Genomic DNA, 57671 nt, shown 5'->3' with positions numbered 1-57671 from the left:
AAAATCTACCTTTTTAAAATTATCCTGCAAGGTTTTTAAAACCTTGTAGGTATAAAAAATAGAAGTTTAATTAAAAGTCACCCACTTTCGTGGGAACAAGGATGAACATAGGAATCATAGGAGGAGGAACCATGGGAAGTGGCATCGCACAAGTTGCTGCAACTTCTGGTTGCAAAGTAAAGTTATACGATACTAATCAAGCTGCATTAGATAAAGCTAAAGCAAGTCTTGAAAAAATATTATTACGTTTAATTGAAAAAGGAAGAATTGATACATCTGAAAAAGATAGAATTCAAGCAAACATCTCTTACGTAAACAACCTAAAAGATTTAGCAGATTCAAATCTGACTATTGAAGCAATTATTGAAAACTTGGATATCAAGAAAAAAGTGTTTTCCGAATTGGAAAGCTATGTTGCAGACGATTGTATTATTGCATCAAACACTTCTAGTTTATCCATCGCATCTATTGCTGCATCACTTAACAAACCAGAACGTTGTGTAGGGATTCACTTTTTTAATCCAGCACCTTTAATGAAATTGGTTGAGGTTATTCCAGCCATTCAAACATCAAATGAGGTTCTTGAAAAAGCCATACAAACCATTAAAGATTGGAAGAAAGTTGTAGCAGTCGCTAAAGACACACCAGGATTTATAGTAAACAGAGTGGCAAGACCATTTTACGGTGAAGCACTAAGAATTTACGAAGAAGGATTAGCAGATTTTGCAACCATAGATCATAGCTTAAAGTCTTTAGGTGATTTCAGAATGGGACCATTTGAATTGATGGATTTCATAGGAAACGACGTTAATTACACAGTAACCGAAACCGTTTTTACAGCATTCTATTTTGATCCAAGATATAAGCCATCATTAACCCAAAAACGATTTTCAGAAGCAGGTTATTTAGGACGGAAATCAGGAAAAGGTTATTATAATTACGATCAAAATGGAAAAATAATTAACACTAATCACACTAATTCAAGAACTTTTGAAACTTACGAGGAGGAAATGGAGCTTAAAAATCAAATTTTCGATCGTGTATTAGTAATGCTCATCAACGAAGCAGCAGATGCCTTATTTTTAAACATTGCATCAGCTGAGGATATCGACAATGCCATGACTAAAGGTGTCAATTATCCAAATGGATTATTGGCTTGGGCAGACGAAAAAGGAATCGATTGGTGCGTAAGTAAAATGGATGAATTATATAACGAATATCATGAAGATAGATACAGATGTAGTCCGTTGTTACGTAAAATGAATAGAGAAGATAAATCGTTTTTTTAATCGCGTCAATTGTCCCCTTGAGAGGACTTTAGGAGTGTTTTTTTTAAATATAATAATAATTAATAAGATTCCCACTGTCGTAGGAAATAAATATGAAAGGCGAGCAAATTCCATATAAAATGCTATCTCAAGATGCTTACAGCACTTGGTTAGGAATAGAAATTCTAGAATGCGAAATCGGACGATGCAAAGTCGGAATGATCATTAGAGGCGACATGCTAAACAGCATGAATAAAGCACATGGTGGAATAAGTTATTCATTAGCAGATACAGCTTTCGGATTTGCAGCAAACACACATGGTAAATATGCAGTTTCTATAGAAACAAGTATAAACCATATCGAAGCATTAAGTGAAGGCGATTATATAGTTGCAGAATCTGTAATAGAAACGGTAAAGAATAAATTAGGCTTCAATATTATTGAAGTAAAAAGAGGAGATGAAATAGTTGCACTTTTTAAAGGTGTGGTTTACAGAACTCAAAAAGATTGGGAATAAAAAAAATATTAATTTGAAATATGAAGTTTCAATTTTCGACTTCAATTTCAATTTCAATTTCAAATATGGAAGCATACATAATAGACGGAATTAGAACGCCAATAGGAAACTACAAAGGCACTTTATCTGCTGTTCGAACAGACGATTTAGGAGCCTTAGTAATTTCAGAAATCGTAAAACGAAACCCAAGCATCCCAAAAGAAGCTTACGACGATGTTATTATGGGTTGCGCAAACCAAGCGGGAGAAGATAATCGTAATGTTGCGAGAATGTCATCCTTGTTAGCCGGTTTGCCATTTACCGTTCCCGGGGAAACTGTAAACCGTTTATGTAGTTCGGGATTATCGGCAATCATTCACGCAAATCGAGCTATAAAAGCAGGAGATGGAGACGTCTTTATTTCTGGAGGAGTCGAGAACATGACGCGTGGACCATACGTTATGGCAAAACCATCATCAGCATTTGGAGGCGATTCAAAACTATACGATTCAACTTTTGGATGGCGTTTTATCAATCCTAAAATGCAGCAAATGTATGGAACAGATGGCATGGGAAACACTGCAGAAAATCTTGTAGAGAAATATAATTTATCAAGAGAAGACCAAGATAAGTTCGCACTTTGGAGTCAGCAAAAAGCAACCAAGGCACAAGAGAACGGAAGACTAGCAAAAGAAATTGTTACTGTAGAAATTCCACAACGTAAAAAAGATCCAATACAATTTTCAAAAGACGAGTTTATAAAACCAACATCATCTTTAGAAGTTTTAGGAAAACTAAGACCTGCCTTTAAAAAAGAAGGTGGAAGTGTAACTGCTGGAAACTCTTCAGGATTAAACGACGGAGCAGCAGCAACAATTATAGCATCAGCAGATGCCGTAAAAAAATACAACCTAAAACCATTAGCAAGAATAGTAAGTTCTGCAGTGGTTGGTGTAGAGCCAAGAATTATGGGTATTGGTCCAGTTCAAGCCTCAAATAAAGCATTAGCAAAAGCAGGTTTAACCTTGGAAGATATGGATATTATCGAGCTTAACGAAGCCTTTGCTGCACAAGCATTAGCATGTATTCGTGCTTGGGGATTGGAAGATAATGACCCAAGAATAAATCCAAATGGAGGCGCAATTGCAATTGGTCATCCGCTTGGCGTTACAGGTGCAAGAGTTGCTTTTTCAGCGGCTTTAGAGTTGCAAGAAACCAACAAACGTTACGCGTTAATCACCATGTGCATTGGCGTTGGTCAAGGTTATGCAGCGATTATTGAAAATGTAAGTAAGTAAAATAATTTGGGCGTTACCTAAAGGTCAGGCTTTCGGCAGTCGCTTTTTTTGAGAAAAACAAAAAAGAGCTTCAACAAATACCTCAATCCTTAACGCACTTAGCCGCTAAGGTTAATGATAATTCTTAGTTGTAGTAAACAATAAAGTTTTGTCATTCCTGCGCAGGCAGGAATCCACTATAAAGTAAAAATGATGAATAAAATAGAGCATTACGTTCAAGGACAATGGACAACAGGTAAAGAAGAAGGAACACCAATCTTAGACGCTGTAACTGGCGAAGCCTTTACGAGCATTGCTATCGAAGGTTTAGACGTTCCAGAAATTCTTAACTACGGAAGAACAAAAGGAGGAGAGGTTCTTCGAAAAATGACTTTCCAAGAACGTGGAAACATGCTTAAAAGTTTAGCGTTATATCTTACTAAAAGGAAAAATTCGTTTTACGAATTAAGTTATAGAACAGGAGCAACCAAAGTAGATAGTTGGATAGACATCGAAGGTGGTTTTGGGAATTTATTCGCAAATGCTTCATTACGTAAACTGTTCCCAAATCAACCGTATCATGTAGAAGGGGATGCTATCGATTTATCTCGTGGCGGACGTTTTATGGCGCATCATATCATGGTGCCTAAAAAAGGAGTAGCAGTTCATATTAATGCCTTTAATTTTCCAGTTTGGGGAATGTTAGAAAAATGTGCAGTAAACTGGATGGCTGGAGTGCCTGCTGTAGTTTTACCAGCACCTTCCACTTCTTATTTAGCTGAAGCTGTAGCAAAAGAAATAATCGCTTCCGGTATTTTACCAGAAGGTGCACTACAAATTATAAACGGAACCGTAAAAACAATTCTTGACACATTAGAGTCTCAAGATGTTGTAACATTTACGGGTTCTGCAAAAGTAGGACGCTTACTAAAAGCGCATCCACAATTAATACAAGAATCTGTGCCATTTACCATGGAAGCCGATTCTTTAAACGCATCCATCTTAGGAGAAGATGCCGTTCCTGGAACACCAGAATTCGACTTGTTCATCAAAGAAGTCAGAAAAGAAATGACGGTTAAAGCAGGACAAAAATGTACTGCAATACGTAGAATTATTGTTCCGCAAAATTTAGTGGAAGATGTACAATCTGCCTTGTCAAAAGCATTAGATAAAGTAACTATTGGAGATCCAAGACTTAAAGAAGTTAGAATGGGATCTTTAGTAAGTCATCAACAAGTGCAAGCAGTTAGAGACTCAGTAAATGATTTATCTAAAGAAGCACAAATTGTTTATGGCAGTTTAGATCAAATAAACACCATTGGAGCAGATGCTAAAAAAGGCGCTTTTATTAGCCCAATTTTATTACGTTCTGATCATCCCTTTGAAAATACAATAATTCACGAACGTGAAGCCTTTGGTCCAGTAAGTACCATTATGCCTTATAAAAACTTAGATGAAGCTATTCTATTAGCTCAAATGGGTAAAGGGTCGTTAGTATCTTCAATTGCCACAAATGACGATAAGATTGCTAAAGAGTATGTAGTTAATGCAGCATCTCATCACGGTCGTATTATGGTTGTTAATCGAGATATGGCAAAGGAAAGTACAGGTCATGGTTCGCCATTACCATATTTAGTTCATGGAGGTCCTGGACGTGCTGGAGGAGGAGAAGAAATGGGAGGAATGCGTGGAATAAAACATTATTTACAACGTACAGCCATCCAAGGTTCGCCAACAACAATTACAGAAATTACTGGTATTTACCAGCAAAATGCAAAGTATAAGGAAGCTCTACAACATCCATTTAAATACCATTGGGAAGACATCCAACCAGGAATGTCTATGAAAACGCACAGACGTACATTTACAGATACAGACATTATTAATTTTGCAAATGTCACTTGGGATCATTTCTATGCGCATACAGATATTACTTCTTTAGACGGAAGTATTTTCGAACAAAGAACTGCACATGGTTATTTTATTATTTCAGCTGCAGCAGGATTATTTGTGTATCCAAATAAAGGACCAGTTTCAGCAAATTACGGACTAGAAGAATGCAGGTTTTTAAGACCGTTATATCACAACGATACTATTTATGTGCGCTTAACGTGTAAGCAAAAAGTAGATAGAGACGTCGCTTCAGCAGAACATCCTAGCGGAATTGTAAAATGGTATGCCGAAATTTTTGATGCAAATACCGATGAGAAAGTAGCATTCGCAACAGTCTTAACTATGGTTCAGAAAAAGCAAGAAGTTTTAACTGAAATGACTGAAGATAAAATCAACGAATGTCTTTATGCATTAAAAGAAGATGCAAAACCTAAATGGGGAATTATGACACCTCAACACATGATTGAACATTTAGAATATACCTATAAAATTGCATCTGGTGAAATTCAAGATTTTGAAATTGCTACACCAGAAAAAATTCTAGAGAAAGTACATAATAGCTTATGGAACTATGATAAGTTTCCTAAGAATAGTCAATTTCCACAATTAGAAAAAGATACTTTAGAACCTTTAAAACATGCCGATTTAGCAACAGCAATAGATAAGTTTAAAGCACAACGTGAAAAGTATTTAGAGTTTTTTAAAGAAAACCCAGAAGCTAAATTAAAGAATTTAGTTTTCGGAGAATTGAATAAATACGAATCGTATTTACTAGAAAGAAAACACCTTAACCATCATTTTGAACAATTTGGATTAATATAATTATGTCAGAAAAGCAACCATACGTAACATTAGATATACAAAACGAAGTAGGATACATCGAGTTTTTCCATCCTGCACACAATTCCTTACCAGGAGATGTTTTAGCAAAACTAGCGCAAACCATTACAGACGCTGGAACTAACGACGCTATTAAAGTTGTGGTTCTTAAAAGTGGTGGAGACAGAACTTTTTGCGCAGGAGCAAGCTTCGAAGAACTAATAAACATTAACGATGCAGCAACAGGGAAAGTGTTCTTTTCCGGATTCGCAAACGTGATTAATGCGATGCGTAAATGTCCGAAATTTATTATCGGTCGCATTCAAGGGAAAACCGTTGGTGGTGGCGTAGGACTAGCAGCTGCAACCGATTATTGTATGGCATCCAAATTCGCAGCTATTAAGTTAAGCGAATTAAATATTGGTATTGGACCATTTGTAGTTGGACCAGCAATAGAGCGTAAAATGGGATTAAGTGCTATGTCACAAATCGCTATAGACGCCAACACCTTTTATCCTGCAGAATGGGCAAAACAAAAAGGCTTATTCACGCAAGTGTATGAAAGCACAGTAGAACTAGATGAAGCTGTAAAAACAACAGCAGAACACTTATGTACTTATAATACAGAAGCGATGCTAGAAATGAAAAAAGTATTCTGGCAAGGAACAGATCATTGGGATGCATTATTAGCAGAACGTGCAGCAACTAGCGGAAAACTAGTGTTAAGCGATTTTACAAAAGAGAAATTAAAGACTTATAAATAATCTGTCCTGCAAGGTTTTAGGAACCTTGTAGATGTAATTCAAATTGATGAAAATATGGCAATTTATTCTTTCAAAAATTACACACCTGTCGTTCACGAATCAAGTTTCGTACATCCATTAGCAGCAGTAACAGGAAACGTTATTATTGGCAAAAACTGTTACATTGGTCCAGGAGCAGCAATACGTGGTGATTGGGGACAAATCATTTTAGAAGATGGTGTAAACGTCCAAGAAAACTGTACTGTACACATGTTTCCAGGCAAGTCCATCACGTTAAAAGAAAGTGCACACGTTGGTCATGGAGCTATTATTCATGGAGCTAATTTGGGTAAAAATTGCCTTATCGGAATGAATACAGTAATTATGGATGATGCCGAAATTGGGGACGAGTGTATAATCGGAGCCATGTCTTTTGTAAAAGCCGAAACTAAAATTCCATATAGAAGTTTAGTGGTTGGTAATCCTGCTAAAATAATCAGAGGTATCACGGACGAAATGATTGCTTGGAAAACAAAAGGTACGCAATTGTATCAGCAATTACCTGCAGATTGCCACGAGAGTTTAAAAGTCGTTGAGCCATTACGAGAAGTGCCTGAGAATATGAAAATGCAAGAGGATAGTTATAAAACACTTCGAGAAACATTCAAAAAGTAAACTGATGTCACTTCGAGTGATTCTGATTTTTATAGGAATTGTATCGAGAAGTCCTATTTTTAATCCTCAATATTAAATACCTGTCAGGTTTTCAAAACCTTACAGGTCTACAACACCCGACTCAAATCAATCTCATTCGTTTCTTTACTTGTCGATAGCGCAATCAAACTTTGTACATTTCCTAAATAAGGAAGTAGCGTCAATTTTGAAATGATAAAGGTTTCATAAGCCTCAATATCTTCAACGACGAGTTTCAATAAATAGTCAAAGTTTCCGCTGACGCGATGGCATTCTACAACTTCAGGGAAGTTGTTAATTTCCTTTACAAACTTTTCCAAATAACTTCGTGTATGGCCTTGCAAGGTAATACCTATGAAAACAGTCAGTTTTAAGCCGATTTTCTTATTGTTTAAAACAGCCACATATTTTTCAATATAACCTTCCTTTTCTAATTTTTTAATACGCTCAAATATTGGTGAAGTACTCATGCCGAGTTCTTCAGCAATACTTTTTGTCGTTCGATTGCTATTTTTTTGAAGTATAGCTAGCAGTTGTGTGTCTATTTTATCGAGTGTGTGTGGCATGAGAAAATTATTTGTTTTAAAGCAGTAAATCTAAGGATTAAAAGTTAAATAATCTGTAATATCAAATAATTATAGAATGATATCCTTTTTAATATTAAATTAAAAGATTTTAACAATTGTGTAATTCGATATGCATTATCTTTAATTCTTATAATCCTAAACTATACTAGCTTGATTACTTTTGAATTAAAGATGCCCAAAATGGGTGAAAGCATAACTGAAGGGACTATTATCAATTGGTTAATAGCTGAAGGCGATGCATTTGAAGAAGGAGATATTATTCTTGAAGTCGCCACAGATAAAGTAGATAACGAAGTACCTGCACCAGCATCTGGAACATTAGTAAAAACGATGTTTCAAGCTAAAGATGTCGTTCCAGTAGGAGAAGTTCTTGCAATTTTAGAAGTTTCAGAAGAAGTTAAGAAATCCAAAACACTAAATGAATCTAAAGCTGTCCCTTCGAGCGCAGTCGAGAACAAGGCTAAGACTATAAGACCAAAGCCAGTTCAGCAGCCTGCCAATTCGAATTCAACTTCATTTTCGGTAAATAATACTAACACTTTCTTTTCGCCATTAATCATAAAAATAGCGAAAGAACATCACATCAGTTTTGAAGAATTAGCACGAATTCCCGCTACAGGAAATGAAGGCAGATTACGCAAAAGCGATGTGTTTCAGTATATAGAAGACGGACGACCTTATAAATTTGCACAAGCTGTAACGCAAGATCCAACGGCTTATAGAATTCCGCAATTAAATTTCGATAAAGGCAAAGGAAAAGTCATCGAAATGGATCGCATGCGCCAAATGATTGCAGATCACATGGTGTACTCAAAACATACATCACCTCACGTTACTGCTTATGTAGAGGCAGATATGACAAATATGGTCAACTGGCGTAATGCTAACAAAGTTGCCTTTCAAGAAAAACATGGAGAACGTTTAACCTTCACGCCATTATTTGTAGAAGCCGTAGCCAAAGCTGTTAAAGATTTTCCGAATATTAATGCTTCTGTCGATGGTAATAATATCATTGTAAAAGAAGACATTAATATTGGTATGGCAACAGCATTACCAAGCGGTAATTTAATAGTTCCTGTAGTAAAAAATGCAGATACTAAAAATTTAAAAGAGATTGCTGGTAACGTAAACGAACTCGCAGGAAAAGCTAGAGAAAACAAACTAGCAGGAGACGATATAAATGGCAGCACTTTCACCATTTCTAATGTAGGAACCTTTGGAAGCGTTATGGGAACACCAATAATCAATCAGCCAGAAGTTGCCATTTTAGCATTGGGAATAATTAAGAAAAGACCAGAAGTCATCGCCACTGAAAAAGGAGATGAAATAGCTATTCGTAGCATGATGTATTTATCATTATCATTCGACCACAGAGTTGTAGATGGCTTTTTAGGCGGAAGCTTTGTACGACGCGTAGCCGATTATTTTGAACAATTTGATAGTAATAGAGAAATATAAATTTAGAATTGTCCCCTTGAGGGGACTTTAGGGGTGTTTTAAACACTCTAAAAAAACATACATATATGAAATCTAACATTTCAATCACTAAAGTAGAAACATCAAAAGTTGATGCCTTAGACTTCAATAATATTCCATTAGGCATCACATTCACCGATCACATGTTTATTTGCGACTACGAAAACGGTGAATGGGTTAATCCAAGAATTATTCCTATGGGATTAATTCCAACGCATCCAGCAGCAATGGCTCTACATTACGGACAAGCTATTTTTGAAGGGATGAAAGCCTATAAAGACACCAAAGGTACACCAATGTTATTTAGACCAGAAGAAAATGCTAAGCGTTTAAACAAAAGTGCGGATCGAATGGGAATGCCTCATATTCCTGAAGATTTATTTGTAGAAGGACTCAAAGAATTAGTTGGTTTAGAGCACAATTGGATTCCGCCAACCGATGGAAGCGCACTCTATTTAAGACCATTCATGTATGCCGATGAGCCTTTTATTGGTATGCGAGCAGCAACACATTATAAGTTCATAATTATGGCATCACCAGCAGGTCCATTTTTCAGTAAACGTATCAAATTATGGGCAGAAAAGCAATTCATTAGAGCAGCACAAGGTGGAACTGGAGAGGCAAAAGCAGCAGGTAATTATGCAGCGGCCATTCGCCCAACAGAATTAGCAAAAGCCAAAGGTTACGACCAAGTATTATGGTTAGATGCCGCAGAACATAAGTATATTCAAGAAGTTGGGACCATGAATATTTTCTTCAAAATTAATGGAGAATTTATCACACCAGAGCTCGACGGTTCTGTGTTGCATGGCATCACAAGAGCTAGTGTTATAGAGATGTTACGTGCTATGAATTTCACGGTAACAGAACGAAAAATCACTATCGATGAAATTAAAACAGCATCAGAAAACGGGACTTTAGAAGAAGCCTTCGGAACAGGAACAGCCGTTGGTATAGCATACATTCAAGAGATTGGATTGGAAGGCGAGACGATTCATGTTTCTGATGAAAGCCCAATTGGATTAGAAGTTAATGACACCTTGAATGCTATTAAAACGGGTAAGCTAGACGACCAATTTAATTGGATGACTAAAGTAGAAAAAGAATTAGCTTAGAGTTATTTGGGCGTTACCACAAGGGGCGCGCTTTCGGTAGTCGCTTTTTTTGAGAAAAACAAAAAAGAGCTTCAACAAATGCCTCAACTGCGAAGCAATCACGAGTTCTTATTTATTAAATAAGAATAAACGAGTAATCCCTAACGCAAACCAACTCGAACGGAAAAGGTTTTTCAGGCTAATAAAAGATGATTGATCTTGATATTTTAATAAAATAGATACCTGCTTTCGCAGGCATTGATATGAAAAAAGAAACACTAAAAAAAGGATTTTCAAAACTCTGCACAGCAAAAGCTATGGCAGAACTATACGAAGCTAATTTTAAACAAGTTTCAAAATATGTACATGCAACATCTCGTGGACACGAAGCTATTCAAATAGCTCTAGGATTACAATTATTACCTCAAGATTATGCCTTTCCGTATTACAGAGACGATGCCATGTTGTTATCGTTTGGTTTAGAGCCTTACGATTTAATGTTGCAATTGTTGGCTAAAAAAGACGATCCATTTTCAGGCGGAAGAACTTACTATTCGCATCCTAGTTTAAAGGATGACGATAAACCTAAAATTCCACACCAATCTTCTGCAACAGGAATGCAAACCATTCCAGCAACAGGAGTTGCTATGGGAATGCAGTATAAAGAATTACAAGGTTTAGACGATAAAACACTTAAAGATTTGCCATTCGTGGTGTGTTCTTTAGGAGACGCATCAGTAACCGAAGGTGAAATAGCCGAAGCTTTTCAAATGGCAGCATTAAAGCAAATGCCAATCTTATATTTAGTGCAAGATAACGGTTGGGATATTAGTGCCAATGCAGCAGAAACAAGAGCGCAAAATGCTTTTGAATATGCGCAAGGCTTTAAAGGTTTAGACGCTATCTCAATAGATGGAGCAAACTTTACGGAAAGCTACGAAGCATTAGAAAAAGTCATAGAAACTATTCGTGCAGAGCGTAGACCATTTTTAGTACACGCAAAAGTACCATTATTAAATCACCATACTTCAGGAGTAAGAATGGAATGGTATCGTGATGATTTAGAAGAGGCACGCTCTCGTGATCCTTATCCAGTTTTAAAACAACAATTACTAGATGCAGGATTTTCAGAACAAGACGTTTTAGAGCTAGAAAATTCCGCGAAAGCGAAAGTGCAGTCCGATTTTGAAAGAGCGTTATTGGCTGAAGACCCAAAACCGGAAGATTTATTTACCAACGATTTTGTACCCACCCCAATTACTGAGGAAAAAGGAACACGTTCACCAGAAGGTGCTGAGAAAGTCGTGATGGTAGATTGCGCTTTATTCGCAGTAGAAGAGCTGATGAAAAAGCACAAAGAATGTTTACTCTATGGGCAAGATGTAGGTGGAAGACTTGGTGGTGTTTTTAGAGAAGCAGCAACATTAGCGCAAAAATTTGGAGACGACCGTGTATTTAATACACCAATACAAGAAGCTTTTATTGTAGGTTCTACAGTTGGCATGAGTGCAGTTGGATTAAAACCCATTGTTGAGGTTCAGTTTGCCGATTATATTTGGCCTGGCTTAAATCAATTATTTACAGAAGTCAGTAGAAGTTGTTATTTATCTAATGGTAAATGGCCAGTAAGCATGATTCTGAGAGTACCGATTGGTGCTTACGGAAGTGGTGGACCTTATCATTCCTCTTCAGTAGAAAGTGTGATAACAAATATTAGAGGTATAAAAATAGCCTATCCAAGTAATGGAGCCGATTTAAAAGGGTTGATGAAAGCGGCTTATTACGATCCTAATCCTGTAGTTATTTTAGAACACAAAGGTTTGTATTGGTCTAAAGTACCAGGAACACAAGGTGCAACATCTGTTGAGCCAAGTGAAGATTATGTATTGCCTTTTGGTAAAGCATGGGTTTTACAAGAAATTTGGAAACAAGAAAATGTAGAAACATTAACTATTGTTACTTATGGAATGGGAGTGCATTGGGCAATGAATGCTAGTGCAGAACTTGGTATGCAAGACCAAATTGAAGTGATTGATTTACGAACTCTATTTCCTTTAGATGAAGACACAATTATAAAATCGGTTAAGAAAACAGGAAAGTGTCTTGTTGTAACAGAAGAGCCTTCAAATAATAGTTTTGCAAGAGCATTATCTGGTAAAATACAAGAAGAATGTTTCAAATATTTAGATGCACCAGTAATGGTTATTGGAAGTGAGAATATGCCAGCAATTCCTTTAAATTCGATTTTAGAAGAAACCATGATTCCTTCGACGGATAAAGTGAAAGTTAAAATAGAGACATTATTGAATTATTAATACTTGGTAATTCTTTGGGATTAAATATTTAACTATTGAACATAAAAAAGCCTATCCAAAAGATAGGCTTTATTCTTAAAAAGATTGTAAGATATATAATTATATAACTTTTACATTTACTGCGTTTAATCCTTTTTTTCCTTCTGCTAAATCGAATTCTACATTGTCTCCTTCTCTAATCTCATCGACTAAACCAGAAATGTGTACAAAATGCTCTTTGTTGTTTCCTTCTTCTGTTATGAATCCAAAACCTTTAGAGTCATTAAAAAATTTTACTGTACCAGTACTCATATTATAATATATTAAATTAAGATGCAAATGTAGTCTAATTAATTGATATTCAATTATTTTAGGTCTATTATTTTGAAAATAAAGATAAGTATCTAGTCCTTAGTCTCTAGTGAAATAGAATGCTCAAAATTTAGATGTCATATTCAAATAATGATTTTGTAAATTTTTCTGGGTTTTCAGCTAAATGATAGCGTGGGTCATCAATTGCTTCAACGATTACATCTTTAAATTTAGGACTGGCTTTATATAACAATATTTTACAGTCTTCACTCAAATGCTTTAACTTAATTGATTTTCCTGCAGCTTGGTATTTCTCAACTAAGTTGAATATAGCTTCTATAGCTGAATGATCCGAAATTCGAGCTTCAACGAAATCAATTTCTACTATATCTGGGTCATTTTTAATATCGAACTTTTCATTAAAAGAGGTTATACTTCCAAAGAATAAAGGACCCCAAATTTCATAAGTTTTAGTGCCATCTTCCTTAACACGTTTCCTTGCTCTAATTCTTTTTGCGTTTTCCCAAGCAAATGACAGAGCTGAAATAATTACACCTACAAATACGGCAATTGCCAAGTCAAAAATAACGGTAACAATAGAAACTATGATTAACACTATGGCATCTGACATTGGTATTTTTTTCATAATTCTAAAACTAGACCAAGCAAAAGTTTCAATAACCATCATAAACATTACGCCAACTAGTGCTGCAATTGGTACTTGTTCAATATATTTATCTGCGAATAATATAAATGTTAGCAAAGTTACAGCCATCATTACACCAGATAATCGTCCTCGTCCTCCTGCGTTGATGTTAATTACTGTCTGCCCAATCATTCCACAACCGCCAGTTCCACCGAATAACCCACTAAGCATATTTCCTGCGCCTTGTGCAACACATTCTTTATTTCCATTTCCTCGAGAATCCGTTAATTCATCAACAAGATTCATAGTCATTAATGTTTCTATTAATCCTACTGATGCCGCTAAAAAGGCATAAGGTGCAATGAATTTTAAAGTGTCTAGATTGAAAGGTAGATTACTCCAAAGTTCCAAGAGGTTTAGTTTGCTAGAAAGTTCATCAAAACCGTTAAGACCAGCGCCACCGCCATCTCTTATAAAGTCACCAACGTTGATAGATTCAAGTCCTCCAAAAATAGAAATTAAAGTTACAATTAGAATTGCCGTTAATGCTGCTGGTAATTTTTTAGTCAGCTTTGGTAGCCCCCAAATTATAAACATGGTTAGTAAAACAAGACCTATCATTATATAGAGCTTATTCCCTTGCATTGTAGATTTTACAACACCATTATCTTTTACAGAGTAGAATCCGTTATCTTGAATGTTGAATACAACCTTTTTTGTGTCAATATCATATACTTGATTGTCTGCAATAACAAAAACGTCCTTGCCAGTATTAATGTTTTTTACGGACTGGTCGTTTATTGAGAATAACGCAGTACCAGAAATTAAATCGTTAACGGTATTGTCATTAACGTTATATACCAATTCCTTAGATTCAGTATTACGCATGTTCTGTCCAAAAATATCTTTTGTATTCTCTTTGAACATACCTAATTGTGCCATAAAAATGACAATGGCTAAACCATTAACAAAGCCCATCATAACAGGGTGTGGAATTAGCCTTACGAATTTTCCAAGTTTAAATATACCTGCAAATACCTGAATAATTCCCATTAAAACAACAGCTGCTAACAGATAAAAATAACCCATGTTCTCAACAGGAGTGTCAAATAAAAGCCCTTTTGCATGTCCTTCTTGTATCATATGAACAAAAATAACAGCAACGGCTCCTGCTGCACCTGAAATTAAACCGGGTCTACCTCCAAAAAGAGCAGAAATAATACCAATGATAAATGCTCCGAAAAGTGCTACAATAGGACTAATTTGAGCAACAAATGCAAATGCAACAACTTCAGGTATCATGGCTAGTGATACAGTAATACCCGAAAGAATGTCATTCTTAGGGTTTTGTGTAAAGTTTTTAAGTGATTTTTGCCCGAATTTCATAGAATATGCTTTTAAAAGTCGGCAAAGATATATTATTTAGATTTAAAGCTTAAGCAAATGGCTCATGAAACAAAAAAGCACTAGTTATTAAACTAGTGCTTTCCATATAATTTTGAGTTTTATTATTTCTGTTCTGGAGGAAATAACATTAACATTTCTGAAACGAATTCTTTAATGCGAGCTTCTTTCTTTTCTACATTTTTCATCTCAAGATTTCCAGTACCTGAACCTTGCCATATTAATTCTTTCTTTTTAGTATTAATCAAATCAATATACAAGACACCTTCAGTTGATGTTGATATTTGATTGTTATTCCAGCCTGAGCGCCAGCCCCAGCCTCCATAACCTCCCCAGCCCCAAGCTCCATTTCCCCAGGCATTGTTGTAAACATCAACACGTTGGTTAGACTTGGTAAATATGCTTACCAGCATATCAGGGTTTTCAGATTTTGTATACCCTTTTGAGATTAACTCGGCTTCGATAGCTCTTAATATACGCCTTTTATCAATATCATTGATTTCTGCTTTATCGATTCCAGGTTTAAAGAAAGCGAAGGTTTTGTAATCGTCAAAATTTGCTTCTCTGTCATAATCTGCAGCAACTTTAACAGAGCTGCAAGATGATAATATTACTAGTAAAAGTAATATTGGAGTGAATTTGAGTAGTTTGTTCATAATGGTTTTGTTTTTAGTTAAACTTCGTTTAATAAATTATCATCTACAATATTTGGTAATGTTATTTTTAAATTAGGTTCAGCTTCCATAGCGCGTTTAATTGCGAAAATAGCACCTTCATTTCTAGCCCAACTTCGCCTAGAAATCCCATTATTAACATCCCAAAACAGCATTTGTTTTAAACGTTTTGATGATTCTATACTACCATCAAGAACCATACCAAATCCTCCATTAATAACTTCTCCCCAACCAACACCACCACCATTATGTATGCTGACCCAAGTTGCGCCTCTAAAACTATCACCTATAACATTTTGAATAGCCATATCTGCTGTAAAACGTGACCCATCATAAATATTACTGGTTTCTCTGTACGGCGAATCTGTACCTGATACATCATGGTGGTCTCTACCAAGAATTATTTCTCCAATTTCATTTTTAGCAATGGCTTGGTTAAATGCTTCAGCAATCTTCATTCGTCCTTCGGCATCAGCATAGAGAATTCTGGCTTGTGAACCCACGACTAATTTATTCTCTTGAGCACCTTTAATCCATTGGATGTTATCTGCCATTTGTTGCTTAATTTCTGATGGAGAATTCTTTTTTATATCCTCTAAAACCTGACAAGCAATTTCATCTGTTTTTGCTAAATCTTCTGGCTTACCTGAAGCGCAAACCCAACGAAAAGGTCCAAAACCATAATCAAAACACATTGGTCCCATAATATCTTGCACGTAACTCGGATATTTAAAGTCAATGTCATTTTTCGCCATAACATCTGCACCTGCCCGAGAAGCTTCTAAGAGAAATGCATTTCCGTAGTCGAAAAAATAAGTACCTTTTGCAGTATGTTTATTTATAGCATCTACATGACGTCGGAGTGTTTCTTGGACTTTTAGTTTAAATAATTCGGGATTATTAGCCATCATTATATTAGCATCTTCAAAAGAAATGTCAACAGGATAATAACCTCCAGCCCAAGGATTATGAAGTGAGGTTTGGTCACTTCCTAAGTCTATATGAATATTTGCATCATCAAATTTTTCCCATACCTCTACAATGTTTCCTAGATACGCAATTGAAATTGTTTCTTTCTCGGCTTTAGCTTTATTTACTCTTGAGACGAGTTTGTCTAAATCTGTGATTTTTTCATCAATCCAACCTTGTTCTAGTCGTACTTGGGTAATTTTTGGATTCACTTCTGCACATACAGTGATACATCCTGCAATATTTCCAGCTTTAGGTTGTGCTCCAGACATTCCACCTAATCCAGAAGTAACAAAAAGATTTCCTTTAGGCTCTTTTCCTATTTTCCTAAAACCGTTTAAAACAGTAATTGTTGTACCATGAACAATACCTTGAGGACCAATATACATATAACTACCAGCTGTCATTTGCCCATATTGTGTAACACCTAATGCATTAAATTTTTCCCAATCATCTGGTTTGGAGTAATTAGGTATCATCATTCCATTAGTAACAACGACTCTTGGAGCTTCTTTATGTGAAGGGAATAAACCCATAGGGTGACCAGAATACATTACTAATGTTTGTTCATTATTCATTTCGGCCAAATACTTCATTGTTAAACGGTATTGCGCCCAGTTTGAAAAAACACCTCCATTTCCTCCATAGGTGATTAATTCATGTGGATGTTGTGCTACAGCATAATCTAAATTATTCTGAATCATTAACATAATCGCTGCAGCTTGTGATGATTTAGCAGGATATTCACTAATTGGCCTAGCATACATTTTGTAATCTGGCCTTAAGCGATACATGTAGATACGACCATAAGTGTCTAATTCGTATTTAAACTCATGTAGTAGTGTTTTATGATCTTTTTTATTAAAATAACGTAATGCATTTTTCAATGCGAGTTTTTCTTCTTCAGAAGTTAAAATAGCCTTACGTTTTGGTGCATGATTTATTGACTCATCATAAGATTTTGGTTCAGGTAATATATTTGGAATACCTTCTAATATTTGATCTTTGAATGATAGTTCTGATACTTGCATTACTTTTTTTTTAATGTATTCTTATTAAAACCATATGGACAGTGTCTGCAGCCGCTTTCACAACAATAACCACGTTTTAGATGGTATTGTTCAGTAAAACATCGATAGCCTTCTGGTGTGAGATAGTAGTCTCCGTCTTCGATTGGGACATATTTCTTCATATTAAACAAAGATAATGTAATTTGGTGTGATTTTTGAAACGAATAGAGTATGATAATTATTTCAAAATATCTTGTTCCTAGAGGTTACATAGGAATTACAATTTTTCCTTTTATGATTTTAAAATCTAAAGTTTTAAAAGGGAGAAGTGTTCTTATAAATCATGAAAGAATTCATCTAAGACAACAAATAGAATTACTCATTATTCCATTTTTATTGATATATATATTGGAATTTTTAATTCGATTGGTTAAATATAGAAACTGGAATTTAGCCTATAGAAATATTTCATTTGAGCGTGAAGCGTATATAAATGAAAAAGACCTTGATTATCTAAAATCAAGGCCTTTTTTTAACTTTTTAAATTATTTTAATTGATTATTACTTTTTTAGTTGCAATAGCTCCAGTTTCTAAAGATACTTTTACAAAGTAGGTTCCAATACTCAAATTCGTTGTAGAGAAACTATAATCTGTATTATTTACCTTTAGATTTTTGTGAATCACTCGTCCTGTTACATCAAATAATTCAAATGATTTAATTGTGCTTAAGCCTGATTTAGCAATTACAGTTTTGTTAAATGATTTAATTTCTAAGTCAGAAACTATTTCTTGGTCTTTTATACTTAAAGATTGTGTAGTGAATCTTAAAATAAATCGATCGTTAAAAACACCATCTTGTGTTGTGAAGACATATTGATTTGCTCTTAAATCATGAATGATATTAAGTTCTGTGTCTTCTAAGTAAATATTTTGACTAGTGTTTGCAAATAGGCCATCTAATTGATTAATTGATATCGTAAACGTTCCCGAATTGTTAGTTTTATAACCTAAAGGAATTGTTTCTGTTTCAACAAAAGGAAGTCCTTTTCCTTGAATCGTAAGTTTTTCATCACTTACTAGGGAATAGAATTGATTACCTGCTTGATTTATTATAAATCCATCATATAATCTGTCAATTCCGTCAGTTGCTCCATTTGTAAAGCCAATTAAGGTAGATAATGCCGTATTATCTTCGCTGACTAAATCTAACCATATACGATGTTTATCCTCAGCAGTTGTTGCGCTCCTATAAAACCCATCATTAGCAAAATTTCCTCTCATAGTATTGCTAAATGTAACATTACTACTAGTTGGAGCTGAGTCTAGCATTAAGGCAAAGAATCCTTGACCAGCAGCAATATAATCGTTAAATCCAGGAGGTGTTGATCCCAAACTGTTTGCTGCTAAATATTCACTATCTGAATAATTATAGATATAACCATTGTAAAAAGGATTGTCTATTGCACTTGTTGCTGGTGTTAAATGTTGCCAGAAATATAATGTCCCATCAATAGCAGGATTAGCTAAGACAAAATCATTTAGTGATATAGCAGAAGGATATGGGTTTCCTAAAAGATTCCAATTATCATCTTCAGCTGTTGCTGTATTTCCAATACCTGTATAATCTCCACCTGTATAAGAACCACGAGAAATTGGTAAAGAAATTTTACCATTGTTTAGTGTTCCAATAAACTCGGCTGTATTAGATATAGAAGTCCCTGTAAGTCCACGTACAATGTAACCTTTTCCTAATTCCATATTTTCTTGGGTATTAATCCAATTTCCATGATTACCAGTGGTTCCATTAGCTTCAGTAGGTGTCCATTTGTAAATGTAATAGTTGTTTGTTCCAGGCGAAATGTTTTCAACATCAAATATATCTACTGGAGATGACCAATATACGTAATCATAATTATCTATTCCGTCAACTTTACGGCGCACTTTAGCGTCACCAGTATTTTTATTGATATCAACATCTGTTATTTGAATAATACTTGCGCCACTATTTACCTCTAAATCTCCATTGGGTTCAATGGCAATTGCATCTTCAATTGTTAATGAAGCGTTTGATTGTTGTGTTAATGTTGCACCATCTTCAATACTTAAATTAAATCCATAGCCATCTGTAGAACCTAACATTATTGGGTCATTAGCCGTAACAGGTATAGTAATACAATTAGTATCTACAGGTACTCCATTTGGTGTCCAATTATTATCGTTTTCCCAAGCTGTACTTTGCGAGCCATTCCATGTTTTTTTACCGGTTACTGTAACGGTTGAAGGATCAGACTCCGCTATTGTAGATCCATTACATAAATCATAAGTCACTTGCGCAATATAGGTAGTTGTTTCTAATGGGTTTATTTCTATTTCACCGTCATTATTTGGGTCTATAATTTCATTAGCCACTGAAATAGAATTTTCATACCATTTTAATGTAGTAATTGATGATCCAGATGGAGTAAACCTCCATGCTTCATTTGTTGTCGCCCAATTAGTACTAGAAGTATTTCTATTATTTGCTACGACCCCCAGAGAACTGTTGGCTTGGATACCTACAGCGGCATTTCCTCCATTCCATGTCCCGTCAATAGTTTTTTCTTTTATGTAAACATCGATTATATTTGTAGATTCATAAAATACAATCATTCCAGTATATAATTTTGAATTATCAGAATACATTGGGACTTCACTCCAAGAGGCTACTAATGCTCTGCAACCAGTATCTAAAGTTATAAGTTGATAACCAATTTCCCCTCCAACACTAGGGTCTACATCGTGGTATACGCCGTAGATAGATGGACCAAAATAAAAATTTCTTTGACTTCCACCTGGACCTTGGTAATCACTGGCGTTAACGTCACTTGGAATATCTCTAAACATTCGCCATCCAGATGAGCTATTGGCTAAGCTAGTATCAAACGAAATAACTCCGTTTGAGCCTATCACCAATGAATCATAAGTATTTCCAAAAAAACAAAAATCAAAGCCTAAATTAATCACTGGTGAAAAAACGTCATCTACATTAACACTAACAGGGAATTCTAAACAACCATATTGAAATGGCGGATTGTACGGTATTGATTCTACCTCGTAGGAAGATGTATCTTTTAAATCTAAATAATTAGCTTCTAGTGTAGTGGATTCAACGGAACAATTAATCTCAACATCCGATCCTGATAGTCCAACCCCTCCAGCATCTATATATGGGCAAGCTAATGTAGAAGTACCAGTGGCACCTGATGCCTGACACGTTTCCAATACACAGATATCAAAAGTACCATAGTCTCTATTTCTGTTTTTACTGTATACCCTAACGTAATAAGTAGTTCCTACATTTAGTGCTATCAGGATAGTTGATTCTGTTAACGCACCAACAGTGTCGTCTACACAGGCTAATGAGTTGCCATTACAGCCACCGGAAAAAACTTCAAATATTACATTATTAATAGTTCCAGGTTCTACTATTATTTCGAGTTCAGGTCTTGTAGCCACAAAAGAGTACCATACGTCGTCATCCGCTGCTCCTGAACAACCGGTTTGCGACTCTGTACCTCCAACTGTTGTGCCAGTAACAGGGCTACATGTAAATGATGCAGTTAACGATATAGCATTGGAACAATCATCATTTGGTGGAGGTGGGTCAGTTACAGTTATTCCAACTACACATATATCAAAAGTTCCTGTTTGACCTGTGCCGTTAAAATAACTATAAACTCTTATATGATATAAGTCTCCGATTGTTAGACCAGTTAAAGTAGTTGATTCTGTCGATCCTCCACCTGTGCTGTCTCTACAAACGATAGAGCTTCCACTACAACCTCCAGAAAAAACTTGAAATACAATATCATTTATAGTACCTGCCTCTACAGTTATTGTGTGATCAGTACTTGTTGCTATAAAAGAATACCATACATCATCATCCGCAGATCCTGTACAACCAGTTAAAGATTGCGTTGCACCTACTGTTGTGCCTGTTGTAGTAATACAGCTTGTATCTGGCGTTAACATTATGGCATCTGAACAATCGTCATTTGTAAGTGGGCTACTTGTCGTAGTACCTGTTATATTTATGTCGTCTATATAGACTTGGTCATTAGTAGCGCTAGCATCACAAACAATTCTGAAAAACGAATTAGCATTAAAAGTATATGCTCCCGAAGTTAATGTAATAGATTCGTTGTAAACAGTGTTATTATTAAAGTCGGTACCACGCACATAATTTGCAATAGTTGTATATCCAGAACCGTTAAAGTATTCTACATAAAAATTTTCTCCATTTTCCATACTATTAGCATAAAAAAGAAAATCAATAGTAACAGATGAATATGAGGTTAGGTTAATTGGGTCACTATATAATGATGAATTTACACCTGAATTATCTCTAGTTCTAATGTTCCAATTTCCATTAATATTAGTGTTGAAATTACGGTCACAACGATTTCCGCCATCATTCCAATTTCCCCAACCAGATTCAAAATTATCGAACAAAGGTAACTGTGCATGAGCTAAATTACTATTTAACAGTAGTCCTAAAAAAAGCAATAATAACAAAGGTTTCTTGTTGGGTTTTGAACAAGAATTAAATATGTAATATAACTGAGAATGTAAAATATTCTTCATAATAACTAGGGTTTATAAACTACAATATCATCCATGGAGTTAATTGTAATTTGCTAAAAATCTTTACTTATTTGGATTAATTCATTTAATAATTGATCAAACGTAATAAAAAATGTGAAAAAAAAATAATTTTATACCGATAAAACGACAAAAAACATCGATTAATGGCATTTTATGTGTTTTTTCTTACAGTATTGAGTAGATAATGATTGAAATGAGTTACTTATCTTTGTAGAAAAAGGATTTGATTAATTATAATATTCAAAATCAGAAAATTTCATTTAATAATTCCATTAGTGTGGTTGTGAAACGGGAGGATTTGATTCACACATTTATTTCTGGTAATAAATATCGAAAATTGAAGTATAATTTATTAAAAGCGAGAGAAATTAATTCATCTGCTCTATTAACCTTTGGTGGTGCATTTTCAAATCATATTGCGGCCGTAGCTTTTGCTGGCAAAAAGTATGGATTTAATACTGTAGGAATAATTAGAGGAGAGGAGTTAGAGCATAAATCAGAATTAAATCCAACTTTAGCTTTTGCAAAAAGTTGTGGAATGAAATTTAAATTTATTTCGAGGGAAGCCTATAGAACGAAAACAAATCTCGAATTTATCAATCAATTAAAAATTGAATTCGGGACGTTTTACTTAATACCAGAAGGAGGTACGAATGAATTAGCCATTAAAGGATGTGAAGAAATATTACTGCCAGAAGATGCTGACTTTGATTATGTTTGTTGTGCAGTAGGGACAGGTGGTACAATTTCTGGTATAATTAATGCTTCTAATAAATATCAGAAAATATTGGGTTTTCCAGGATTAAAAGGTGATTTTTTACAACAAGATATTCGTAAATTTGCAAATCAAGATAATTGGAAATTAATTACAGACTATCATTTTGGTGGTTATGGCAAAATAAAGCCAGAATTAATTTCGTTTATTAATAAATTTAGAAGAGATAATAATATTCCGTTAGACCCCATTTACACAGGTAAGATGATGTATGGAATATTTGATTTAATTGAAAAGGAATTTTTTCCTCCAAATTCTAAAATACTAGTTATCCATACAGGAGGTTTACAAGGTATTGCAGGTGTTAATGACATGTTGAAGCGAAAAAACCAACCTTTAATTGAAGTATAAAATGAAATTTAAATATATAATTATAGCATTGGTCTTAACAGCGATGAGCTGTGGTCCTAAAAAAGGTATCGTTACTAAAAAGAAAAGGACTGAAACTAAAAAGACTATTGTAGTTAAGGATACTCAAGAGGAAAGACAAACAGATGTCATTGAGAAGCCTGTTGTGGCAGAAAAAAAGTCGAGAAATGCGGTAGAAATTTATTTAGATCAATATGCTCATATTGCTAAAGAGAATATGCGTAATCATAAAATTCCGGCTAGTATTACACTAGCACAAGGTGTATTAGAGTCTGGCTCTGGTAAAGGTCGTTTAGCGGTTAAGGCTAATAATCATTTTGGTATAAAATGTCATGGATGGAAAGGGGCTAAGATTTACCATGATGATGATCGCTCTCAAGAATGTTTCAGAAAATATAAAAAATCAGAAATGTCTTATGAAGATCATTCTAAATTCTTAACAGGTAGAAAACGTTATGCAAGTTTGTTTAAATTGAAGCCAGATGACTATAAAGGTTGGGCAAAAGGTTTACGAGCAGCAGGTTATGCAACTGATAGAAAATATCCTCAGAAATTAATTAGTTTAATAGAACGATACGAACTTTATAAATATGACGCTGAAGTATTGAGTTCAACGACCACAAAAAGAAAAAGAAATTCTACCACTATAATTGAAGGTAGAAAAAAGAAAGTGGTTTTAAAAAAACATGTTGTTGCTAAAGGCGATACTCTGTATTCACTTTCGAGATTATATAAAACTTCAGTTGATGCAATTAAAGATAAAAACAATTTAAAATCTAATGACCTCACAGTTGGTCAACAACTTATTATTCCTAATTAATATATGTTATATCAAAGAAGTAGTGCTTTGTTTAAAGAAGCTCAAAACGTAATTCCTGGTGGTGTAAATTCACCTGTAAGAGCTTTTAATGCAGTAGGGGGAACTCCAATTTTTGCGAAATCAGCAAAAGGTGCTTATGTTTATGATGAAGACGGAAATCGTTTTATAGATTATATAAATTCTTGGGGACCAATGTTACTCGGTCATGCATTTCCTCCAGTTGTTGATGCTGTCATTGAAAAAGCAAAACAAGGAACTTCTTTTGGTATGCCAACGGCGATTGAAACAGAAATTGCGGAATTAGCAGTTTCTATGGTGCCAAATATTGATAAAATTCGTTTTGTTAATTCGGGTACAGAAGCTTGTATGAGCGCCATTCGTTTGGCTAGAGGTTTTGCTAAAAAAGATAAAATTATAAAATTTTCGGGTTGTTATCATGGTCATAGCGATTCATTTTTAATAGCAGCAGGAAGTGGTGCAATTACATTTGGTACACCTAATAGTCCTGGTGTTACTGAAGGGACAGCCAAAGACACTTTGCTTGCAAGATATAATGATATAGAGAATGTGAAGGCACTTGTTGAAGCTAACAAAGGAACAATAGCAGCAATTATTATTGAACCGGTTGCTGGTAATATGGGTTGTATTCCTCCAGTTGATGGGTTTCTAGAAAATTTAAGATTAGTTTGTGACGCTAATGATATCTTGTTAATCTTTGATGAGGTAATGACAGGATTTAGATTAGCAAAAGGTGGCGTACAAGAACTAAAAAGTGTTAATGCTGATATTGTTTGTTTTGGTAAAGTAGTTGGTGGTGGATTGCCAGTTGGTGCTTTTGCTGCAAGAAATGAAATAATGGACTATTTAGCTCCTATGGGACCTGTTTACCAAGCCGGAACTTTAAGTGGTAATCCTTTAGCAATGGCTGCTGGTTTAGCGATGCTAAAAGAAGTGAATGCTGATAAAGGCTTAATGAATAGGCTAGAGGAGAAGACAAAATATTTACATAACGGAATTACTGACGCTCTTAATAAGAATAATGTAGTACACACTATTAATAGAATTGGTTCTATGATTTCAGTACATTTTTCTGAAGACGCAGTTGTAGATTTTGAATCAGCAGCTAAAGGTAATAATGAGACCTTTAAGAAATTCTTTCATGGGATGTTAAATGAAGGTATCTATATTGCTCCAAGTGCTTTTGAAACTTGGTTTATAACAGATGCTTTAACTTATGAAGATTTAAATGAAACTATTGCAGCGGTAGAACGAATAGCGAAGTCATTATAAATAGAAAGATATTGTAAATAAAAAAGCCTCACGTTAGTGAGGCTTTTTTATTTAATTTTCTAATAGATATGCTTTATAAGACTCATACTGCTCATCAGATAAAATAGATTTAATTTTATCATCTAATTGTTTCTCTATTTTAGCATCTTCTTCTTCAGTGATATCTTTACCTGCTGCATTCGCTTTACTTTGTCCGTAAAGTTTTAAAGCGTCATAAACTTGATCGCGCTGATCACTACTGAATTTTACATATTTTCTTAACGATTCAGTTTTTTTAGAAGCTGCAGCGTTTATTTCTTTCATTGTATCTAATTTGCTGTTCTGCGCAACCAAAGTTTGGCTACCAAGAATCATAGCAAATGCAAATAAACATAGAGTAATTACTTTTTTCATTATGGACTATTTAATAAATTGGTCACTAAAGTAACAATTTTATTCAATAAAATAAAAAAGTATCGTCTAAGCGATACTTTTTAATACAAATTTTCCTTTTTATTTACGTTTTTTATTGTGCTTTCTTTCTTTTTTGTGTTTTCTAGGCTTCATTTTTTCAAACTTGGCGTATTGCTCAGCTGTTAAAATACTTTTCATTTTGCGCTTCATTTGTATTTGCTTATCCAATCTTAGATTTTGCATTTTTACAAATTCTTCTGTAGATGGCTTTTCTTTTTGTTCTCCATCTTTAGCTTTGCGTTCCTTTCTTAGAGTTTCTCTGTTTTGAGCTTCTTCTAAAAACAAAGCTTTTACCTCTTTTTGCTGTTTGTCTGTTAAATCTAATTTTAGAGTTAACTTTTTAGACTTTAAATCAGCAATGTCATTAGGAGTCATGTCTTTTCTTAATTCAGACTTATTTTCTCTATCGTTCTTTTTATGACCGTCTCTTTGTGCAAAACCATTTAAGGTTACAAATGCTAGTGCAATAATTAATAATTTTTTCATTTTGTTTTTGTTTTAAAGTTATATCAGTTTAGACCGTATTAAGATTAAAACGTTTAATGAATGTCGTTCTTTTAACACAGAATTTAACATTAGCTATTTAAGAGCAGAAGTGTGGTTGGGTAGATGTCCTGTCTTTCAATCTTGCTTTTTAGCCAAGCATAAAAACTAATAACAAAAATGTCTTCTTCTGGTATAGTAATCCATTCGAAGGAAGTTTCAAGATTGTTTTTGAATTTTTCAGTGCTGATGCTTTCGGGCTTGAGATAATACTGTTCTGCAAACTTTAAAAATGTAAGAATTCTAGATTGTTCAATTTGGTTGAGGTAATTTGAGTAGCTTCTTTTAAAACTTTTTAATCTCGAAAAGAATAAATCGTCTTCCTGTAATTCAATATATAGTAATAGTTCTGCAACATTTTTTTTAATGACCCAATCAATACCTGCTTTTTCTATATACCATTGGTCTGTGTGATAAAATTTTGAAGAAATTGTTTTTGCTTTAACGTAGTCTGCCTTCTGAAAGTAAAACATAAAGCAAGATAATCGCAAATCTAATAGTGTCTCAATATCGTTATGCTTTTTATACATTATGTTTTCTGCAAGTAAAATGGCCTCCTCTTGTTTGTTGTTATAATTAAGATTTAAAGCTTCTACAAGTGTTTTCTTTAAAATAAAGGTTTTGTAATATGAGCGCTGTTTAAGATGCATAAGTTGCTCCATCTCTGTTATGTATGCTAATGATGATTCAAACTTTTTATTTCTAAACAGTGTATTGGCAATTATATAGACAATCTGAATTTGATAAAATAATTGTTTGTCAGTTTCCTTTTTTTGCTTTAAAACACCATAGGTTTTAAGTACAAAATTTTCAATTTTATAATATTTAGTGGTCACTAATGCAGATATATGTGCTATAGCAAGAATTTGATATAATGATTTAAATGAAAGTGATGCATCTAATTTAATGTTGTGTTCGTTTAGTATGACTTCTAATTCTGTTTCAAAATCTATGACATGTCCTTTATAGGTTACTTCGTTTAAAACAGATTTTAGTTTTGCATAGACGATATTTAGCTGGTCTTCTAGTTGGTGTTTATTTTGGTTTTCTTTCTGTTTTATAATTAATTCATTCAAATCAATTTTAGGGTAATTTGAAGCATATTGAATTTTTGTATGATAAATTTCATTGAGCATTGGGTAAAGTAGATGCTCATCTGCCAAGCGTTCCGCCTTATCTAAGGTTTTATATGCGATTTTAAAATTATTCTGAAGTAAAAATGTGCGTGATGCTAGTATGTATTTAACAATTTGCATATCTACTGAATTCTCATCTTCAAGGTTTTTGTTGGCTGTAAAATCTATTAGTGATTGAAATAACCTTTTCCTTAGCGCATGATATGCATTGCTCTTTTCAGTATTATATAGTTTTTTGCAAATTGACTTAGAGTCGTCAAAATTATTTGCAAGTAACTTAAAAAGCTGAATGTTTTTTGTGTCCTTTCGTTTATTCTTTTGTTGAAGATAATTCACGAATTTCTGATGGTCTTCAGTCGATAATGTATTAATTATAGATTTTATTTCAATCATTTATTCGTCAGTATTAATTCTATTTAAATACTAAATATAGAATAAATTTTAGTTTATTTATATAATATATCGTCAGTTATTTTGAAATTATGGTTTTCTGAATCTTGTTGTTTACCTGAAATTTGCATCATAATCATTAAAACAAAACATTATGAATTATCAAACAACAGTATCATTAAAAGACGAAGAAAAAGTAAAAACTAAAAAGAAAGAAAGAAAGGTGTATAACAACAAACCAACACCTGCATTTATTGGAGCATCATGGTCCGCATTACTTATTGGTATGGTTGCTTATTGCGTGGGTCTTTGGAATGCTACTATGGAACTCAACGAAAATGGCTATTATTTTACCATTCTACTTTTTGGGTTGTTCTCAGTAATCTCAGTACAGAAAGCAGTAAGAGATAAATTAGAAGGTATACAGGTTACTGAAATGTATTTTGGAATTAGTTGGTTTACATCAGTCGCGGCAATTGTGTTATTAGCCATTGGTCTATGGAATGCAACGCTAGAGTTAAGTGAAAAAGGGTTTTATGCCATGTCATTTGCATTGAGTTTGTTCTCAGCAATTGCAGTGCAGAAAAACACACGAGATGTCGCTTATATAAATAATGAGATTAAAACAATAGAAGACGAAGATTAGTTTTGATGATAGGTTAGTTAGTAACCAAAAACCTTGCAACATTATTTAGTGTTGTGAGGTTTTAAATTCTCTATTTTTATAAAATTTAAGGACTATGAAATCAAAACTCAAAAACGACTTAGCAGAATTAATAGATCATAATGTTATTTCTTCTGAAGTGGCAAATCGTATAAATAATTATTACGAAACTAAAAGGAGTAATCAATCAAATCCATTATTTACCATTTTTGGAATATTAGGTTCTGCATTAGTTGGTTTAGGAATCATTTTAATATTAGCCCACAATTGGGATGATTTTTCAAGAACAATAAAAACTGTTTTTGCCTTTTTGCCTCTAATAATTGGACAATTACTGTCTAGTTATTCAATTCTTAAAAATAAGAGCCAAGCATGGAAAGAGTCCTCTGGTACTTTTCTGTTTTTCGCTATTGGTGCATCTATAGCACTAGTGAGTCAGGTTTATAATATTCCTGGAGATTTAAGCAGTTATTTACTAACATGGATTGTCCTTGGTCTTCCATTAATTTATGTTTTAAACTCTAAAGCGGTTGCAATATTTGTGATTGGGTTTTCTACATACTATGCTTGTGAATATGGTTATAGTTTTGGATATGGTAATAAATCACCATGGCTATATTTTGTATTACTTATTGGTACAATTCCTTTTTATTTTAATGAATTAAAAAAATCACCTAAAGCTAATTCTACTGCTATTTTAAATTGGTTGTATGCACTGAGTTTGATTATTGTGTTAGGTGCATTTATTCAAAATAATTGGGCACTAGGCTTTGTGATGTATGCGATGTTATTTGGAGTTTTTTATAATTTAGGACAGCTAGAGATATTTAACAGTCAACAATTGAGACGGAATAGTTATGTTGTGTTAGGCTCTTTTGGCTCTGTTGTTTTACTGATGATTTTAAGTTTTAATGTTATTTGGGAAGAAATACAATATGAAATAATTGTATTTAATTCTCAAGAAATGTGGGTGTCAATAGTTTTAATTTTTATTGCATTGGCTTTGTTAGTGTATTCCCAAATACCAAAAGGTAAATTTAAATTCAATGTGTTTCAATATGTGTTTATCATTTTCTTAATAGTATTCGCTTTAGGAAGTGAGAGCGCAAAATTAGGTACTATTTCTACAAACATAATGATATTAATATTTGGTGTGTTTGCGGTTAAATTAGGGGCAGATACTTTTAGGTTTAGTATTTTAAATTATGGACTCTTAATTATTGCAACGGCTATTGTTTGTCGCTTTTTTGATACAGATATGAGTTTTGTGTTAAGAGGACTTTTATTTGTTGTTGTAGGTCTTGGGTTTTTCCTAGCTAATTACATCATGTTAAAAAAGCAGAAAGCAATCAAACATCAAACTCTAAATTAAAAGCTAACATGAAAACGATATATGTATTTTTAATATTCATTGCAGTGGTAATAATTCAATTACTTGTGCCAGCTAAAATGATTTATAATAAAGAAGACGTTCTAAACTCAGGAACAGTTTATAAGTTTAAAACGCAACCTATTGATCCAAATGACCCTTTTAGAGGTAAGTATGTGACTTTGCGATATGAATTGAGTTCTGCTAAAAGTATAGATTCTACAATTCAGCGCAATGATAAAGTTATAATCTATCTAGAAAAAGATAGTTTAGGTTATGCTAAAGTGAAAAGTTTGAGTAAAACGAAGCACAATACTAGTCGTGATTTTATTGAAGTAGAAGTTGAATATTACGATTATCATTCTACCGAAGTTCGTTTTAATTTGCCCTTTGATCGTTATTATATGGAAGAGTCTAAAGCAAAGCCAGCCGAAGATATATATAGAAAATTTAATAGAAGAAATGATTCTATAAATGAAACTTACGCTCTGGTTGCTATTAAGAACGGTGATGCTGTTTTAAAAGATGTTTTTATTAATGATAAATCTATTCACTATTATATAGAAAAAGAAGCTGAAAAGTGATTTTAATGAATTGTAATAAAAAAAGGCTCCAAGATTATTCTTGAAGCCTTTTTAAATAATATCCTAGTTTAATTATTTAGGATCTAAAATAAGGTTAATTCTTTCTATCGCATCAGCAATATGTATTCTACTCATTGCATCGCCACCTCGAGCATTTCGTAATTGACTACGAAGTGTTTTTAACTCAGCTCTGACTACGGCTTTAATATCAGATTGGCTTGTATTTACTGCTGTAGATTTTTGGTAACCTCCAAAATCTGGTGCTTTTCTTTGATTCTCTGCGTTCATTAAGAACTCTAATCTGTCAATGTGAGCACGTTGTAAATTACGACGGTAAGTATCAATTTTCTTTCCAGTACGTAGTTCACTCCAAATACCAGTGCGAAGATCTTTCATCATATCTGTTAAAGCATAAGCTTTACTATCATAAGTATATGCTTCAGTTAAGCGTTGCATTTTACCTAAACTCAAAATAGTGTTTAAAGTTCTAGCTTGTAATGCTCTGATACGGTCTACAGAACCAGAATATTCAATACGATCAAATATAGTTTTGTCTAATAACCAGTCTGGTGTATCAAACAAGTTCTCCTGAAGAAAAGCCATAGCTCTTTTCTGGTGTTCTTTTGGTACCGCAGTATAAACAGCGCCTTCTTGATCGGTAGATTTTAAATTTTCATAAACACCACCAATGTTATTAGCAACGTGTCCCATGTAACGATTAAACTGCGATACTACATGTCCATACATTTCTTCTAAATCGTCATAATCTTCTCCAGCCTCTGTAGTCCATTCAATTAAATTTGGTACAATACGCTTTAAGTTTTTAATTCCGTATTCACTTGCTAACATAGCGTCATCACCTAAATCTTCAGTTTGAGAACTTGGATCGTGAATATCACCAACTTGTTGATGACCAAAACGATACATTGGGTCTCCTGCGTGGTCCATAATCCATTGGTTAAGAACTGGTTTTTCTTCTTCAGCAGTTTTGTCTAAAATTGGTCTGTAACCCCAAGCAATAGCATATTTATCGTAAGTTCCAATATCTGGCATTAATGCAACACCTTCATCACCTGGTTGTGCTATGTAATTAAAACGAGCATAATCCATAATAGATGGCGCTGTACCATACTTCTGAGTAAATGCAGCATCGCGTAATTTTTCAACAGGATATGCAACACTACTTCCCATGTTGTGAGGTAAGCCTAAGGTATGTCCTACTTCGTGAGCAGATACAAAACGTATTAATCGACCCATAACTTCATCCTTAAATTGAGGACTCTGAGCATCTGGATTAATCGCTGCTGTTTGTACAAAGAACCAGCCACGTAATAATGACATTACGTTATGGTACCAGTTGATATCACTTTCTAAAATTTCTCCAGTTCTTGGGTCACTTACGTGAGGTCCATTAGCATTAGGGATTGGAGATGCTAAATAACGTACAACAGAATACCGTACATCTTCAGGGCTCCATTCTGGGTCTTCCTCAACAGTAGGTGGATCCATAGCAATTATAGCATCTTTAAATCCTGCGGCTTCAAAAGCCACTTGCCAATCTTCAATACCTTGTTTTAGATATTTTCTCCATTTTTCTGGCGTTGCTCTGTCAATGTAATAAATAATTTGTTTTTTCGGAACTACTAATTCTCCACGCTTAAATTTCTCTAAATCTTCATCTTTAACTTCTAATCTCCAACGATCTAGGAATTCAATAGATTTACTTTTTTGATCTTCTTGTCCATAATCGGTTTGATTACTTGTAAACCAACCTACACGTTTGTCAAAATAACGACGTTTCATTGGGTTATCTGGTAACAATATCATTGAATTGTTGATTTCAATTGAAATTGATCCAGTACTAGAATTTGAAGGTGGTCTTCCTGAAGCATATGTTTTTACATGTCTTGCTTCAATGTTTCTAGGGTAACTTTTTATGTTTTCAATAAATGATTTGTCACTTTCTAAACGCGATACTTTGTATGGTGTTCTTCTAAATTGTGGTAAACCTAAAGATTTTACATCCTTTTCAAATAAAGGAGTAGCGTCAATTACAACATTCGAAGAATCCTTGCTGAATGCAGCAATCGGAAAAGTGAATAAAACAGGCTCGAAGTTAGAGTTCAAAACAGCTTCTTTAACAGGAAGTGAATCTGCAGCAACCACATTGTAAGATACCACACGTAAAATTACTTTTTTGCCTTTTTTCTCCCAGCGTAAAACTTGTTCGTTTTGTTTTCCTCCACCAAATCCAAGTCCAGCAGCAGTTTTAGAAATACGAGTTACCATCAACATTTCACGGTTAAAAAGTGAATCTGGAATTTCGTAATAGAATTTTTCGTCTACAGAATGGACTGTAAATAAACCTCCATCACTTTTTGCGTCTTTAGTAATGACTTTGTTGTAAGGTTTTGGGTCGTTTTTACCAGGTTTTTTTACTGGTGGTTTTGCCATTGCGGTGGCATCTTTTTTGGATTTTCCGGCTTTCTTTGCAGTAGAACAAGAAAATGCCAAAAAAGCAGAAACTACAAAGAGTAGTTTGATTGATAAATGTTTCAAATTAGTCGGTTTTAATTAATTTGGATGAAAATACGGATTCTATTAAGAATCTGTTAAATTTAAAACCGATTTTAGTATTTATTTAACGCCTATTAATTAAGTGTGTTTAAGTAACTCTGAACTAAATCTAAACCTTCTGTATGTCGCATAGATGTTCCAATAAAAGGCATACTTATACCTTCTAAATAAAATGAAGTCCTATAATCTATAAGCGCAATCTGGTCTAAAATATTACTATCTTCTAAAGTTGTCTCAAAAGCTAGATTTAAAGTAGATTGGTCTGCGCAAGTTCCTCCTGGAATATGGCAATGTGCACAATTAACATCCATATAAGCTCTAGCTCTGGTTTCTAAAGAAAGTGAAGTGTCTTCCCAATTTGGTAGACTTCTAACTGAGCTACTGCTAGCTACACCACTTAATTGTTGATTGCTTATAAATTGCTCTAATTGATTTACACCGTTAATATTAAAATTCATAGACCTTAATTTTGGACCTATTGGTAAAATTCTATCACTATTACTGTGACAAGTAAAACAATCTGTACTCGATGGAATTTTATAAGAAGTAGGGTTAGGGTTGCCATCTGTGTCAATCCAAGTAATTGGTACCGTGCTGCCTTCAGTGTCTAAAATAGCATCAGTTTGCGTTTCGTTCCATACATAATTCCCTGTTTCCCAATTGTCATTTATTTTAATAAGAATACGCGTTTCAATTATGGTTTTTCCTAAGGATAAATCGCGCTCATCACTATTGTAAAAAAATGTTTTTGCAATAACTGTATTGTCAGGAAATATAGGTAAGCCGTCGCCATTAAATTGTAAGCTAGTACCTGTTGGTAAAGCTATTATGCGCTGTTTGTGTGCGTAATCTGAGAAAAGTGTTGTGTTAATATTATACTCAAAAGCTTTCTCTGTTATGATTAATTGGTTCAAATTACCTGAAAATAAATTGAGTTCAGAGAGGTTGGCTTTAAATTCAGCTACAACTTCTGGGGTAACAACAGGAGAAATGGAATCATCCTTTTCGCAAGAACTAAAAACTAGTGTTAGAACAAGAAGTACAACTATTTTTTTGAATTGAAATAACATAGATTTAGGTTAAGGTTTGTTGCTAATGTACAAAAAAGATATAATTCGATAAATTTTAAGCGTTTTGAAAGGAACACTAGTCTTTAAAAAATTTAAAGTTCTCCATTTGATTTGAAGAATTCTTGATGGTTAAGAAGTAAATTCCTGTAGTTAAATCTATTAAATCAATATGTTTAGTATTATTTAATCTAGCAGATGTTATTTGTCTTCCTGCAATATCAAAAATTGTGTACTGTGAATTAGTTAAGATGGTGTTAGATATAATCTGCAATTTGTTCTCAACTCTATCTGTAATAAGTTTTGTGGATTGCTTTGCAACATCATCTACAGATAAGGCTTGTCTTCCATAAGTTATAGTGCCTTCATATCCATTATTAAGCTGAAGAATTGCATCTAATCCACTTCCTGATATTTCATACGTATAGAGATCTTCTGAGTAGGTATTGAAAAAATTCACATAAGCTGATTCAAAATATTGTTCATCCGTAGTGTTACAATTTAAAAGTGTCCAGCCCATATTTTTTATGATTAAAGAATTGGTCTGTATAGGATTATCATAATAAGCATTAAATCCATTACAAATTGAGCTGCCATAAATGTTACTTTGTCCATTTACATTTTCATTCGAAAAATTGATGTTTAAACTTGTATTAAAAGTATTCTCAAACAAAAGGTCGTATTCCCAAATAGAATATATAAACCATTCACCACTTAAAGAGTTTGTAGATACATCTTCATGTTCTAAATTGATAAATTCTCCAAAAACGTTAACAATACTTAGGTTTTGTAAATTGTTATAAAACGAATAAGTTAAACCTCCTTGCACTTGTAGTATTGAAAAGAATAGGCTTTCAAAACCTATTTCTTCAGCCGTAGCGCATATATTATCTGTAGTTTCAAAATACGGAATTAAGTTTATGGATTCTAGTCCTGCTTCATAATACGTTTCAAAAGAATTACAAATGCCATAGCCATTAATGTAGCGTCCCCAATATTGATCATATCCAGTAGGTGGACTGCTATTAAAACTGTCGATATTAAGATATGGAGCTGTTGAAACAGTTGAAGGTAAATTAACGACATTTCCGCCAGTCTCTAGAGAAATCACCTTCCAATTGCCTGCTATATTTTGAGAGGTTATGAATAAAGTGAAAAAGAAAAATAAGCTGAATGTTGCGTAGTTTTTTAACATACCGAATGTCATTGAAATTAAGGTTATAAAGTGCTGGTAATAAATGTACTGAAATTTGTAATTGATTCCTAAAAAAAAAAGGAACTATCAATTGATAGTTCCTTTTATTAAGAATATTATATAATGTAGATTATACTAACTCTACAAACAAACCATCATCGGTTTTTTCAACTTTAGTTAAGCCGTGTTTGCCTAAACCTTTAATCCCTTTGTCCCAACCTTTATTACTTAAACCAGATTTAGATTTAAGAACGGTTAAGTCCATTCGTTTTTCAGCTTTTAAAACTTCAAGAATTGCTTTTTCATTATCACTAAGATCTACTTTTTTCTTTTCTGGTCGCATTTGCGGAAAGAATAATACTTCTTGTATACTTTGGTTATTGGTTAAGAACATAATTAAACGATCCATCCCAATGCCCATACCAGATGTTGGAGGCATTCCGTATTCTAAAGCACGTAGAAAGTCGTGATCAATAAACTCAGTAGCTTCGTCATCACCTTTTTGAGCTAGTTTTAATTGATGCTCAAAACGTTCGCGTTGGTCAATTGGGTCATTTAACTCTGAGTAGGCATTAGCGACTTCTTTACCACAAACCATTAATTCAAAACGCTCTGTTAATTCAGGGTTTTCTCTGTGCTCCTTACATAAAGGACTCATTTCTTTTGGATAGTCAGTTATGAATGTTGGTTGAATATAATTCCCTTCACATTTTTCACCAAAAATCTCATCAATCAATTTCCCTTTACCCATAGTCTCGTCAACTTCAATATGCATGCCTTTTGCAGCGGCTCTTATTTCGTCTTCAGATTTATTGTAAATGTCAAAACCTGTGAATTCTAAAATAGAATCGCGCATAGTAATACGCTTATAAGGTGCTTTAAAGTTGATTTTATGTTCTCCAAAAGTAGCTTCAGAAGTTCCGTTTACTGCAAGTGCACAATGTTCTAATAATTTCTCACAGAAATCCATCATCCAATTATAATCTTTGTAGGATACATAGATTTCCATAGCTGTAAATTCTGGGTTATGTGTTCTATCCATACCTTCATTTCTGAAGTTTTTAGAAAACTCATAAACACCATCAAATCCACCAACGATTAATCGTTTTAAATATAACTCGTTAGCAATTCTCATATACAATGGAATGTCTAAACTGTTGTGGTGTGTTGTAAATGGACGTGCAGCAGCTCCACCAGGAATAGGCTGTAAAACGGGTGTTTCTACTTCAAAATAACCAGCATCATTAAAAAACTGACGCATAGCATTAAAAAGTTTTGTACGCTTTACAAATACTTCTTTAACATGTGGATTCACCACTAAATCTGCATAACGTTGTCTGTATCTCATTTCTGGATCTGTAAACGCATCATAAGTTTTACCATCTTTTTGCTTAGGAATAGGTAAGGGCTTTAAAGCTTTACTTAATAATTTAAAGTCTTTTACCATTACGGTTTTTTCACCCACTTGTGTAGTGAAAAGTGTACCTTCTATACCAACAAAATCACCTAAATCTAGTAATTTTTTAAACACATCATTGTATAATGATTTGTCTTCTCCTGTACATATTTCGTCTCTATTAAAATAGACTTGAATACGACCTTCGCTATCTTGCAATTGAGCAAAAGATGCTTTTCCTTGAATGTTAATTGCCATTAAACGACCAGCAATGATAACCTGTTTACCTTCTTCAAAATCAGATTTTATCTGTTTAGAAGTATGATTAACGGGAAATAAATCCGCTGGATAAGGGTTAATCCCTAAAGCTCTAAGCTTTTCTAACTTTTGGCGTCTTACCAATTCTTGTTCTGAAAGTTGCATTCTTATTTATTTTTATAAGCTTATTTGTTGTTTAAATAAGCAGATGCAAAATTACACTTTTTACAAAAATTAGAGAACACCTTTTTAGTTTGATTTTATCAGCGCTAAATTTTCTTTTAAATCTTCATTGTCAGGATGTAATTTGATAGCGTCTTCTAACACTTTTATAGCGTCTTCTGTTTTGCCAGAAGTACCGAGAGTATTTGCTAAATTAATAAAGGTTCTGACTTGTTCAGGAAACAGCATAGTGTTTAGTTTGTATACAGCAATCGCGTCTTCAATGCGGTCTGTTCCATACAAAATATAACCATAAGTATTTAGACCGTACATGTTTGGGACTTCATCTTTAAATGTTTTTAAAAGTTTTTTCTGCTTGCGTTTTAAGCCTTTTACACCTTTCTTCTTTAGAATATTATCAACAGCTGTTACAATTTGATAGTTAGATTTGTAATCATTGGTTGTTATTATATTCTGAATGTCTTCTTCAAAAGTTTCAATAGGATGCTCTACAATACGATTCACTTCTTTACCATATTTATAAAAAATAATTGTAGGAACTCTGTGAATATTTAAACCCGCTTCTTCATGTTGCGGACTTTGTTTATACATGTCTAGTTTTCTACTCACAGCTATAACTGTTAATTGATCCATAGGAAAATGACAAGCTTCTAAAACTTTATAAAGTTTAGGAACTTCTTGCTTACTATCACCACACCAAGTGCCCATAAATAGTGTTATTGTATAATTTTTTAATTCTGAAGATATAGTATTTATTAATTCAGAATTTGTTTTATAATCATTATAGTTTGGCGTGAACCAAGATTTATAATTCTCACCTTCTAACCCTTTTTTATCTATTTTGCCTAGTAAAAATGGTGTTTCACCTTCTTCACTAATTTCCTTGTTTAATTGTTGTGCATTAGTTTGAAATATAAATAGTAATGCGATTATGATTGTTGAAATGTTCGTTTTCATTTTGATGAATTAATTATTGAATGAGTTAGATTGGTTTGAGAGTTTAAAGTGGGATTTCTCTATTGATGAACTAGAGGTAATTGTCATTTCGATAGCGAGATTCCGATAACTATCGGAAGAGCGATGAGAAATCTCAGAGTTAAGTTGAGATTTCTCAATCGTACCTCATTCGAAATGACAATTTTTATGTGATTTGATGTTTTACTTGGTAGCAACAATATTGCCTTTAATTTTCAAAACTTTATTACCACCTTCAGCATTAGACATAACGGTAACCGTTTTTGTAAAAGCACCTAGTCTTTTGGTGTCGTACTTAATTTCTAATTCTCCAATACTACCTGGCATTATTGGCGCTTTTGAATAACTTGGCACTGTGCAGCCACAACTTGTTTTTACATTGGTAATTAATAATGGCGCATCACCTGTATTAGTAAAGGTAAAAAGTCGTTTGCCTTCAGAGTTTTGTGTAATGATTCCGTAGTCTATAACTTCAGTTTTGAATTTGATAATAGCAACTTTGGAGTCGTATTTTCCAAATTCAGTTGGTGCTGCACTAAAAAGACTTAGAGTTAAAACTAAAAGGATTGCAATGTTTAATGTTTTTTTCATGATAAAATATTTTTAAGATTTATATGAAAGCAAACATCATGGATTTTAATGTAAATTCTGAAAAAGTAAGGGTTGAAATCGGTACTAGTACCTGGTTCTAATTTTTTAACTACTTGATAAATAGTGACTTTGCATCGTCTCTAGATTGCACGTTTAATTTTTTGTAGATGTTGTTTGTGTGCGTTTTTACTGTGCTTACACTTAAAAAAAGTGATTCAGCAATGTCTTTATTGGTTTTGTCCAATAGTAAATGTTCTAAAACAACTTGTTCTTGTTTAGATAATTTTGCTTTTAAATCTTCAATCTTAGATTTGTTTCGTTTCCAAAAACTATACATGAAGAAGCTATTAAGAATCACAGAAAGTCCTAAAATGGAATAGAGTAGAAGGTTCCAATCGGAGGTTGTTTTACCTGCAGATGCTGCTAGCATATAACGATCAGCTTCTAACTCATTGATATATTGTTTAGTGTAGGTCGCATTTGGGTAAGTATTTTCTAATCTTGTTTTAAGATTGTCGTAATAAGTATTGTTTTTTAAATCTTCAACATAATAGCTGTGCAATTCACTACTTCTATCTGATAAATACGTATAAATGTATAATTCAGCCAAAGGCTCATCTAAGGCTTCACCATAATATTGAAGGGTTTTAAACCACTTTTTGTTGTTTAATTTACGGTTAGCTTCGCTTCTAAATTCACCATAGGCAAAACGCATATCGTTTTTTAATGAATCTATTTTTACAAAGGCATTTGCTTTTGGGTTATTAGATTCTACGTGGCAAAATACTTGATTGTCAAAGGAAAATGGAAGTTTTAGACTGTCTGTGTTTTTGGCTATAAATAAAAGTGCTTCACTATCACTACAATGTCCATTAAAGTGATTAGCGTCTTGTTGAATTTCTGAACAGCGATCTATATGTATGCGATAAATACGGTTTTCTGTATCTAGTATATTGCCTTTAAATTCAAAATAACCAGCAGAGTCAGCCGTAGTTTTTGCAATTATTTGCTCGGAATAAACACCCGACATTTTTCGGTAATCTTCTACAATTGAGAGGTAAACAGAGCGATCCCATTCTTCTGGATTTGTATAACCCGAAAAAGAATATTGAGCTTTACAAACCGAAGTTATGGCTAAAAAAACGAAAAGAATTTTTACTCGCATAGAACGAAACTACATAATTTTATTTTGATTTCAATAACATGAAATCACAAAAAGTGTAACATTTTATGTAGAAACACGTCCTATGTATACATCAAATCATCAAATTAATTATGAGCATCTGGCGCGTTATTCTTTCTATTATTTTTCCACCTTTAGCCGTTTTTGACAAAGGTTGTGGCTCAATTCTTATCACATTTATTTTATGGATTTGTGGTTGGGTTCCTGGCGTTATTGCGGCTTTAGTAATACTTAATAATCCTGATCGTTAAGAAATCTTCTTTTTCGTTACCTTTGTACATAACTAATTTATAATACTTCTCAAATGAAAAAAGTAGTCTTACTATTAACGCTTATGGCTTTTCTAACAAGCTGTAATGTTACCGAATCTATTGTGTTTAATGATAATATGAGTGGTGAATTTAAAACATCCTTCGATTTGTCTCCAATGATGCAACTGGCAGGTTCTCAGGGGTCTTCTAAACCAGAATCTGACATGAAAAAAATGGACACTACTATTGTTTTTAATGACTTGTATAAAACACATAAAGATAGTATTGCCGCACTTTCAGTTGAAGAAAGAGCGAAGTTAGATAAGTTAAGAGATATTACCATGACTATTAGCATGGATGAAGCCAACCATGTATTTGATTTTAGTATGATAAAGCCTTTTAAATCTGTAAAGGATTTAGAGTCTATAAGCGACCAAATGGATAATGCTATGGGAATAGTAAAAGACATTGGGAATGAAGATGGTCAGGCACCTGCAGGCCAAATGGACGAACTAACAAAGACGGAGGAGGTTAATTATTCTTTCGCTAATAACACGTTTAGTAGAATACAACCAGCATCATTAATTAATAATAATGAAGATGAAGAGTCTTCGGATGAAGAAAGCGGAGCTGATGAAGATGATTTTGGCAAGCAATTAGAAATGCAATTTGAAGAGATTTTTTCATCTTCATTTTATACCTTAACCTATACGTTTCCTAAAAGAGTAAAGTCGGTTTCTAATGCAAATGCTACGCTCTCAGATGACGGAAAAACCGTTTTTTATAAAGTCTCTTTGTCTGAAATTAATAAAGACGATACACTAATGAATTTAAACATAGTTTTAGAAGATTAAGGTTTTGAACAAGACGATACAACTTAAAGATTTAGGGACAAAAGATTTTAAAGAATCTTGGGATTACCAAGAGACTCTTTTTAAAGCCATTTTAGATACTAAAATAAAAAACAGAAGGGAAGATGCTGGTTTGGTAACAGAAAATCATTTTCTCTTTGTGGAGCATCCACATGTTTACACTTTAGGTAAAAGTGGTGATTTTTCTAATTTGCTACTTTCTGAAGAACAATTAAAAGAAAAAGGAGCTACTTTTTATAAGATAAATAGAGGAGGTGATATAACATATCATGGTCCAGGACAAATTGTTGGTTATCCTATTTTAGATCTCGATAATTTTTTTACCGATATACATAAATACTTGCGTTTTTTAGAAGAAGTTATTATTCTCACTTTAGCCGATTATGGTTTAAAGACAGAGCGCAGTCCAGGAGAAACTGGTGTTTGGTTAGATGTTGGGACACCTTTTGCTAGAAAAATATGTGCAATGGGAGTAAGAGCAAGCCGATGGGTAACCATGCATGGTTTTGCATTAAATGTGAATGCTGATTTAGGTTATTTTGATAACATTATTCCATGTGGCATTAGAGGCAAAGCAGTAACGACCTTGAATAATGAATTGGGTGTTGATTTAGTTGATGAAGCTGAAGTAAAAGCAAAGATTTTAAAGCACTTTGAGGTATTGTTTGAAGCTGAATTTGTTTAATTCATTAGGCTTCGAAATTAACTTTAGTGTTCATAAAAGAAAAACTATTGACTAGTAGTTTTTCCTTTGGTTATACTTCCTTTTAGATTTAATTAAAGTAAATCTCATGTCATCATAAAACAAACTTGCGAGCAGAATTATGGCAGCAAAGATTAAAGTATACAGTTCTAACTCTAATCTAGAATAAAGAAATCCACCAATAAATCCACCAAGAAAGAAAAAACATATAATGTAAACTCTCAGTTTAATTGTAGATTTTATATGTTTTGTATTTGGATGATTTTCTAGGAAGAATAGTTGAGAAATTTCAATTCCTAAATCGGTGAATAAACCTGTTAAATGTGTGGTTCTTACTACGGCATCAGAAATCTTTGTAACTAAAGAGTTTTGTAGTCCCATTGCAAATAATAGTGAACAAACAATTAAGTCTGAGTATTCACTTTCTGTTAAACTCCCAAATAGACCAATGGATGTTAAAATTAGACATTCAATTAGTGTTGGTAGAAAAAACACATTCAGTTTTTTGTTACCTCTAAATTTTTCAATTAAAAAACTAGATAAAAAAGAGCCAAACAAAAAGGAAAAAATATAGAGAAAATATACAGTTCCTTTCCAGAATTCAAAATTGGCTACATCACTAATAAAGAGAGCAAAATGCCCAGTAACATTCGTTGTTAATTGGCTGAATGCTAAAAATCCAGTAACATTTACTATACCAGCAACAAAGGATAGTATTGTTGCAATTTGCAGATTGTGTTTTAAGGTTCTGCTTTTACCTTGGTGTCTAAACATTGTGTTTACATTTTGTATGGATTGTTAATGATCTTAACCTTTTCAATTTTGAGGTTTTAGATTAAGAAAACGAAATGCGTATAATTATTTGATAATAAATTTGTTATAGTGAAATGAAATCGCTACTGTTCAACAATAATAACATTAGTCTTCTTTAAATTCTTCAGAAAATGAATCATCCCATTTAAAGGCATTTACGATCCAACCATTATCATTTTTGTAATAGGTAAATATTAATCTAATGGCACTACTATTATATCTTATTAAGTAAGTTTCCCTTATTGCGATATCTGATATTGTTTCATTTTTAACTTTAACGTTTCCAATAGATTCGCCAAATCTTTGCTCTATAATGTTAAGATATTTTATTGTTTTCTCTTCAATAGCCATTAATTCGTTTTCTGGCATTGGCCAGTAAGGAATTAATGCGTCAAAAGCTTCAGTTATTTTGTTTTGATAAAACAATGAAACGACCTTGTCTGATAGTTCTTGTGCTTCATTAACTGTTTTGAGGTGTTTTTCTTGTCCAGATAAACTAATGCTTATAGCAGAGAATAAGAATGTAAGAATTAAGTTCTTTATGGTCATTTTCTTGTTTGTTAATTTTTTCAATTACTTTACAATTTAAGCATAATTACAGTTTCTAGATGATAAATTACGTTTCATCATTAAAAAACACCTTATAGAAATGCATTTTCTTCTCTTCGTCATAACCACGTTCTAGATATTCTGCTGAAGCATCAGGTGCATCAACATCTAGTTTTATTTGAATATTAGTATCGAGTTTAATTTCAGTTTTAATCTTTTGTTTTTGCTTTTTTAATGCAATTTCAGACACGTCAAACTGGTTTCTAATGAGAACTTTATTGTCAGTTTCGTACACTTTTTTGTAGTCTTCAAATAGTTGAATTTTATCTTCTTCTTCTTCAAAAACTTCTTCCTTAAAAGTATCAATGTTTACTATTTCATTTTCCTTGAAAAAATCAACTGTTTTTGCTAAAAAATTACTTTGTTCTTGTCCTCCAAAATTGGGTTGTAATACTTCCTTAGAGAATTCTCTACATAGTTCAATACAGTTTTTAGTATGTTGATTACTATCATCAGGATATCTAATGTTCAGGAAGCTTTTAATCCAGTATTGCGTGTCGTAAGTATTATTATCTACGCTAAATACAATTTTGCCTTCCATGTCAGATGTATTCAATATTAAACATCCTTTATCAACCTTTTTTGCTTGAATTCCCTTCTGTACTAAAATGTCGTAGTTGTTATCTTCTAAATAGGTTTGAAAAAATTCAGTTTTATTTTCAATTTTAAAGATCCCAATGGCATCTGTGAAATAGTCTTCGTATTGCACGTTTTCAAAATGACAAATAAGAACATCACCTGTTTTAATTTGGGCTGAATTACTTTGTTCAAATAAGTGTGTTACAATATGTTTTGATACTTCTACAAAGTCTGTATCATCTTTAAATAGTTGTTCGCTGTAGGTGTTAATTTCATTGAGGCCAATATCACTGTGATGATGAAATCTATAATTCTCAGCTACACTAACAAAAGGTTTTAATAGGTATGGTAACATTAAATTATAGGTAGCTTCGTCAAAATGAACAATAGTATCTGAAAAGGCGTTTTTTGTGCCATTAAATTTGTTACCAACCTTGTGGATAATACAACTTTTAAGTGAGGCTTTATGTCTTTTTATCATTTGTAAATTGTTAAACTTACTTTATAGTTTTTAACGTAAAATAAAGAAGTGGTTTTTAGTTTTTTTTATAGACTTAAAAGATATAGTCTTTAGTGCATTTTGTACACTACGATTGTTTTATCATCGCTTTGTGTAATTAGTTCTAAGCCGTTTTCATTATCTAGTTTTTGCAGCTCTGCAGGTGCTGTACCAAAGACTGGGAAATTAGGTATTGATTTTGCTTGACTATCAAATAAGTATATTTTTTTAGATTGTAAATCTGTAGTAGTTATGTAGATTTTATCGTTCAAATAGAAAATTTTTGGCTCCGTATATTCTCCAAAATCTAAGTCGATAAGTCTAGATTTAATTTTAAGCTGATTTTCTCTTAGTGTAACTAAGGTTTTACTAGTTGTAAAAATTTTATGCTTATCCGTTAAATTAAGGTTTTTAGTAGTCACTTTTCCACGTGTGTCAACTTGAACCAATTGCCCTAAAGTATTCGTTGTTGTAAACTTGTTTTGATATAAATAGATATCGTTATTTGTGAATCTAATTTTATCTTTTACATTAATTCTTGTTTTTCCTTGTCTGTTTAGTATTTGTAAGTTTTCGCCAGCCCCAAAAACAATATAATCTTTAGTTCCGATTCTGTAGTGCGTTGGTTGCGATATGATTGTTGCATTAGTCTTATAGTTAAAACCTTTCACAACTTTACCTTTTACGTCATACATTAACAGGTTTTTACCTTGAGTAACAAGTAGTCTGTAGTCTTTTTGTTTGTCGTAATCAAAGATAGAAAGTGGTTGTGTTATTTTATCATTGAATTTCATTGGGAAAGGAGAAACGTTATTTCCGTTGCGGTCTAAAACGTATACTTTGTTTTCTGTAGCAAAAGCAAGCTGTAATCGTCCATTTTTATAAATATCTATTTGTTCAATTTTACCAAGCACTTTTCCTTCTAATTGTTTTTTCCAAAGAATGTTTCCTGAATTAGAAATGAGATATAGAACGTTATTAAGGTCTTGTGATACAATATCATAAGTGTTGGTGATGTGGTTTTTGACAGTCTGTGGTGCTGTTAAAATCGTAGTTTCAAGTTGGGTCGTAAATGCTTCGGTTACGGAATTAGATGCTGCGCGCTTCTTATATTTTTGAATGATACCGTTGATATGTGTATAATTATCTTCGTGTATAAACTGAACGGCATTGGCATTGTAACCAGTCATTGTTTTGCCAATAACATCCGTTAAACCTTTTGAGTCTTTAAAGATGAAAACCGAAGCTTCATCACTTAAGTTTTTGTTTATTGAAATAAAGCCATCAGAATTTGCAAGCGTATTTTCATTTAATGCATCGGTTAAAATAGATTTTAAATTGTCTATTGTTGAAGTGAAAATGACAAAGTTTTCATAGACAGAAAAGTAGTTGGCTTCTTCAAAAGAAATAAATGGTTTTAAGTTTGTTTTAAACGCATCAGAATTATCATAATGATAGATGTCTATATCTCTAAATGCTTCGCTAAATTCTTTATCTTCAATAGATTCTAAAAATAAATTTGGATCTAAAGTGTGAAGTGTAAGGGTATTATCTATATGTGCAATTTCATTAGCAAAATGTAGAAAAGTTGAAGCGATTTCTTCTTTAGGTTTTGTTAAACTATTTAGGTTGTTTTTAAAGACTGTAAAGTCGTCAAAAGCAATACTGATAAGTGAACTTGTGTTTTGTGGTGCTATTAATAAGGAATTCGTTTTTTGAGGAATGGTGTTTCTAAAACTATTAAGGTAATTAAGTGTCGAGTCTTTAGTAGTTATTAGTCCATTATAGCTTAGTTTTTTACCCGATTGATTAAAATCTAATAAAGTAAGATTAGAATTTTCAGAAGTAATTACATCTGTGAATAATAGCTTAGAATAATTAGTAGCATCAGATTTAAACACAACAGAAGCTACAGATTTAGTGTCAGAAGTTTCAATTAATTTGGAAAGTTCTAAGTTTTCGTTTTTAGAATCTATAGATTTTAATAACTCTATATTATTAGAGCCAATAAATGTGTTTCCTAAATTATGGTGATATAAAGTTGAAGTGTCAATAGTTGTTTTCTGAATATTAGAATTTAATAATGTTTCAGAAGAATAATTCTTTAGTCCATCTAAAACAAATAAAGTACTGTCGTTTTTAGTAAGAATAATGTAATTAGAATTGGTACTTGTTGAATCAGGGAATACAATAAAGACTTGTTCTGTAGTGTTAAGGTTTTTTAAGGTCTTAGAAGCTGCTTTAAGATTATCATTATAAATGCTAGAAAGAACATCGTTATTATTAAGACTATTGATGAAGTCACTAAGTTCATTAATTTGAATTACTGAATGCGCATCGTTGGGTATAAATTGATATGGAAGTTTGGTTTTGTTATAGTCTTTTTGACAACCTATTAATATTAGGAATAATATCGATAAAAAACCAAGTCGCTTCATATAGTAGAATTAATTAGGCTACAAATATAAAAAGTTATATATCCAATTGGTATTGCTCAGGTAATAATCTGAAGGTTTTTCTGTGATATTTTGTAACTCCGTATTTTTTAATAGCCGCTCTATGTTCTTTTGTTGGGTAACCTTTGTTCTGTTTCCAATTGTACATTGGGTATTCTTCATGGATTTTTTCCATATAATCATCTCTATAAGTTTTCGCTAAAACCGAAGCTGCTGCAATACTTAGGTATTTACTATCACCTTTAATGATAGTTTTATATGGGATATCTTCATAGGATTTAAACCGGTTGCCATCTACAATTATAAACTCTGGAGTAGTCTCTAATTGAGAAATAGAACCATGCATGGCTTTAATTGATGCGTTTAAAATATTGATAGAATCAATTTCGTCTTCAAAAATATGTTGAAAAGCTGCAGAAATGCTTTCATTTTCAATAACAGGTCTCAATAAATACCGTTTTTTCTCAGAAAGTTGTTTTGAATCGGTTAAAATTTTGTTTTTAAAAGTTATTGGTAAAATAACTGCGGCTGCAGTGACAGGACCAGCGAGACAGCCTCTGCCAGCTTCGTCTGTTCCGCATTCAAAATCAAAAGAAGAATATCTAATTTTTAGTGTCAAAATGTTAAATTTTGAACAAAGTTAAAATTTTAACGCAACCCTTTTACACTTTTTACATCTAAGTAGTGAGTTAATGCTTAAAACCAATGAGAAAATGAAACATGGCGTTTGTTGTCAATATCGTAACGTTGTTAACATTTTTTTAGCAAAAAGCCTTGCTTATTTAATATTTAATTAAGATGTTTGCAACTAGACTAACTCAAATAATTGTTTTATGAAATTAAAATTAACATGGTTATTAACGCTTTTTATGGCGTTCGTGATGCAATTTTCTTTTGCACAAGAGAAAACTGTCACAGGTACAGTTACAACATTATCAGATGGTTTACCCCTTCCTGGAGCGAGTGTAATTGTAAAAGGGACCTCTAGAGGTCAACAAACAGATTTTGATGGTAAATTTACCATTAAGGTTAATAACGGAGACGTTTTAGTAATTTCTTACGTAGGTATGGAGCCTGGAGAAGTTACAATTGGTGCTGGTAGTACTTATGATGTTGCATTAAAAGATGCTAGCTCACTTGATGAAGTTGTCGTTGTTGGATATGGTTCAACAACAAAAGAAGCTTTTACAGGTACAGCTGCAAAAGTTGATGTAAAAGATATTGAAGCTAAAACATTTTCAAACGTTTCTCAAGCTTTAAAAGGAGAGGCATCTGGAGTTAATGTTATTCAAACAACAGGTCAGCCAGGTTCTAGTGCTACAATTAGAATTAGAGGTTTTGGTTCTGTTAACGGAAATAGAAATCCTTTATATGTAGTAGATGGTGTTCCTTATGGAGGACAAATTAATGCGATTAATCAAAATGATATATCAAATTTAGTTATTTTGAAAGATGCAGCTGCAACATCTATTTATGGTTCTAGAGGAGCGAATGGTGTAATTTTAATTACAACGAATAAAGGAAGTAAAACTAAATCGTCTATAAGTGTAGATTTAAAAACGAGTGTTTCTTCTTTTTCAATTCCAGGTTATGATGTTATTGAGTCGCCAGAAGAATATGCTGAAATCTCTTGGGATGCAATGAGAAATAATGCACGTTTAAGTGGTAATTCTAATCCTGAGCAATATGCTAGTGATAACTTATACAGTGCTGCTAATGGTATAAACCCTTATTACAACTTATGGAATGCTGATGGAGATCAATTAATTAATCCTTCAACAGGTGAGTTTAATTCTGGTATTACTAGAAAATATACTCCAGAAGATTGGGGAGAATATGCGTTTCGTACAGGTTATAGACAAGAGGCTAATATCTCTATGTCTGGAGGAAATGAAAGTACTACATATTCAACTTCTTTAGGATTTGTTAATGATGAAGGAGTAGGTATAAATTCTGATTTTAGAAGATATACAGGTAGAGTTAATGTGGATCATCAGGTTAATGATTGGTTGAAGGTAGGAGCTAATGCAACTTATGCAGGTTCAAGAACAACTCAAAATGGTCAAACGACCGATACAGGTAGTATCTTTTTAATGGCTAATGCTGCTCCAAGAATTTATTCTATATTTCTTAGAGATGGAAATGGTAACAAAATAGAAGATCCAATTTTTGGAGGTTATCAGTTTGATTATGGTGATAACCAAAGTAGTAACAGTTTAGGAGATAATAGTAGAAGATTTTCTACTGCTACAAACGGTATTGCTGATGCAACTTATAATTTAACTAGAAGTTACGACAATAGTTTATTTGGTAATGTTTATTTTAATATCGATTTAGCTAAAGGATTAACTTTAGAAAATAGATATGGTACACAAAGAGAGAACTTTGATTATAGTGATAGAGATAATCCATATTACGGGGCTGCTTCAGTAGAATCTATTTATGGTCGTTTATACAAGCAAATAAGTACTAGAACTAATGATAACTTCCTTACATTATTAAGATATAAAACAGCTTTTGGAAGTAGTGATGATCATTCAATTGAAGTTTTTGGTGCACATGAAGCAAATTCATATGAATTTACTAGAATCTATGCATATAAAAGTAATGCTATATTACCTAATACATTAGATTTAGATCAATATACTACAACTATAGGTAGACCGGGTTCATATTCTCAACGTTGGACATTAGAAAGTTATTTTGGTCAGTTGAACTATGATTATAAAAATAAATATTTTTTAACTTCATCTATTAGACGTGATGGTTCATCTAGATTCATTAATGATAAATGGGGTACATTCTGGTCAGTTGGTGCTGGTTGGGTAATGACAAAAGAAGATTTTATGTCTTCAGTAAGTGCGGTTGATTATTTAAAGCTTAAAGCTAGTTACGGAGTTAATGGTGATCAAGGTACCAGACTTCGTTACGGTTGGCAAATTTTTGGAATAGGTAATACAGATGATTATTCATTTACTCCAGATACGGAAAGATCTAATCCAGATTTAACTTGGGAGACTGCAAAAATTGCTCAGATTGGAGTTGAAACTACATTGTTTAATAACACACTTGATGTTAATGTTGATTATTACGTTAAGAATACTGATAATTTATTCTTTGAACAAACATTACCTGGTTCTAGTGGATTTATTTCAACGTTTATCAATGACGGTCAATTAAGAAACAGTGGATTAGAATTTGATATTAATGCTAATTTAATAAAAGCAGAAAATTCAGGTGATTTTAGCCTTAGCTTAGGTATTAATGGTGAAATTATTAAGAATGAAATGACTGAAATGCCAATTGATCAAATTACTGGAGAAACAAAAATATTTGATGATAGAGGTGGTAGTATTTATGCTATTTCTCAAGGTAGCTCTGTTTATGATTTCTTTACTCGCGAATGGGCAGGTGTTGATCCTGGTAACGGTTCTGCACTTTGGAATTTATACTATGATGATATTGATGGCAACGGTCTTTATAATGCATCTACAGATGTTGCAATTACAAATATGATATTGTATAAAGATGCTAATGAGAACGCTAATGTAGAAAAAACTACAACTACAGTATATTCAGAAGCTACACAGAAGTATGTTGGTAAAAGTGCTATTCCTAAGTTAAGAGGAGCATTTAGAATAAACTTAGGTTATAAAAACTTCAGCTTATCTTCTCAGTTCTCTTATAGTATTGGTGGTTATGCATATGATTCTAATTACTCTTGGTTAATGGGTAATGGTAAAGTAGGTGCTGATAACTGGCATACAGATATTAGAGATAGATGGCAACAGCCTGGAGATATTACTAATGTACCTAGACTTTCGGATGCATATACAACTGATGCTCTTTTTGATGCTACGTCAACTAGATTTATAACTAAAGCTGATTATTTATCTTTAAATAATTTACAATTAGGTTATACATTAACTGAAAATATGCTTAAGGATACTGGGATTACTAGAATGAATCTATACATTGCTGGTGATAATTTGTTTTTATTCTCTCATAGAGAAGGATTCAATCCATCTACTTCAGAGTCTGGTGCTTCTAGTGTATACCGATACGCTCCTATGACTACATATAGTGTAGGATTAAAAGTTCAATTTTAAAAAAAAAGTAATGATGAAAAGAAATGTTTTATTTTACGTTTGTGCGATAGCATTAACGTTCTGCACAGTGAGTTGTGGAGATGATTTTTTAGAGCCGCAAAGAGATACCTCTGAATTAACGGATGCTGATTTTGCTGATAATATTGATGTAAACCCAGCACTTGTTGAAGGTACATTAAATGGTATTTATACTTTTATGATACAGAGATTTGGGGCACTTGGTGATGATGCAGGAAGGCATTATGATATTGGTCACAAAGGTATAGATGTGTGGACAGACATGTTATGTGGTGATATGGCTTTGTCTACTAATACTTATAGTTGGTATGCTGGTACATCTAATTTAGTATTTACTACGAATTTCTCTGATGATGAAAATGAAATTATGTGGAATTATCTATATAGAGTTCTTAATACGGCTAACCTTCTTATAGCACAGTCTGGTGGTGAGGATGCTGTCCCTGAGGGAGATGAAGCAAAAGCTATTTTAGGACAATCAAAAGCGTTAAGAGCTTATGGTTATTTTTATTTAACACAATTGTTTCAGAGAGAATATGATCCTAATCAAGAGATTTTACCTTTCTATACTTCTGATCCTACACAAACTAGTTTTGCAAAAGTACCAGCTTCTCAGATTTATGATTTAATTGTATCAGATTTAACTAGCGCTGTTGTGTTGTTAGAAGATTATAACAGACCGTTGAAACATTACATCAATAAATCTGTGGCTCAAGGTTTATTAGCTTATACTTATGCTGCAATGGGTAACTATCCAGATGCTAAAACTGTTTCGGAACAAATAGTTAACACTGGAGGATATTCTTTACTTACTGCTGGAGAGCTTGCTTATCCAGGATCAGGTTCTGGGTTTAGTGATGTTAATAGCGCTGCTTGGATGTGGGGATATGATCTTACTACAGATATAGGTTTAGGTTTAGTTAGTTGGTGGGGTATTGTTGATCTTTACTCTTATAGCTATGCTGCGGCTGGTGATAGAAAAGCTATGGATGACGCTTTATTTGCTCAGATTCCGGATAGTGATATTAGAAAATCACAATTCTTAGATGATGTGACTGATACAAATCATTTGATGCCAATTAATAAGTTTTATGCACCAAATAGAGTTGTGTTCTCTCAGAATCCTATGACAACTGACTATATTTATATGAGAGTTGAAGAGTTTTATTTGTTAAGTGCAGAAGCTTCTGCAAAAACAGGAGATGAAACAACAGCAAAAACAAGACTTAAAGAATTGTTAAATATAAGAATGGGGACAACTGCAGCAGCTGCAGCAGTAGATCCTTTAACAGGTCAGGCTTTAATTGATTTTATCTATCTACAAACTCGTATAGAAATGTGGGGTGAAGGTAAATCTTATTTTGCTATGAAACGTAATCAAGCAACTATCACTAGAGGTACAAATCATGCTTTCCAAGCTGGTGCAACTTTGATTTATAATGCGGATAATATTTCTCCTGATATCCCTCAATCTGAATTAAATAATAATCCTGCGATTACATCGCAAAATTAAATTTGAATTAGTATTATGAAAAATTATTTTAAAATATTTACAATTTTGGCTATTTCAGTTGTATTTACAAATTGTAGTCAAGATGAAGGTTTAGATTCTGGTCTTTCTAATCACGTAGGATTTGAACCAACACCTAAAGTTATTGAAGTAGTAAAGAATGCTACTGAAACTGTTGAAGTAACAGTAGCTGCTAGTGAAGTTTCTGGATCTGATAGAACTTATACTATTTTAGTGGATGACGCTTCTACATTAGCAGTTGATTACACTATTCCAAGTACAGTTACTATTCCTGCAAATAGTAATATCGGTACTATTTCTATCTCTCTTACAGATGATGAAGCGTTAGAGTTTGTTAAGCAAACTTTAATCCTTAGTTTTCAAGAAGAAGTAGGATTAACTTTTGGTAATGATCTTACAATTAATTTTACTGAAGAGTGTTTAAACACAATTGTAACATTTGCAATTACTATGGATACTTGGCCAGATGAGACTACTTGGGAATTGTATAATTTAACTGGTGCACCAGAATTAATTGGCTCAGGTGGACCATATGTTAATCCTGATGATGATTTTGCTGAGTTAAGTTTTGACTTCTGCTTAGAGTCTGGTGATTATGGAGTTGTAGTTTATGATTCTTACGGTGATGGTGGACCAACTTATTCTGTGTCTACTGCTGCAGGAGTTTTGGTTGCTGATACTACATTAGCTGGTGCAAATTCATCTGCTACATTTACTATAGAATAATTAGATACAATAATTATATTTTTTAAGCCACCTAATTTTTATTAGGTGGCTTTTTATTATTTTAATGGTTATGGATTCATACAAAATAGATGTATATTGCAATAAAATTTAATAAAAAAAGAAAAATGAAGCACGTTTTACTATCTATTATTGCGGTTTTAGCAATTTCTAATTTTAGTTATGCTCAAAAATTAGAATACAATAATCTTTCAGATGGAAATAAGGAATTATTATTACAATTAGAACAACAAGAAGTTAATCGATTAGAAAGGATTCAGTCATATTTAACTATGAATCCTAAAACAGTTGTGACTATAAAAGATGAGATAAATATTATGCATATCTATGATATAATAGATGGAAAACCTATTTATAAATCTACAGATAACCTTGACGCTGGTAGAGCAACTAAAACTAATCGTTTACAGCCTGGTGGAAGTCTTAATTTAAATCTAGACGGAACAGGTATGACTATAGGTGTTTGGGATGGTGGTCCTGCACAAGATACGCATCCTGAATTTGCAGATGCTTCGGGTAGTAGTTCTAGAGTTACTATTATTGATGCAGGGACTGTTGATGGTGATTCTGGCTTTAGTAGTCATGGCACGCACGTATCTGGGACTATCGCTGCTAAAGGTGCTAATGCAAATGCTTTAGGAATGGCACCAAATGTTAATGTGAAATCATATAATTGGAGTGATGATGAGTCAGAAATGGTTTTAGCTGTTAATTCGACTGTTAATCCAATAATAATTTCAAATCATTCTTACGGAGTACCAGTGGAGCAAGATGAAGGAACATTAGACGCATGGTTCATGGGTGCATATACTCAAGATTCTTATGATATTGATAATATAGCTAAAAATAATCCACAGTATTTAATTGTAGCGTCTGCTGGTAATTCTGGTTCGACCAGTTATACTGGAGGTCTATTTCCTGGATATGATAAATTAACTACAGATAAAAACGCAAAAAATAATTTGGTTGTTGCTAATGCAAGCCCATCAACGTCAGAACAACCTATTTTTAGTGGAAATTATGAACTTACTAATGTTGCAATTAATACTAGTAGTAGTCAGGGACCTACGGATGATTTAAGAATTAAACCTGATGTTGCAGCTGATGGTACGCAATTGTTTTCCTCTATACCTACTGATGCTTATGCATCCTTTTCTGGAACTTCAATGGCTTCACCTAATACAGCAGGGACATTATTGTTGTTACAAGAGTATTATTTTCAATTACATGGTGTTTATATGAATGCCGCAACCTTGAAAGGTTTAGTTTGTCATACAGCTATAGATGATATTGCTGCTATAGGTCCAGATCCTAAATTTGGATGGGGATTTTTAAATGCTAATGCTTCAGCTGAAGCAATTTTGGATGAGACTAATGGTGACGCTGTAATTAGTGAATTAAATATGGCACAAGGTCAAACCTATACATATACTTTCTCTGCTCAGGCAGGAGACAAGTTAATTGCATCTTTGTCTTGGACGGATATGCCAGGTGATATTGTCGCTAATGGAACTTTAAATAATCAAACGCCAAGATTAGTTAATGATCTTGATATCAGATTAACAGTAGATGGTACGACTTATTTTCCTTGGAAATTAGATTACTCGTCATCTACTGGTTTTTCTAACTCTAAAGGTGATAATATAGTAGATAATATTGAAAAAATTGAAATTGACGTACCTAGTACTGGTGTTTACACTTTAACGGTAACACATAAAGGAACTTTAGAAGGAAATGCAATACCTATTTTTGGTCCTCAAACTCAAGATTATTCATTAATAGTTACAGGTAATAATCTTTCATTAAGTAGTAGTGAGAATTCATTCTCAAATGATTTAGTAGTTTATCCTAATCCTAATAATGGGGTTTTTACAATTAATTTTAGTTCTTTATTAAATAGCGATAATGATGTGAGTATTGATATTTATGATACAAGAGGAAGAGTTGTTTATAAGAACATTTATTCTAATAACTCAATACAGTTTAATCAAACTATAAATTTAAATGGTGTTGAACCAGGAATGTATGTTGTTAATATTTCAAAAGGAAATAGTAATACTTCTCAAAAAATTGTAATCGAATAGGTTGTAACCAATTTTTAATATAATAAGAAAGATCAACAAAAATTTTGTTGGTCTTTTTTATGTTAAGTAAATTGTAATTTATTTAATTTATACAATAAATTATGGTTTACTTTGTTTGAATTTTATAAACGATTAAATGCATACTAGATATTTTATTATTTTAGTTTTTTTTCTTTTTTCTATTAGTGCTGTTGCTCAAACAAAATTAACAGGAGGAGGTTCAATTAGAGGTAATTCAAATGATAATGATTCGACCTCTTTAAATCGATCTAATGGATTTGCTAAATTAGCAACTATTGATATGTATGTAGAATTTAATCATGTTTTAGATTCTACTCAAATAGATACTACTATAACCATAAAAAAAGAATATAAGTTCAATTATCTTCAAAAAGACAACTTTGGGCTAATGCCATTTGCTAATATCGGTCAAACTTATAATACGCTTAGTTTTAATTCTTTTGACTCTAAGACTTCACCGTTGTTTGGAGCAAGATCAAGACATTTTAATTATTTAGAACATGAGGATATAAAGTTTTATGAAGTTGCAACCCCTTTAACAAGGTTAACATATAAAACAGCTTTTGAACAAGGACAACTCTTAGATGCTTTATTTACGGTTAACTTAACTAAAGAGTTTAATTTTTCTCTTGCCTACAAGGGACTAAGGTCTTTAGGGAATTATCAAAATGCATTAACAAGTTCTGGTAATTTTCGGTTTACCTCTAACTTTAAGAATAAAAATGAACGATATAATGCAATTGGTTATGTAGTAATGCAAGATTTGTTGAATCAAGAAAATGGAGGATTAAAAACTGAAGATTTAGATAATTTTACATCAGGAAATAAAGAGTTTATTGATAGGTCTGTATTTGACCCCAGTTTTGAAGATGCTGAGAATATATTAGAAGGAAAACGTTTCTATTTTGAACATTCATATCGTTTAACTAAAAAAAGAGATTCGTTAATTAGCAATGATATTGTACTTTATAATAAAGTTTCTTTTGAGGACAAGTACTTTAAGTATGCTCAAACATCAGCAACAAGTGATTATTTTGGTGAATTTTTTAATAGTAGTATTAGTGATAAAGTAACCTTAGAGCATTTTAATACTTCACTGGGTGTAAAATACAATAATTCCACCATAGGTAATGTTCAGTTAGGAATAAACTATAATGATATTAATTATGGATACAACAGTATTGTTTTGTTGTCTGATCAAAATATACCTAATCGTATCAAATCTAATTTTCTTGGATTAGAAGGTAGTTATTCAAAAACCTATAAGGGCTTTAATATTACAAGTAAAGGAGGTGTAAATCTATCAGATTTGTTTGTTGGAAGTTTTTTAGATGCGAGTATCAAAATAAAATTAAACAAAGATATGACTGTTATAGGTGGCCTTGGAATTAATTCAAGACTTCCAAATTATAATTATTTATTGTATCAAAGTGATTACCTTAATTATAATTGGTACAATTTAGATAGTTTTAAGAATGTTAACACGCAGCAGATTAATTTTAGTTTTCTTTCAGATAAACTATTGAATGCTTTCATAGATATATCTAATATCGATAATTATACATATTTTAGTTCGGTTGAGTCAATAGATGATTTTAATAAAATTACGCCTGAGCAGTATAGTAAACCGTTACAATATTTTAGGGTAAAGGTTCAAAAAGAATTCAAAGTAGGTAATTTTGCTTTGGATAATACAATGATGTTTCAAAATGTTATAAGTGACGAGGATGTTCTTAATGTCTCGTCATTAATTGCTAGAAATACTCTTTATTATTCAAATCAATTATTTAAAAAGTCAATGACCCTTCAAATAGGAGTCACATCTAATTATTTTTCTAAATATAATATGAATGGTTATGATCCTTTATTGGCGGAGTTCTATACTCAAAATGAAACGAAGTTAGGAGGTTTTCCTAGGTTAGATTTCTTTATTAATGCCAAAGTGAGACAAACACGTATCTTTTTTAAAGCTGAACATTTCAATTCATCATTTACGGGTTATGATTATTTTTCCGCACCTAATCAACCATATCGTGATTTTACAGTAAGATTTGGTTTGGTTTGGAATTTCTTTCTATAAAATTATTTTGATTGTTAAGTTTATTAAGGGAATGAATGATTCATCTTATATATAAGAAGACGTCAGAATAGGAATATACATTATGTGTATAGAATTATGTAGCTGTTTTTATTGGTTATTATAGATAACAATTGATTTGGCGCAAAGGTAATTAGGTTGTTATAAATGAATAGTTATTAAGAT

The 57671-nt window shown here is 32.9% G+C and carries 47 protein-coding genes (1 of these 47 running past the window's edge); 25 read left to right on the top strand and 22 right to left on the bottom strand.

Annotated features, from left to right (window positions below; genetic code table 11):
• The 7 genes from Q0807_RS00235 to Q0807_RS00205 form a co-directional block, all read left to right on the top strand.
• A protein-coding gene (locus tag Q0807_RS00235) for a pyridoxal-phosphate dependent enzyme (protein WP_299104990.1) crosses the window boundary here: on the top strand, positions 1–17 show its 3' end. Its footprint begins 919 nt before the window's first position; 17 of the gene's 936 nt are visible here — the last part of the coding sequence; its start codon lies beyond the left edge, outside the window; the stop codon is at positions 15–17.
• 84 nt (positions 18–101) lie between these two features.
• The gene (locus Q0807_RS00230) at positions 102–1289 is read left to right on the top strand and encodes a 3-hydroxyacyl-CoA dehydrogenase NAD-binding domain-containing protein (RefSeq protein WP_299104988.1); all 1188 of its coding nucleotides are present in this window, start codon (positions 102–104) and stop codon (positions 1287–1289) included.
• Positions 1290–1381: 92 nt separating this feature from the next.
• Positions 1382–1786, top strand: a complete 405-nt coding sequence (locus Q0807_RS00225; RefSeq protein ID WP_282031619.1) for a hotdog fold thioesterase — start codon at positions 1382–1384, stop codon at positions 1784–1786.
• Positions 1787–1851: 65 nt separating this feature from the next.
• Positions 1852–3063 (top strand): 3-oxoadipyl-CoA thiolase, encoded by a 1212-nt coding sequence (gene pcaF, locus Q0807_RS00220; RefSeq protein WP_299104983.1) that lies wholly within the window; start codon positions 1852–1854, stop codon positions 3061–3063.
• Between the two features lie 192 nt (positions 3064–3255).
• Positions 3256–5757, top strand: a complete 2502-nt coding sequence (gene paaZ / locus Q0807_RS00215; protein ID WP_299106089.1) for a phenylacetic acid degradation bifunctional protein PaaZ — start codon at positions 3256–3258, stop codon at positions 5755–5757.
• A gap of 2 nt (positions 5758–5759) precedes the next feature.
• Entirely contained in the window at positions 5760–6518 is a 759-nt protein-coding gene (locus Q0807_RS00210; RefSeq protein WP_299104982.1) for an enoyl-CoA hydratase/isomerase family protein, read from the top strand.
• A gap of 54 nt (positions 6519–6572) precedes the next feature.
• Complete coding sequence (locus Q0807_RS00205; protein ID WP_299104980.1) at positions 6573–7172, top strand: transferase hexapeptide repeat family protein; 600 nt, start codon at positions 6573–6575, stop codon at positions 7170–7172.
• Positions 7173–7279: 107 nt separating this feature from the next.
• Here the strand turns inward: Q0807_RS00205 and Q0807_RS00200 are convergent, their stop codons facing one another.
• Complete coding sequence (locus Q0807_RS00200; protein WP_092470430.1) at positions 7280–7756, bottom strand: Lrp/AsnC family transcriptional regulator; 477 nt, start codon at positions 7754–7756, stop codon at positions 7280–7282.
• A 192-nt stretch (positions 7757–7948) separates the two neighbouring features.
• Here Q0807_RS00200 and Q0807_RS00195 point away from each other — a divergent pair, with 192 nt between their 5' ends.
• The 3 genes from Q0807_RS00195 (at position 7949) to Q0807_RS00185 (ending at position 12662) form a co-directional block, all read left to right on the top strand.
• Positions 7949–9235, top strand: a complete 1287-nt coding sequence (locus Q0807_RS00195; RefSeq protein ID WP_299106086.1) for a dihydrolipoamide acetyltransferase family protein — start codon at positions 7949–7951, stop codon at positions 9233–9235.
• 65 nt (positions 9236–9300) lie between these two features.
• Positions 9301–10368, top strand: a complete 1068-nt coding sequence (locus Q0807_RS00190; protein WP_299104976.1) for a branched-chain amino acid aminotransferase — start codon at positions 9301–9303, stop codon at positions 10366–10368.
• Positions 10369–10610: 242 nt separating this feature from the next.
• Complete coding sequence (locus tag Q0807_RS00185; protein ID WP_299104974.1) at positions 10611–12662, top strand: thiamine pyrophosphate-dependent enzyme; 2052 nt, start codon at positions 10611–10613, stop codon at positions 12660–12662.
• Between the two features lie 99 nt (positions 12663–12761).
• On the opposite strand, the gene Q0807_RS00180 is transcribed toward Q0807_RS00185, so the two are convergent.
• The 5 genes from Q0807_RS00180 to Q0807_RS00160 all read right to left on the bottom strand — a co-directional run bounded on the left by Q0807_RS00180 (position 12762) and on the right by Q0807_RS00160 (position 17838).
• Complete coding sequence (locus Q0807_RS00180) at positions 12762–12953, bottom strand: cold-shock protein (RefSeq protein ID WP_020895249.1); 192 nt, start codon at positions 12951–12953, stop codon at positions 12762–12764.
• Positions 12954–13083: 130 nt separating this feature from the next.
• Positions 13084–14985, bottom strand: coding sequence for a SulP family inorganic anion transporter (locus Q0807_RS00175; protein WP_299104965.1), 1902 nt, complete (start codon positions 14983–14985; stop codon positions 13084–13086).
• A 122-nt stretch (positions 14986–15107) separates the two neighbouring features.
• Positions 15108–15659 carry a DUF4136 domain-containing protein gene (locus Q0807_RS00170; protein ID WP_299104963.1) on the bottom strand — a complete coding sequence of 184 codons (552 nt, stop codon included), beginning with the start codon at positions 15657–15659 and terminating at the stop codon, positions 15108–15110.
• 17 nt (positions 15660–15676) lie between these two features.
• Positions 15677–17677, bottom strand: a complete 2001-nt coding sequence (locus Q0807_RS00165; RefSeq protein WP_299104961.1) for a urocanate hydratase — start codon at positions 17675–17677, stop codon at positions 15677–15679.
• On the bottom strand, positions 17677–17838 hold the full coding sequence (locus Q0807_RS00160) for a DUF5522 domain-containing protein (protein ID WP_161624671.1): 162 nt from the start codon (positions 17836–17838) through the stop codon (positions 17677–17679). Before Q0807_RS00160 ends, Q0807_RS00165 begins: the two co-directional genes overlap by 1 nt.
• A 49-nt stretch (positions 17839–17887) precedes the next feature.
• Here Q0807_RS00160 and Q0807_RS00155 point away from each other — a divergent pair, with 49 nt between their 5' ends.
• A complete protein-coding gene (locus tag Q0807_RS00155) occupies positions 17888–18214 on the top strand; it encodes a hypothetical protein (RefSeq protein ID WP_299104954.1) in 327 nt (108 codons plus the stop codon).
• On the opposite strand, the gene Q0807_RS00150 is transcribed toward Q0807_RS00155, so the two are convergent.
• A complete protein-coding gene (locus Q0807_RS00150) occupies positions 18207–22280 on the bottom strand; it encodes a T9SS type A sorting domain-containing protein (RefSeq protein ID WP_299104952.1) in 4074 nt (1357 codons plus the stop codon). The two genes, Q0807_RS00155 and Q0807_RS00150, sit on opposite strands and share 8 nt — an antisense overlap.
• Before the next feature lie 247 nt (positions 22281–22527).
• On the opposite strand from Q0807_RS00150, the gene Q0807_RS00145 reads away from it, so the two are divergent.
• From Q0807_RS00145 to hemL, 3 genes are read left to right on the top strand one after another with little or no spacing between them, the layout of a single operon-like run.
• The gene (locus Q0807_RS00145) at positions 22528–23427 is read left to right on the top strand and encodes a 1-aminocyclopropane-1-carboxylate deaminase/D-cysteine desulfhydrase (RefSeq protein WP_299106083.1); all 900 of its coding nucleotides are present in this window, start codon (positions 22528–22530) and stop codon (positions 23425–23427) included.
• A 1-nt stretch (position 23428) separates the two neighbouring features.
• The gene (locus Q0807_RS00140; RefSeq protein WP_299104950.1) at positions 23429–24265 is read left to right on the top strand and encodes a glucosaminidase domain-containing protein; all 837 of its coding nucleotides are present in this window, start codon (positions 23429–23431) and stop codon (positions 24263–24265) included.
• 3 nt (positions 24266–24268) lie between these two features.
• The gene (gene hemL, locus Q0807_RS00135; protein WP_299104948.1) at positions 24269–25555 is read left to right on the top strand and encodes a glutamate-1-semialdehyde 2,1-aminomutase; all 1287 of its coding nucleotides are present in this window, start codon (positions 24269–24271) and stop codon (positions 25553–25555) included.
• Positions 25556–25606: 51 nt separating this feature from the next.
• Here hemL and Q0807_RS00130 read toward each other — a convergent pair whose 3' ends face one another.
• The 3 genes from Q0807_RS00130 to Q0807_RS00120 form a co-directional block, all read right to left on the bottom strand.
• On the bottom strand, positions 25607–25948 hold the full coding sequence (locus tag Q0807_RS00130) for a hypothetical protein (protein WP_299104945.1): 342 nt from the start codon (positions 25946–25948) through the stop codon (positions 25607–25609).
• 99 nt (positions 25949–26047) lie between these two features.
• The gene (locus tag Q0807_RS00125; protein WP_299104943.1) at positions 26048–26494 is read right to left on the bottom strand and encodes a hypothetical protein; all 447 of its coding nucleotides are present in this window, start codon (positions 26492–26494) and stop codon (positions 26048–26050) included.
• A gap of 89 nt (positions 26495–26583) precedes the next feature.
• On the bottom strand, positions 26584–28080 hold the full coding sequence (locus Q0807_RS00120; RefSeq protein ID WP_299104941.1) for a hypothetical protein: 1497 nt from the start codon (positions 28078–28080) through the stop codon (positions 26584–26586).
• A gap of 151 nt (positions 28081–28231) precedes the next feature.
• On the opposite strand from Q0807_RS00120, the gene yiaA reads away from it, so the two are divergent.
• The 3 genes from yiaA to Q0807_RS00105 all read left to right on the top strand — a co-directional run bounded on the left by yiaA (position 28232) and on the right by Q0807_RS00105 (position 30694).
• Entirely contained in the window at positions 28232–28723 is a 492-nt protein-coding gene (yiaA, locus tag Q0807_RS00115) for an inner membrane protein YiaA (protein WP_299104939.1), read from the top strand.
• Positions 28724–28817: 94 nt separating this feature from the next.
• Complete coding sequence (locus tag Q0807_RS00110) at positions 28818–30113, top strand: DUF2157 domain-containing protein (RefSeq protein ID WP_299104937.1); 1296 nt, start codon at positions 28818–28820, stop codon at positions 30111–30113.
• Positions 30114–30121: 8 nt separating this feature from the next.
• Complete coding sequence (locus tag Q0807_RS00105) at positions 30122–30694, top strand: GDYXXLXY domain-containing protein (RefSeq protein WP_299104935.1); 573 nt, start codon at positions 30122–30124, stop codon at positions 30692–30694.
• A gap of 72 nt (positions 30695–30766) precedes the next feature.
• On the opposite strand, the gene Q0807_RS00100 is transcribed toward Q0807_RS00105, so the two are convergent.
• The 7 genes from Q0807_RS00100 to Q0807_RS00070 form a co-directional block, all read right to left on the bottom strand.
• Complete coding sequence (locus Q0807_RS00100) at positions 30767–33253, bottom strand: zinc-dependent metalloprotease (RefSeq protein WP_299104933.1); 2487 nt, start codon at positions 33251–33253, stop codon at positions 30767–30769.
• Positions 33254–33345: 92 nt separating this feature from the next.
• The gene (locus Q0807_RS00095; protein ID WP_299104931.1) at positions 33346–34341 is read right to left on the bottom strand and encodes a hypothetical protein; all 996 of its coding nucleotides are present in this window, start codon (positions 34339–34341) and stop codon (positions 33346–33348) included.
• A gap of 76 nt (positions 34342–34417) precedes the next feature.
• The gene (locus Q0807_RS00090) at positions 34418–35533 is read right to left on the bottom strand and encodes a T9SS type A sorting domain-containing protein (protein ID WP_299104929.1); all 1116 of its coding nucleotides are present in this window, start codon (positions 35531–35533) and stop codon (positions 34418–34420) included.
• Positions 35534–35663: 130 nt separating this feature from the next.
• Positions 35664–37352, bottom strand: coding sequence for a lysine--tRNA ligase (gene lysS / locus Q0807_RS00085; protein ID WP_299104927.1), 1689 nt, complete (start codon positions 37350–37352; stop codon positions 35664–35666).
• 84 nt (positions 37353–37436) lie between these two features.
• Positions 37437–38327 carry a thioredoxin family protein gene (locus Q0807_RS00080; protein WP_299104924.1) on the bottom strand — a complete coding sequence of 297 codons (891 nt, stop codon included), beginning with the start codon at positions 38325–38327 and terminating at the stop codon, positions 37437–37439.
• Positions 38328–38528: 201 nt separating this feature from the next.
• Positions 38529–38936: a DUF1573 domain-containing protein gene (locus Q0807_RS00075; RefSeq protein ID WP_299104922.1), complete on the bottom strand. Its 408-nt coding sequence runs from the start codon at positions 38934–38936 to the stop codon at positions 38529–38531.
• A 109-nt stretch (positions 38937–39045) separates the two neighbouring features.
• Positions 39046–40101 (bottom strand): response regulator transcription factor, encoded by a 1056-nt coding sequence (locus tag Q0807_RS00070; RefSeq protein ID WP_299104920.1) that lies wholly within the window; start codon positions 40099–40101, stop codon positions 39046–39048.
• Positions 40102–40211: 110 nt separating this feature from the next.
• Here Q0807_RS00070 and Q0807_RS00065 point away from each other — a divergent pair, with 110 nt between their 5' ends.
• Genes Q0807_RS00065 through lipB form a run of 3 tightly spaced genes read left to right on the top strand, consistent with a single transcriptional unit; the run spans position 40212 to position 41927 of the window.
• A complete protein-coding gene (locus tag Q0807_RS00065) occupies positions 40212–40370 on the top strand; it encodes a YqaE/Pmp3 family membrane protein (RefSeq protein WP_299104918.1) in 159 nt (52 codons plus the stop codon).
• A 53-nt stretch (positions 40371–40423) separates the two neighbouring features.
• A complete protein-coding gene (locus tag Q0807_RS00060) occupies positions 40424–41224 on the top strand; it encodes a hypothetical protein (protein WP_299104917.1) in 801 nt (266 codons plus the stop codon).
• 4 nt (positions 41225–41228) lie between these two features.
• On the top strand, positions 41229–41927 hold the full coding sequence (lipB, locus tag Q0807_RS00055) for a lipoyl(octanoyl) transferase LipB (protein WP_299104915.1): 699 nt from the start codon (positions 41229–41231) through the stop codon (positions 41925–41927).
• Positions 41928–41978: 51 nt separating this feature from the next.
• Here lipB and Q0807_RS00050 read toward each other — a convergent pair whose 3' ends face one another.
• The 5 genes from Q0807_RS00050 to Q0807_RS00030 all read right to left on the bottom strand — a co-directional run bounded on the left by Q0807_RS00050 (position 41979) and on the right by Q0807_RS00030 (position 47520).
• On the bottom strand, positions 41979–42719 hold the full coding sequence (locus Q0807_RS00050) for a YoaK family protein (RefSeq protein ID WP_299104913.1): 741 nt from the start codon (positions 42717–42719) through the stop codon (positions 41979–41981).
• A 144-nt stretch (positions 42720–42863) separates the two neighbouring features.
• Entirely contained in the window at positions 42864–43331 is a 468-nt protein-coding gene (locus Q0807_RS00045; protein ID WP_299104912.1) for a hypothetical protein, read from the bottom strand.
• Between the two features lie 43 nt (positions 43332–43374).
• Complete coding sequence (locus tag Q0807_RS00040) at positions 43375–44427, bottom strand: nucleoid-associated protein (protein ID WP_299104910.1); 1053 nt, start codon at positions 44425–44427, stop codon at positions 43375–43377.
• 89 nt (positions 44428–44516) lie between these two features.
• Positions 44517–46883, bottom strand: a complete 2367-nt coding sequence (locus Q0807_RS00035; protein WP_299104908.1) for a ribonuclease HII — start codon at positions 46881–46883, stop codon at positions 44517–44519.
• A 34-nt stretch (positions 46884–46917) separates the two neighbouring features.
• Positions 46918–47520: a ribonuclease HII gene (locus tag Q0807_RS00030; protein WP_299104906.1), complete on the bottom strand. Its 603-nt coding sequence runs from the start codon at positions 47518–47520 to the stop codon at positions 46918–46920.
• Between the two features lie 214 nt (positions 47521–47734).
• Here Q0807_RS00030 and Q0807_RS00025 point away from each other — a divergent pair, with 214 nt between their 5' ends.
• The 5 genes from Q0807_RS00025 (at position 47735) to Q0807_RS00005 (ending at position 57488) form a co-directional block, all read left to right on the top strand.
• Entirely contained in the window at positions 47735–51010 is a 3276-nt protein-coding gene (locus tag Q0807_RS00025; RefSeq protein WP_299104904.1) for a SusC/RagA family TonB-linked outer membrane protein, read from the top strand.
• A 10-nt stretch (positions 51011–51020) separates the two neighbouring features.
• A complete protein-coding gene (locus Q0807_RS00020) occupies positions 51021–52541 on the top strand; it encodes a RagB/SusD family nutrient uptake outer membrane protein (RefSeq protein WP_299104902.1) in 1521 nt (506 codons plus the stop codon).
• A 15-nt stretch (positions 52542–52556) separates the two neighbouring features.
• Positions 52557–53285, top strand: coding sequence for a hypothetical protein (locus Q0807_RS00015; RefSeq protein ID WP_299104900.1), 729 nt, complete (start codon positions 52557–52559; stop codon positions 53283–53285).
• 125 nt (positions 53286–53410) lie between these two features.
• Positions 53411–55387, top strand: coding sequence for a S8 family serine peptidase (locus Q0807_RS00010; RefSeq protein ID WP_299104898.1), 1977 nt, complete (start codon positions 53411–53413; stop codon positions 55385–55387).
• A gap of 136 nt (positions 55388–55523) precedes the next feature.
• Complete coding sequence (locus Q0807_RS00005; protein ID WP_299104896.1) at positions 55524–57488, top strand: putative porin; 1965 nt, start codon at positions 55524–55526, stop codon at positions 57486–57488.
• Positions 57489–57671 lie beyond the last annotated feature (183 nt).

The organism is uncultured Winogradskyella sp. (assembly GCF_947495255.1).
Lineage (GTDB): Bacteria > Bacteroidota > Bacteroidia > Flavobacteriales > Flavobacteriaceae > Winogradskyella.
The sequence above is the reverse complement of the archived record's forward strand: the minus strand, read 5'-3'. Positions and strand labels throughout refer to the sequence as shown.

What these genes read in the sequence shown, in the direction of transcription:
- Q0807_RS00230 (WP_299104988.1), top strand. Translation starts at nt 102, where the DNA reads ATGAACATAGGAATCATAGGAGGAGGAACCATGGGAAGTGGCATCGCA.
- Q0807_RS00225 (WP_282031619.1), top strand. Translation starts at nt 1,382, where the DNA reads ATGAAAGGCGAGCAAATTCCATATAAAATGCTATCTCAAGATGCTTAC.
- pcaF (WP_299104983.1), top strand. Translation starts at nt 1,852, where the DNA reads ATGGAAGCATACATAATAGACGGAATTAGAACGCCAATAGGAAACTAC.
- paaZ (WP_299106089.1), top strand. Translation starts at nt 3,256, where the DNA reads ATGAATAAAATAGAGCATTACGTTCAAGGACAATGGACAACAGGTAAA.
- Q0807_RS00210 (WP_299104982.1), top strand. Translation starts at nt 5,760, where the DNA reads ATGTCAGAAAAGCAACCATACGTAACATTAGATATACAAAACGAAGTA.
- Q0807_RS00205 (WP_299104980.1), top strand. Translation starts at nt 6,573, where the DNA reads ATGGCAATTTATTCTTTCAAAAATTACACACCTGTCGTTCACGAATCA.
- Q0807_RS00200 (WP_092470430.1), bottom strand. Translation starts at nt 7,756, where the DNA reads ATGCCACACACACTCGATAAAATAGACACACAACTGCTAGCTATACTT.
- Q0807_RS00195 (WP_299106086.1), top strand. Translation starts at nt 7,949, where the DNA reads ATGCCCAAAATGGGTGAAAGCATAACTGAAGGGACTATTATCAATTGG.
- Q0807_RS00190 (WP_299104976.1), top strand. Translation starts at nt 9,301, where the DNA reads ATGAAATCTAACATTTCAATCACTAAAGTAGAAACATCAAAAGTTGAT.
- Q0807_RS00185 (WP_299104974.1), top strand. Translation starts at nt 10,611, where the DNA reads ATGAAAAAAGAAACACTAAAAAAAGGATTTTCAAAACTCTGCACAGCA.
- Q0807_RS00180 (WP_020895249.1), bottom strand. Translation starts at nt 12,953, where the DNA reads ATGAGTACTGGTACAGTAAAATTTTTTAATGACTCTAAAGGTTTTGGA.
- Q0807_RS00175 (WP_299104965.1), bottom strand. Translation starts at nt 14,985, where the DNA reads ATGAAATTCGGGCAAAAATCACTTAAAAACTTTACACAAAACCCTAAG.
- Q0807_RS00170 (WP_299104963.1), bottom strand. Translation starts at nt 15,659, where the DNA reads ATGAACAAACTACTCAAATTCACTCCAATATTACTTTTACTAGTAATA.
- Q0807_RS00165 (WP_299104961.1), bottom strand. Translation starts at nt 17,677, where the DNA reads ATGCAAGTATCAGAACTATCATTCAAAGATCAAATATTAGAAGGTATT.
- Q0807_RS00160 (WP_161624671.1), bottom strand. Translation starts at nt 17,838, where the DNA reads ATGAAGAAATATGTCCCAATCGAAGACGGAGACTACTATCTCACACCA.
- Q0807_RS00155 (WP_299104954.1), top strand. Translation starts at nt 17,888, where the DNA reads ATGATAATTATTTCAAAATATCTTGTTCCTAGAGGTTACATAGGAATT.
- Q0807_RS00150 (WP_299104952.1), bottom strand. Translation starts at nt 22,280, where the DNA reads ATGAAGAATATTTTACATTCTCAGTTATATTACATATTTAATTCTTGT.
- Q0807_RS00140 (WP_299104950.1), top strand. Translation starts at nt 23,429, where the DNA reads ATGAAATTTAAATATATAATTATAGCATTGGTCTTAACAGCGATGAGC.
- hemL (WP_299104948.1), top strand. Translation starts at nt 24,269, where the DNA reads ATGTTATATCAAAGAAGTAGTGCTTTGTTTAAAGAAGCTCAAAACGTA.
- Q0807_RS00130 (WP_299104945.1), bottom strand. Translation starts at nt 25,948, where the DNA reads ATGAAAAAAGTAATTACTCTATGTTTATTTGCATTTGCTATGATTCTT.
- Q0807_RS00125 (WP_299104943.1), bottom strand. Translation starts at nt 26,494, where the DNA reads ATGAAAAAATTATTAATTATTGCACTAGCATTTGTAACCTTAAATGGT.
- Q0807_RS00120 (WP_299104941.1), bottom strand. Translation starts at nt 28,080, where the DNA reads ATGATTGAAATAAAATCTATAATTAATACATTATCGACTGAAGACCAT.
- yiaA (WP_299104939.1), top strand. Translation starts at nt 28,232, where the DNA reads ATGAATTATCAAACAACAGTATCATTAAAAGACGAAGAAAAAGTAAAA.
- Q0807_RS00110 (WP_299104937.1), top strand. Translation starts at nt 28,818, where the DNA reads ATGAAATCAAAACTCAAAAACGACTTAGCAGAATTAATAGATCATAAT.
- Q0807_RS00105 (WP_299104935.1), top strand. Translation starts at nt 30,122, where the DNA reads ATGAAAACGATATATGTATTTTTAATATTCATTGCAGTGGTAATAATT.
- Q0807_RS00095 (WP_299104931.1), bottom strand. Translation starts at nt 34,341, where the DNA reads ATGTTATTTCAATTCAAAAAAATAGTTGTACTTCTTGTTCTAACACTA.
- Q0807_RS00090 (WP_299104929.1), bottom strand. Translation starts at nt 35,533, where the DNA reads ATGTTAAAAAACTACGCAACATTCAGCTTATTTTTCTTTTTCACTTTA.
- lysS (WP_299104927.1), bottom strand. Translation starts at nt 37,352, where the DNA reads ATGCAACTTTCAGAACAAGAATTGGTAAGACGCCAAAAGTTAGAAAAG.
- Q0807_RS00080 (WP_299104924.1), bottom strand. Translation starts at nt 38,327, where the DNA reads ATGAAAACGAACATTTCAACAATCATAATCGCATTACTATTTATATTT.
- Q0807_RS00075 (WP_299104922.1), bottom strand. Translation starts at nt 38,936, where the DNA reads ATGAAAAAAACATTAAACATTGCAATCCTTTTAGTTTTAACTCTAAGT.
- Q0807_RS00070 (WP_299104920.1), bottom strand. Translation starts at nt 40,101, where the DNA reads ATGCGAGTAAAAATTCTTTTCGTTTTTTTAGCCATAACTTCGGTTTGT.
- Q0807_RS00065 (WP_299104918.1), top strand. Translation starts at nt 40,212, where the DNA reads ATGAGCATCTGGCGCGTTATTCTTTCTATTATTTTTCCACCTTTAGCC.
- Q0807_RS00060 (WP_299104917.1), top strand. Translation starts at nt 40,424, where the DNA reads ATGAAAAAAGTAGTCTTACTATTAACGCTTATGGCTTTTCTAACAAGC.
- Q0807_RS00050 (WP_299104913.1), bottom strand. Translation starts at nt 42,719, where the DNA reads ATGTTTAGACACCAAGGTAAAAGCAGAACCTTAAAACACAATCTGCAA.
- Q0807_RS00040 (WP_299104910.1), bottom strand. Translation starts at nt 44,427, where the DNA reads ATGATAAAAAGACATAAAGCCTCACTTAAAAGTTGTATTATCCACAAG.
- Q0807_RS00035 (WP_299104908.1), bottom strand. Translation starts at nt 46,883, where the DNA reads ATGAAGCGACTTGGTTTTTTATCGATATTATTCCTAATATTAATAGGT.
- Q0807_RS00025 (WP_299104904.1), top strand. Translation starts at nt 47,735, where the DNA reads ATGAAATTAAAATTAACATGGTTATTAACGCTTTTTATGGCGTTCGTG.
- Q0807_RS00020 (WP_299104902.1), top strand. Translation starts at nt 51,021, where the DNA reads ATGATGAAAAGAAATGTTTTATTTTACGTTTGTGCGATAGCATTAACG.
- Q0807_RS00015 (WP_299104900.1), top strand. Translation starts at nt 52,557, where the DNA reads ATGAAAAATTATTTTAAAATATTTACAATTTTGGCTATTTCAGTTGTA.
- Q0807_RS00010 (WP_299104898.1), top strand. Translation starts at nt 53,411, where the DNA reads ATGAAGCACGTTTTACTATCTATTATTGCGGTTTTAGCAATTTCTAAT.
- Q0807_RS00005 (WP_299104896.1), top strand. Translation starts at nt 55,524, where the DNA reads ATGCATACTAGATATTTTATTATTTTAGTTTTTTTTCTTTTTTCTATT.